Origin of the sequence: Shewanella sp. BJSY2023SW001, from assembly GCF_047314685.1 — a bacterium.
Taxonomy (GTDB): domain Bacteria; phylum Pseudomonadota; class Gammaproteobacteria; order Enterobacterales; family Shewanellaceae; genus Shewanella; species Shewanella indica.
Genome location: NZ_JBKORF010000065.1, coordinates 1 through 57,671 on the forward strand (window position 1 = coordinate 1; position 57,671 = coordinate 57,671).

Sequence of the window (57,671 nt, forward strand, 5' to 3'; positions counted from 1 at the left end):
CAAGGAAGGCGAGCTGGCCGTTATGCATGGATGCATTTGGCGAGTCCTGAGTGTAGCCAATTTGTTTCATAAGCCAGCGGGGATTTCGGCTACGTTGGGGTGTCCTTGGGGATGCAAGGGCTTTGGACAAGCAAAGCCCCTTGCCCGGTGTGGTTTGGCGAGAGTTGCGTAGCAACGTGCTTTCGAGCGAGAGCCAGGGATGGCGAACTGGCCTTTGTGCATGGATGCACTTGCTCCACGACTTTACGCCGCTGGCACAGCGGCTATCATAGCTTCCAGCTAAGAGTATCTAAGTTAGTATTGGCCGAGCTTCCGGCGACAGATGTTACTCATTGCCTGCCGCAGGCTTATGCACAGGCGATCCTGTGACTCGCTGCGAGTACATCCCTGTAAGCTCTGCCTCGCCATCCCTGGCTCGGAAGGTCACAGTCCCGCCTGTGCCTGGAAAATAGGCGTATGTCTGCAAATCGCTCAAATATTTCAAGCTACTCCATTTTCACAGAATTACACCGACTCCCGCTCGAAGCGGCCGCAGGGCGTTGATGACAATCGCGTAGCGAGGCATGGATGCCGAAGCAGCGCCAGTCGAATCAGGGATGAGCGTCTGGCGCGATAGCGAATTGGCATCATAAGCACAAGGGGTTGTCCGCTGCGTCGCGGGTCGCTGGGGGTTTGGAAAGGGGGCGAGTCGATACAGCCCCCTTTCCTCGGGTGTGGGGCGAAGCTCCACGACTTTAGACCGCTGGCACAGCGGCTAGCATGGCTTTAAGCCAAAGCTCAGCAATGAACTTGATCTCAGCTTCCAGCTAAACCGCAGCCTATCACTTGCGGTACGGATAGGCTGAAAGCTCGAATACCGTGAAGGACTGGACGTCCGAGAACGGCCTCTAACACAGGCTTTCCTAGCCAGGAGTCAACCAACTTCAAACATGACGCTAATACCAACCCTACTCCTGCAGCAGATCGCGACAGATCTGCACCAGATCCGACTGTACTGCCGCGGCAGTCACTTCCCTACCGGCACCTGGGCCGCGAATGATCAGCGGATTACCCTGGTAGAAGGCTGAGCGGATGACAAACACATTATCTCCCGGGGTCAGGTTAGCGTATGGATGCTGACGCTCGACCCACTGCAGAGAGACTTCGGCGTTAACCTGGCCATCTTGCTGCTCCAGTGACGCCACATAGCGCAGCACCTTGTTTTGCTCGGCCGCGGCGGCAAACTGCTGCGCGAGAGTGGCATCCAATTCGGTGATCCGCTGCAAAAACTCATCCAGCGGAATATCGGCCAGCGCCTCAGGCACCAGTGAGCTTAAGCGAATATCCTCAAGCTCCAGTTCCAGACCTATTTCACGAGCCAATATCAACAACTTGCGCTGCATGTCACGCCCGGAAAGATCGTCCCTGGGATCCGGCTCTGTGATCCCCAGCTCTTTGGCCTGCAACACCAACTCGGAGAAAGGTTTGATGCCATCGAAATGCTCAAACAGCCAGCAGAGCGTGCCGGAAAAGATACCGCCGACAGCCTCTACCCTGTCGCCGCTGTTGTGCAAATCATTGAGCGCGTGCTGCACCGGCAGCCCGGCGCCGCAACTGGCGTTGTAACGCCAGAACAGTCGGCGGTTACCCAACTGCTGTTTCAGCTCGCGGTAGAAAGGCAATGGCCCGGAGCCAGCCAACTTGTTGGCACTGACCATATGAATGCCACGGGCAAAAAACTCAGGATACTCTAGTGTCAGTCCAGCGCTGGCACTGATATCCAGCGCTACCAGTTCATCGGCTTGCAGCAACGCAAGCTGTTCGAACAGATGTTCATACTGCCAAGGGGTAGCTTCAGCTTCAAACCTTGCCTGCCAGTCATCCCCAAAGATCCCCTCATTGCAGATCCAGGCGCGGCTCGAACTCGCCAAGCCCAGGAGTTCAACACTGGCCTCCAGCTCACGTTTGAGGCCGTCGCGGGCTCGGCCAAACAACTCCACCCAGGCTTCGCCTATGTTACCCACACCCAGCAGAATAACGCCTATGCGTTTGCGGGGGCCGGCGCAGCGCCTGTGCACCTTCTGGGTCAGCAGGTTCACCTGCGATTTGGGTACCAGGGTGACCAGGCTGAGTTGGTCCTGGTACAGAGGCCGCGCTTCACGGCTCAGCAAACGGGCAAAGCTGCGACGATAACTGCCGGCGCCACTGCTTACCAGCGCCACCAGTCCATGCTCTCTGTCCTCGGTAATGCTTTGAATTTTGAGCTCGGATGTCTGCGCTTCCAGTAACTGCCAGACTTGGCGGGATAATTCGGGAGTAAAGGCCAGCTCAAGTTTGTGTTGTCCCTGAGACCAGTAAGCCAGCGGGTTCAAACCCGCCTCATTGAGTGCATCGAGCGTCTGAGTCTGAGCCCGGCTGCCATTGAGCTCCAGGCTCAAGAGGGACACCTGATTAAGATTGGTCACCACAGGGGCACTTGCGGCATCACTCTTGGGGGCTATCAGGGTAAAGTCGGTATGCGAGGCGTAGCTCGAACGCACCGCCAGACTGACCTCGGTATCAAACAGCGGCTGCAGGGTACGGCAATGCAGTACCGGGGAGCCAAGCCGCGCCAGGCGGTCGGCCTCAGCCAGCGACATACTGCTCAGTAGCCTGGCATCGGCAATCTTGTTGGGATCGGCATTGAACACCCCTTCGACATCTGTCCAAATGGTCACCCTGTCGATATCGGCCAGGCTGGCTATCAGGGTGGCACTGAAGTCGGAGCCGTTGCGACCGAGCAGCAGAGTTTCGCCTTGGCTATTGGCGCAGATAAAGCCGGTGATCACCAGGCGTTCATCGGGATGCTCGGCCAGCAGCCGCTGCACCCTTTCGCGGGACTCATCGAGGCGAATCCTGGGGACTGCGCCCTCATCGGCAATCAACAAACTGCGGGCATCCACATGGGAAGCGGCAACACCGGACTCCCGCAGCAGCGCCGCCATCAGTCTGGCCGACCAGCGTTCACCGAAACCCACCACCTGATTGCATTGGTATTCGCTGAGTTCAGGCAAGGACAATAAACTGGCCAGTTGCGCCTTATCTGTAGACAGACGCTCCCGCAGTTGACGTGCCTGTTCATTACCCAGCAGCTGTTCAATCAGATTTTGCTGATAACCGACAAGCTCCTGTAGCTCCTCCTGCCACAGAGCGCCCGACTCCTTCAGGGTCAACAGTTTATAGAGAAAATTAGTACTCTTGCCGGCGGCGGAAACCACTACAAGATCATCGGCATGACCATGGGTCAGCAAAATATGGGCGACCCGTCGGTAGCAATCGGCATCGGCGAGACTGGAACCGCCAAACTTATGTAGGTGACAACGTGCCATCTCAAGCTCCTTCAATTCAACAGTTTGCGGCTGCCGCCAATCCGGCGGCGATATCGTCCAGCAGATCCCGGCCATCTTCTATGCCCACAGACAAGCGAATAAGCGTGTCTTTAATACCGGCTTCGGCGCGAGCCTCACTCGCCATGGCTCTGTGGGTCATGGTGGCGGGCACCGCCACCAGGCTCTCAACTCCTCCCAGGCTCTCGGCCACGGAAAACAGCTTGAGCGCGCCGAGGAAGGCAACCACCTGCGCTTCATCACCCTTGAGTTCAAAACTCAGCATAGCGCCAAAGCCACTCTGCTGCCTGGCGGCAATCTCATGGCCTGGGTGGCTCTTAAGCCCCGGATAATAAACTTTGTCGACCACCGGGCTCTGACTCAGCAGCGCCACTATGCGCTCGGCATTGGCCTGATGCTCGCGGATCCTAAGCGCCAGAGTACGCAGGCCACGCAGGGTCAGGTAGCTGTCGAAGGCGCCTCCGCTCAGTCCAAGCGTGTTGGACCACCAGTGCAGCTGCTCTGCCAATTCGGGATCTTTGGCTACTACGGCACCGCCCACCACATCGCTGTGGCCATTGATATATTTAGTGGTCGAGTGCACCACTATGTCGGCCCCCAACAGCAAAGGCTGTTGCAGCGCCGGCGATAAAAAGGTGTTGTCAGCCACCACCAATGCATCCTGCTGGTGGGCTGCCTCGGCAATGGCGGCAATATCCACTACCCGCAGCAGTGGATTGGATGGCGTCTCGAGCCACACCATGCGCGGCTTTTGTGCCAGGGCAGCGGCAAGAGCTTGCGGGTCGGTTTGATCCAGCACCTGCAAGCGAAACTGGCCCTTGGCCGCCAGATGGGTGAACAGCCTATAGCTACCGCCATAACAGTCATGGGGCACCAACAAGAGGTCATCCGGCCCCAGCAGGTTGACCACCAGAGTAATGGCCGCCATGCCGGTCGCTGTAATTGCCGCACTGCAGCCCTGTTCCAGCTCCCCCAAGGCATCCCCCAGAATGGAGCGGGTAGGATTACCCGAGCGGCTATAATCAAAGGCTCTTGGCTGAGTGTGCCCCTCAAAGGCATAGTTGGTCGACAGATAGATGGGAGGCACCACGGCCCCGTGCTGGCTGTCTGATTCGATGCCCTGCCGGACCGCTGTGGTTGCTAATCGCCGCTCTGTCATAATCGACTCCTGAATGCTGAAGTTCGACACCATAAAGATGTCTGGACGTCTAAATCTAACCAATGACCATCCGGCCGTCAATAGGCATCAAGACGTTTGGACGTCCAAATGTATGGGTTTCTGTTCATATTGCACAGATTTTGCAGGCAATCATTTGACTGTATCCTGTAAGGGTTTAAAATCTGCTGCGAATTAGTGAGATCACAGGTGAATCAATGACTGAATGGAATGGCGAATACATCAGCCCTTATGCCGAACACGGCAAGAAGAATGAGCAAGTGAAAAAAATCACTGTCTCTATTCCGTTGAAGGTACTGAAAGTATTGACCGATGAGCGCACCCGGCGCCAGGTAAACAACCTGCGGCACGCCACAAACAGCGAACTGTTGTGCGAAGCCTTCCTGCATGCCTATACCGGCCAGCCACTGCCCAATGATGAGGATTTGTCCAAAGACAAACCCGACAGCATCCCGGAAGAAGCCAAACGCATGATGGATGCCATGGGCATTGAATGGGAAGACATGGAATAAGTGTCTTATTCCTCTGAATTATCTTATTGTTGAACAAGGATCGCTGCGCGATCCTTTTCTTTTGGGGGCTTGCGAATGCTGTCACTGATAGATCCCGTCACCCTGTTACTGGCATCCCTGATCATATTTACCGGCGCCCTGACCCAGTCGCTGATAGGCTTTGGCCTGGCCGTGGTAGCCACACCTTTGCTGTATATCGTCGATCCGGAACTGGTTCCCGCTCCTGTTATCGCCATGGGGTTTTCCATCGCCCTGCTGACACTGGTACGCGAGCGCGGTCACCTGGAATTCAACGGCTTGCAATATGCCTTGCTGGGACGGCTCCCCGGCGGCCTGATTGGTGCCACCCTGCTGTTACTGGCGCCGCAGCCGATTATGGGCTTGACCATAGCCCTGATTGTGGCCGTGGCCGTATTTCTCAGCTTCAGAAAGTACAGTATCAAAATCAACCGCCTCAGCTTGTTTATCGCCGGGATCTTTTCCGGGATCTTCGGCACCGTGGCCGCCATAGGTGGGCCACCTATGGCCCTGCTGCTGGCGGGAAAAGACGCCAGTCAGTTCCGCGCAGCGCTGTCGGCCTTCTTTATCTTCAGCTCATTGATAGCCTTGATCATTCTCGGCTGTTTTGGCCTCCTGACCCTGAGACACCTATGGCTGTCGCTGTTGCTGCTGCCTTCGGTTTTTCTCGGTTTTCTGGTGGCTGGCCGTTTGGTGGGCAGGGTAGATAAAGAGAAGACCCGAGTCCTGACGCTGGCGCTGTGCGCCCTGAGCGCCCTGCTGCTGACAATCAAATCAACTCTGGCGCTCATCAACGGTTAAATCGCTGTTAGAAGTGATAGCTGGTTTGCAGCACGCCACCTATGGCATCGTCACTGCCAAACATGCCGGTGAGATCCAGCCGGAAGCTGTTGCCTATGGCAAAACCTGTCCCCAGGGAGTAGAGATCGGCGCTGTGATCATTGAGATCCTGGCGATAACCGAGCCGTAAAGCAACCCAGTCAGCAGGCCGGTATTCGCCACCTAAACGCCAATAGCGGCTGCCCTCAAGCTCGGCAAACTTATCGTTGTCGGTAAGATCCAAGTCGCTGCTGAGCGAAAAAGCCGCCCAGTCATAGGCCACCCCGGCGGTAACCATAGGTTTCACCTGATAGGTAAGCTGCACGCCGCCAGCCTCTATGCTGCTTAAGTCCCGCTCGATAAGATTACGTCCGCTGACACCGATAACCAAACCATCCAATGGCTGAAATGCCAGGCCGATATCCAGATTAAAGCCTGTGTCATCACTGCGATAATCATCATCATTGAAATCATCGGCATCGAAGTTGTTGGCGCTGACAGCATAGTTAAAACTATCCAACCGTTGCAGCTTGGGGGTGACTCCCACTGTCACCGGCATATTGACGATAGATAGCGGATAGCTCACGGCCACTCCGAGCTCGGAAACCGCCCCGGCTACCACTCGCCCCTGGGAGGTCAAATCTTGGATTTCCGGCGGGTTATTGGGGTCCAGATTATCCAGGGCATCAATATCCGCAGCGGCGATTTCGGCAATCCCCAAGGCATCGAGATAACTCTTGAATACAAAGGCATAGCTAAAACCATCCGAAGGCATGACCAACGCCATATTGATACCGGCACTGACATAGGCGTTGTTGCCCTGCAGCGATTGCAAGTCACCACTGAGGCGCTTGCGGTAGTCATCGATAGCCGCTGTGTCGGCAGCATCTATGGCATTGACCAGAGCGTCATAGTTATCCTGCAAGGCATCAAACTTATCGATCATCTGATCTTTATCTGCGCCATCTGCGCCTATGGTGGGAATAAGTAAACTGAAGTCACTGCTGCGGTGCGAGGGCAAAGCCAGCAGCGCCGGATTGGAAAAGGCCGCCGCCTCACGATTACCGGCCGCCACGGCAACGCCGCCCATGGCATCGGCGCGGGCCTCATAAACATCCTGCCCAGCCAGCGCCAGCGTGCTGGCAAGCCCCGTGGTAAGCAGTGTCAACAGACTCAGTTTCATCTCATCCCCCTCTTGCTTTTATCTGTAACCAGACGCAAGACGTTAGTTACATGGGTTAAAGATAGTCCAGATCTCAGTGGCACAATGGTATCAAGATACAAAAAAAGCCCGTATCAAATAATACGGGCTGAGGCAAAACAGGTTCAGAAGTGCTTGTTAACCAAGATAGCTCTGACCTGCATAGAGAATAAAGTGCCTAAGTGCCAGCACCCCGGTCAGGCTGCAGCAGGCTACCGCCAACATAGCGCCCTTGGTGTGACGGGTACTCGCCGGCAGCAACAACATGGAAAGCAGTGGGATACCAAAGCCTATACCCACAACCCCAATCCAGAACACGCTGGCCCAAACGCCGCTTGTCAGTGATGCCAGCGCTGCCGCCGCTGCACCGCCCTTGAAATAGAGCGCGCAGAACAGCATGAACAGGAACAGGATTTCTGCCGCCATTACCGGCAGTTCCAAACCGTGCATCCGTCCCAGCTGTGGGCAGTGCTTGTCTGTCTTGAACAGCAGCAGCGCCACTACCGCGTTGGCGGCCGCACCGGCCGACAGACCGGACACCAGGAACAGCGCCGGTAATACGGCAGTGTTCAGCATGGGGTAGGCGTTCATGGCGGAGATCAGGAAGCCTGTGTAAGCACCCACGACAATCGCCAGCACAAACAGCAGTACTTCCATAGTCTTGCGAAGGCCAGTCAGTGATTCTGCAATCCCTTTAAGAAAGCCCAGACCCCAGCTACCGAGATCATCTTTCAGCACGACCAGCGCATAGGCAAAGGTCAGCGGAATATAGGCCAGCAGCGCCAACACCCCGATGGACATCACAGATGTCAGGTTGTAGTTGATCAGGATCAGCCAGAAGTGGAACGGCTTGGTCAGGTCAAACACCAGACACAGCATCCCCAAACAGATAGCCACTGGCGCTATCAAGGCTGCCGCCTTGAGAATACCGCTGTCACCCTCTGTCTTGTTTTGCACCCAACGCAGCCCGATCCCAATCAGCAGACTACCCGCCGACAACCCAGCCAAGAAGAGGTAAACCGCTATGACCCAGTTCCAGGTTACAGGGTCGTATTGTGTCATATCGCCCCAAGTATTGTTCATGATTGGATCCCCCCTCTCTTGACAGGAATACGGTAGATTCTGGGTTTAGTACCCAGATGGGTCTTGTCCTGATAAGTCACGCGGGTGTTGAGCAGAGTCGCCACCTCGCTGCCGGCCTCGTTGGCATCACCAAACACCAGGGCATCGGTAGGACATACGGTCACACAGGCGGGTTGTTCGCCGCGAGCCAGTCGGGTGTCCTTACAGAAGTTGCACTTGTCGGCCACCTTGGTCTCCGGGTTCATAAAGCGTACTTTGTAGGGGCAAGCTGCCACACAGTACATACAGCCGACACATTTCTCTGCCTTGATGGAAATAATGCCGTCCTCGCCCACATAAGCCGCCCCGGTAGGACAGACCTTGACGCAAGGGGCATCTTCACACTGCTGACAGGACACCCTGTGATACTTGAAGTGCAGATGCGGCGCATCACCGAATGGGCCTTCTACCCGTACCTGCAGGCGGGTTACGCTCTCAGGTACACCGTTTTCGCTGCGGCAGGCGACGTTACAGGCCTGACAGCCGATGCACTTATTCTCGTCGTGCACCATCACATATCTTTTAGTCATCTTCGCCTCCCCTTATGCCTTTTCCAGCTTCACACCTGTGGTGTGTACGTTCATACCGCACACAGGTGCAGTCACGTTGGGCAGCAGGTTGCCGCAGTGCACGCCCTTACCGGTCGCCCGTGCCAGCTCCTTGTTCTTGGAACCAAAGCCCATATAGGCAAACACAGTGTCGGGACGTATGCCCTTGGTCACCAGCGCATGACCCTCTTCACTGCCGACACTGGAAGTGAGACGAATGGCGTCCCCATTCTCAATGCCATGCTTGGCGGCAGTGTCAGGGTGGATCCAGACGGCGTTATCGGACATCAGGTTAGCCAGCATAGGCACATTGTGGGTCGCACCATTGGTATGCACTGCCACCTTACCCTGGATAAAGTAGAGCTCGTCCGGTTGCTTCAGGGTCACTTCGCGATAGGCGATAGTGCCACGGCCAGGCGCCATGTCTTCTACCTTGGCGGAGGTCAGTTCAATCTTGCCGCTGGGGGTCTTGAACTTGAGCGCGCTACCATAAGTACCATCTTCATCCATGCCCCTGGCGTTGGGGTAGGCGGCGACAAAGTCGGCCACCATCTTGGGTTCACGCAGCATCAGCGGCTTGCCGTAGCTGACAAAGCCCTTGTCCTTGATGTGCTGTAACAGCTGGGCGTCTTTATTCACCTGCAGGAATTGCAGGGTTTCCATGTTTTCCCAGGGATAGTACTGCTCCAGGCCCATCTCTATGCCCAGTTCACGGAAGATTTGCCAGGAAGGCTTGGCATCGCCAATCACATCTACCACTTGCTGACGCAGGTAGTAGGCCGGGTTCTTGCCGGATTTGTCGGCGACCTCTTCATCCCGCTCCAGGTAAGTACACTCGGGCAGTATGATGTCGGCCCAGGCGGCGGTTTCACTGATGTAAACATCACAGGAAACCACAAACTCCAACTTCTTCAGACTTTCAACCACCTTGGCACGGTCGGTCATGGTCTGCATAGGGTTGGTACGGCTCATAACCCAGGCCCGCAGTTGGTAAGGCTTGGCTTCCAGAGTTGCATCTATGATTGACTGATAGATACCACCACCGGACCAGGCCATAGCAAACTGCTCATCCATCTGGTCGATGCGTTTGGCTTGCGGCTTGGGCAGTTTAACGCCTGGCTTACCCAGCTCAGGAGCCACAAGCTCACCGGCAAACTTGTTGTAGCCACCGGCCTTCTTGCCCATGTAGAGGCCACCCTTACGCTCCAGGTTGCCGATCAGCACGTTGGCGGCATACAGCGCCCGGCGCATATCGAACTCTTCCGGAGTGAAAGTAGATCTGTGGCCAAAGTCGACCACGGCGTGAGGCGCTGCAGCGGCGTACTCGTGAGCAATACGGCGGATGTCGGCGGCAGGCACGTCGGAAATTGTCTCGGCCCACTCAGGGGTATAAGCCTTGACCTCGGCCGCAAACTCTTCAAAACCCACAACATAGCGCTCAATAAAGGCCTTGTCATAGAGGTTGTCGGCAATCAACACATGGCACAGCGCCAGGGCTACGGCCACATCCGAACCGGGACGAATGGCATACCACTCATCGGCCTTGTCGGCCACCACAGAGAACCTGGGTTCAAACACCACCAACTTGGCGCCTTTGTCAGCCTGGGCCTTCATCATTCCCCGGGTTTCGGACATATTGATCCCCTCATAGAGGTTATGACCGAAGTTGATGATGTACTTGGAGTTGGAGAGATCCCGCTTCACCTTGGTACCGAACATCGCCTTGGCGGCAACCACATAACCGCCCGGGCAAGTGGTGTTATGGGTAAAGGAGTTGGGGCTGCCGTAAGCCTGACCCAAATAGAACAGGTGTCCGGACAGCGAACCTGACTTGGAGGAAAACGCCACGGCTTCAGGACCATGGTCGGCCTTGATTTGATTCAGCTTGGTAGCGATGGTTTGATAGGCTTCCTGCCAGCTGATTTCGGCCCACTTGCCTTCGCCGCGCTCACCGACGCGCTTGAGTGGTTTGACAATCCTTTGTGGATCGTACAATAAACTGAGGCCGGCGCCGCCACGGGCACAGACCTTACCGCCGAATGATTTGGCTTCTTTGTTGCCAGAAATAAAGACGTTTTTGCCGTCGATTATCCGCGCCGAAATCGGGCAACGGGTCGAACACATCTCACACATACTGGCAACTTCAGTGGCACTGCCGGTCAGAGGGCTGCGCCCCAAAGCCGCCAGCGAACCGGGCAGAACTCCGGCCAGGGCACAGGTTGCCCCTCCGGCTCCAGCCCCTTTCAGAAAGGTGCGCCTATCAAGCTCTATCATGGTTTACCTCCATCCTCTCCCCTCGGGGAAAGGTCGCTCACACAGGTTATTGTTTGAATGGGATTCCGCTTGACTACAGCGGCTTAAGCTCATTGTTTACCCATTAAATTCCTGTGGGTATTGTGGTAAACCACATAGGGGGAGTGAGTGTGATCCAGCCCCCGCAAAGATGCCGGAAAGGACATGAAAGTGTGAGGGTAATCCAGCCTCTAGCCGTTAAAAAAAAAGCCATCACAAGCACCAAACCGATTAACAAAAACCACTTTAGAGATAACAAATATTCACAATTGTTAAGCCGATCACGCTCATAAAATCAGCCAAAACAACAGTGATGATTTCTGATCAAAAAATAAAAATACAATAAAATTAAATAATTAAAAACAAAAACATCATATCAATTAGATTTATTTCAATGATATTTTTATCAATTAGATTATTTTCATGCAAGTGATCCAGTTCAAAGCTGACGCACCTCAGGATTGCTAAATTGACAACCGCAAGGACACATAAAATAACAGCCCATTAACGGAGCGGGCGGTCACCCCAGAGGAATAGATGATGAACACCAGCAGCAAACTCGGCCTTCTGCTTTTAGCCTGCGCATTGGCCACAGGCGCCACCGCAGCCGACGGCGGCAACCCCAAGAAAGGCAAACACCTGTACAAGAAAGTCTGTAAAGAGTGTCACAGCAAAGCAGGCATAGGCGGCGAACTGACTCCCATGAGCAAGACCATGAGCCAATGGGACAGATTCTTCGCCAGAGACAAACACAAAGCCAAACCCGAGGCGTTTCAGCCTTTAACAGAGCAGGAACTCAAGGATATTCAACAGTTCCTGTACGACCATGCCGCCGACTCGGATCAACCCCAGACCTGCGGTTGATCCGAGCGCATAGGCGCCAATCACTTAACTAAATTTACAGCTTGCAAGCAAAGTCATGGGGTTACCCCAGGGCCGCTTGCTGCCTGAAAACGACCGGCAAGGCCGGTCAGGAGAATCTACTATGCGTACTCTTATCGCTCTGGCGGTGGCCCAGGCACTGGGTTTGGCTCTGCTGGGCAGCCCCCAGCTTCAGGCCGGGGAACTGGATGACAGCACCAAGATCCGCGAGCTTAAACAGCAACTGCAGGAGATCACCGAAGAGCTGGATATACTCAACAGCCGGGTGGACAAGACAGAGCGGCACACGGCGCTCGATCGACTGGAGATCAGCGGCGACTTTCGTACCCGAGCCCACTCGCTGCACTATGGCAATGTCACCTGGCATCCGGCGATCAAGATGGACTTCAACGACTTCGGCGCCAAAGCCATGGCCGGCGAACTGGGCAACCCCATGGATCCCTCCTCGCCCCTTGGCAAGATGATGGCTGCCAACCCTGAGCTGGCCAACGCCTTTGCCCAGGGGCAACTGCAGGGCGTTATGCCCTATGTGCTGGCGCCTTATCGCAGTGGCGACATAGACAATGACATCTTCTACACCACTCGGCTACGGCTCGATCTCAAGGCTAAGGTGTGGGACAACGTCAGCTTTGCCGGACGCCTGACCATGTTCAAGGACTGGGGCGATTCCACCGGTGTGCAGGTGTTTGATTCCTGGCGCTCTTTCACCATGGACGGCACCAACTCAGGCAACCCCAGCGGCGACTGGCTGCGGGTCGAGCGCGCCTACTTTGACTGGAAAAACATCGGCGGCAGCGAGTTTTATCTGTCTGTCGGCCGTCGTCCCTCCACCTATGGCCCACCGAGCCACTACCGGGAAAATGAAAAACGTGGCGGCACCCCTTCCGGACACCTGGTCAACTTCAACTTTGACGGTGCCACTCTGGGCTACAAGCTTGGAGAGCTCACCGGGATAGAAGGCCAGGTGGTGCGTTTCTGTTACGGTCAGGGCTTTGAGTCCCAATGGGGCAATGGCGAGCTTTATGGCGATACCGTCAGCAAGGACACCCATCTGGGCGGTTTCAACATTGATGTGATCAACGATGGTAACCACTTCCTGCAGCTGACCCTGTTTGCCGCGCGGGATATCAACGACGGCTTCAAGGGCACCATGGCCTTCCCCAACGAGTTGGCCGGAATTTTCGCCCCCACTCTATACAGCGATCTGCAGAAATTCGACAACTTCAACTTTGTTACCCGGGTGCAACCCAGCGGGGTCATAGGCGACATGTATCTGGGCGGCCTGGGCTATGCCTATGAGTCCGATGACGATCTCAAGCTGTTTGCCTCCTTCGGTTGGACCCGCGCTGAGAGCAACGGCAACGCCGGCATGTTCGGCGGCATGTTGACCGACGCCGTGTTTCAGGCAGAGCTCAACAGCAGTGGCGATGAACTGCTGATGGTGCCATCCAGCGCCGAGTCCGATGCCTCCCACGATGGTTATGGCATCTATATCGGCATGCAGATCCCGGCACCTTACGGCAAGTTCGGTCTAGAGTACAACTATGGCTCCAAGTACTGGACGCCCTTCACTCAGGCCCAGGACGACCCGGTCGGCAGCAAGCTGGCCACCCGCGGCCATGTGGCCGAGGCCTACTACATCTTCGATATCAACCCCAGGATGTTTATCAAGCTGGCGGGGCTCTACTACGACTATGAATACACTGGCTCGGGCACGCCCGTGGGTGCACCTGTGAAGGTGGATGATGTACTGGACGGCAGCGCCTATTCGCTATTGCCCGTGGTGGATACGGCGCTGGATATCAACGCCTCACTGACAGTGAATTTCTAGGGAGGAACACAGATGAAAACATTTTATCTGCCATTTATAGCCACGGCACTCTGGCTCGGCCTCCTGAGCCAGGCCCAGGCCGGCGGCCCCCACAAAGAGGTACTCAAGGGTCCCTTCAACACAGGCTCGGAAGTCACCCAGGCCTGTCTTGAGTGCCATGAAAAGGATGCCGATGACTTTATGCTGTCATCTCACTGGACCTGGGAACTGGAGCAGAAACTGCCCGGACGCACAGTCAAACGGGGCAAGAAAAACTCCATCAACAACTTCTGTGTTTCCATTGCCGGTAACGAGCCGCGCTGTACCGGCTGCCATGCCGGTTACGGCTGGAAAGACAACAACTTCGACTTCAAGGACAAGACCAAGGTGGACTGCCTGGTGTGCCATGACACCACGGGTACTTATGTGAAAGATCCCGTTGCGGCCGGTGAGGTATTCAAGACAGTGGATCTGCTGCGGGTCGCTCAGAATGTCGGCAAGCCGGTGCGGGATAACTGCGGCAGTTGCCACTTCTACGGTGGCGGCGGAGATGCGGTCAAACATGGCGACCTCGACTCTTCCATGGCCTACCCGGACAAGGCCACGGATGTACATATGGACAGCGACGGCAACGACTTCCAGTGTCAGGACTGCCACACCACCCAGAAGCATATGATCAGCGGTAACGCCATGGGTGTATCCCCCGGCGGTGAAGATCATATCGGCTGTGACAATTGCCACGACAGTGCACCACACGGCAACAAACAGCTGAACAAGCACGCGGCGACCGTGGCCTGTCAGACCTGCCACATTCCCTTCTTTGCCCGCCATGAGCCCACCAAGCTGCACTGGGACTGGTCAACTGCCGGTGAAGACAGGGAAGAGAGCCTGGATCAATATGGTCGTCACAGCTACGCCAAGAAAAAGGGCAGCTTCGTTTGGGGCAAGATGGTCAAGCCCAGCTACGCCTGGTACAACGGCCGCGCCGATGCCTATATGGCCGGTGACAAGATGGATCCCGAGCAGGTCACCCGTCTGACCTTCCCCCTGGGTGACATTCAGGATCCCAAGGCGAAGATCTACCCCTTCAAGGTACACACAGGCAAGCAGGTGTACGATAAGGTCAACAAGGTGCTGCTCAATCCCAAGACCTATGGCAAGGGCGGTTTCTGGTCTGAGTTTGACTGGGATAAGGCGATTCGCTTAGGGATGGCCGCCAGCGAGCCCATGCAGGCCAAGGGCATCAGCTACAGCGGCCAGTACGGCTTCGCCAAAACCGAAATGTGGTGGCGTATCAACCACATGGTCTCGCCCAAGAGTGAAGCGCTCAAGTGCGCCGACTGCCACAACGGCGGTGACCGCCTCGACTGGCAGGCGCTGGGCTATGAGGGCGACCCCATGAAACACAAAGGCGGCGCTCGCCACGCCCGCTGATCCGATTCAGGCAAGCCCTGAAGACCGGCTCCCGCATCTCCCTGCCTCCCGGGAGCCGGTCACTCTCATCTGGTACTCTTTCATCTGGTACCCTCCAAACGAGATGCCACTTATCCCCAAAAAAGACATTTAGACCCAGAATCGGGCCAAAGTGTCCAAGCGGCACTACACTGAATTAGACTATGACGGTAAATTCGGGTCATTGATGATGCAACTCCCTACAAAAAATGGCATTTTTCTTGCGTTGTCTGGGCATCCTTTTCTGTGGCAAGTGCAATGACAACAAACGGCAAGACTTTTTCCTCATTAAACCGCTCCCTGGGTGAGCTCAGCGGCGCCTTTGCCGATCTGGGAACCTTTCTTCCTCTTGTGCTTGGGCTGATCGCCCTGAATCAGTTTTCTCCCCAAGGCATTTTTCTCGGTTTCGGTCTCTTTGCCCTGGCCACCGCCCTGTTTTATCGCCGCCCCATTCCCGTGCAACCTATGAAGGTGATTGCCGCCCTGGTCATCGCCCAGGGGCTGACACCCGGCATGATGCAAGCCAGCGCCATGCTGATGGGAGTAATACTGCTGGTACTGGCGGCCTCCGGCGCCATCAGTTGGCTGTCGCGGCAAATATCCCAGGCTGTCAGTGTCGGTATCCAACTGGCCATAGGACTGCAACTGTTGTGGATGGGTTTCAAGATGATGGCCGACGAGCCTGTGCTGGGATTCGGCGCCTTCGCACTGATTTTCTTTGCCCGCTTTATCCCGCTGCGCTATCTGGCCATGCCCTTGGTGATTGCCCTCGGCATGCTGTGGCAATATCAGCAAGGCGGCAGCGACAGCAGCTTTGTGTTCAACAACACGCCTTGGCATTTGAGCTGGCCCGAGTTAAATGACTGGGGAGCCGCGGCAACCCTGTTGGTGCTGCCGCAACTGGCGTTGACTTTGACCAATGCCGTTATCGCCACCTCAGTAATGGCCAAAGAGAAGTTCCCCGAAGACAGCAAGCGTTTCAGCCCCAAGGCCTTTGCCACCAGCTCTGGCCTGGCCAATCTGCTGCTGAGTCCCTTCGGTGCTTCGGCCATGTGCCACGGTGCCGGAGGGTTGGCGGTGCAATACCATTTCGGTGCCCGCCGCCTGTGGGCGCCGCTAATCTTCGGCGGCAGTTGCCTGCTGATAGCCCTCTCCTGGGGGGAAAACGTGGCCTGGCTGCTGAGCCTTATTCCGCTGGCTATTCTCGGTAGTCTGCTGTCCACCGCCGGCTTGCAGTTGGCCTGGTCCAAACGCCTCTTGGACGGCAAGCCTTTCTGTATCTTTGTTATCCTGGCGACCGCTGTGGTGAGCCTGGCCGTCAATGCCGCCGCCGGTTTGGCTGTAGGCGTGGTATTGGAGTTCGGCCGCCGTCAGTGGCAAACCCTTGGGGCACTGCGATAAAGCCGACACCAGCGACTTGAGTCAAGGATAATCATTCATTCCGGGCTGTTGCCCCCAGAGGCAGCCACACCCGCACTCGGCAGCCGCGGCACTCGCGGCGGTTTTCCAGCTCCAGATGACCATTATGCTGGCTCACCACGTCGCGGCAGATAGCCAATCCCAGCCCCAAGCCATCCTCCTTGGTGGTAGCAAAAGACAGCATCAACTCCGCCGCCGAGGCGCTGAGGCCTATGCCTGTATCCAAGAGTTCCAACAGCAACCACTCTCCCTTGGTCCCGGCGGCTGGGGGCGCGGCCTGATAGTCGAGTTTGAGTTGGATCTCCCGTTTACCCGAAACTTCATCCAGGGCATCCATGGCATTTTTCAGCAGGTTAACCAGCATCTGACTCAGCCCTACAGCATCCCCCAGCAATGGCCGCTCCGACCCGCGACGACTTATTTTGAGCTCAACCCCCTGCTGCTCCATCGGCCGCTGAAACAACGCCAGTGCATCCCTGAGCAGTGACTCTATCACCACTGGCTCAGATTCGGCCCGGCGCCGACGCAGCAAACCGCGAATACGATGCACCACGGCCCCTGCGCGGATAGACTGATTATTGATCTTGGTCAGCACCTCACGCATGGCATCGGCGCGCTCGCCACAGCCCTCGGCGGCGCGCTGCTCCAGCACCATCATGGCGCCTTCACTGTATTGGGTAATAGCGGCAATCGGCTGATTGAGCTCATGCGCCAGCCCTGCACCAATTTCGCCCAGAATAGCGGCACTTTGCATTCGTTCCAGTTGCAACTCTTTGTCCCGCAGTTGCCGCTCTGTTGCCAACAGGAATTCACTCTTCTGGCGAAACTTATATTCCAGCCACAGGTGGTAGAGAGTGGAGATCAGGAACAGTAACAGCAGCGCTCCGCCCCACTCCTTGTTCTTGCGTACCCAGTCGATGGCGGCTTCATAAAGAGGAGGTGGGCCGCCGTGAAGATCCAGCTCCTCATATAGCTTTATCACCTTGAGCTGACTGATAGGAGCTGTCCAGCCCATGGTGTCGGCCTTGATCGCCGCTTCAGAGTCGGAAGGCAAGTCGAACAGCGCCCGGGTCACCGCTTGGGTGATATGACTGGGCACCAGATCAGAGGCGGCAAATGACCAGTTGGGATAAAGGGCACTGCTGGTTTCACAATCATAGCCCTCGGGCTTGACGCCGTTGATTACCCGATAGTCCTGACGTTGCACCAAGCCGGTTTCCACCATCTCCTCCAGGGTACAGAAGGGAGTAATGGCGGCATCGACAGTGCGGTCACGCACCTGGTAAACCAGAGGCTCCAGCGGAAACCCCAAAAAACGCACTTCGCCGAAAAAACGCTTGGCAGCAAAGCCACGCTTGTTGAGCAAGCCTACTGTCGCCTGATATCCCCCCAGCGCCTGAGGATCGCTGGCCACCACAGTAGCACCACGCAGCTCCTCAATATTGCGCACCGGGCTGTCGGCCCGCACTATGATAGCCGAGCTGATAGCAAAGGTAGTTCCCAAGTGCTTGCGACTACGCATGGTAGCCAGCCACGACAGGGGCAGCTTGCTGCTGAGGCTAAGGTATTGCCCTGGGTTGGTCACGATAAAGTGGATCCTGTGCTCCAGCAATTGCTGGCTCATTTGCTCAAAAGTCAGCGGTTCGACCTCGAAGCGATTTCCTGGAAGTTCTTGGCTGAGATATTGCATCATGGGGCGCCATCTCTCTTTGGCTTGAGCCACACCATGATTGGCCAGCACTCCGACCCGAAACACAGCCTCTATGGGCTCGTCACCCATTTCGGCATCAGTCGCCGGTTCATACAGTTGCGCCGAAGCCGAAGCACACCCGGCCCCTAACAACAGTATCAAGATTAATATTCTGGCCATTCCCACTCCCCTTTTATCCATGAAGATAAGCTAATACAGACAGCGAAAAAATAACTTGATGGAGGGCAAATGTCGGCCAACACCTCAGTGATCTGGCTCTAAAAGCCAACAACCGAGTTTGAGCCTCACTGCGACAAAGATTAGGATTGGCTTATTCACCTGAGAGAGGCAAGTATGTGACTGACGTAGCGCTTTATTTGGTGGACGACGATGCCGCCGTCCGGGATTCACTCGGCTTTATGCTGAGCCAATTCGGTTATCGGCTGCAAGCCTTTGACAGCGGCCAGGCATTTCTCCAGGACGCTGAGTTGGAGGCGCCTGGCTGCGTGATCCTCGACAGCCGCATGCCTGAACTCACAGGCCAGCAGGTGCAGCAGAGACTACTGGAGGCCAACAGTCCCTTGGGGATCATCTTTCTTACCGGCCATGGCGATCTGCCAATGGCCGTTGACGCCTTTCGTCAGGGAGCCTGCGACTTTTTCCAGAAACCCGTGGCCGGCAAGGCGCTGGCCGCCGCCATCGAAAAAGCCTTCGACTACAGCCTCAAGACCCATGAACAGCAGCAACTGCAGCAGAAATACGCCACCCTGACCGAGCGCGAGCAGCAGGTATTGCAACTTCTGGTGCAGGGAATGACCAATAAACAGATGTCCGAAGCTCTCTATCTGTCGCTGCGAACCATAGAGGTACATAGGGCCAAGATCATGAAAAAGCTTGGCGTCCACAGTATTGCCGAACTGATCAAGTTCACACCCTTGGTTTGACCCTCTTCCGGGTGCGACAGCTTGTCGCACTTTGGCTGTTTAGCTTTGCCCCATCCGCGCACAAGACCCAGAATGGGCCATTCAAAACAACCAAAATCAATAAGATATGCGCTTTTCACCTTCTCCTCTCGCTCTGGCTTTACTGCCAATAATCGGTCTGGGCTCAGCCGCCAAGGCCAGTGATTCTCCCATGGAAGTGCTGGTGGTACGCGGCAGCGTACAGAGCAGCGTGCTGCAGACCTCGCCTGAAGCCACCGCGCCCAAGGCCGATATCAGTGGTCTGCTCAAGTCACTGCCCGGCGCCAACGTCAACAGTAACGGCCCACTTACCGGCATAGCCCAGTACCGAGGCCTCTTTGGCGATAGAGTCGAAACCCAGGTTGGCGGCATGAGCATGGCCGGCGCCGGTCCCAACGCCATGGATACTCCCTTGAGTTATGCCGTGCCTGTAATCACAGAGCAACTCGAACTGGATCGCGGCATAGCCCCAGTCGCCAGCGGCGTCGATACCTTGGGTGGCAGTATCCGGGTAGTGGAGTCCCAGGCCCGTTTCGATGAAGTCAGCGGCCTGATCAGCGGCCAATACCAGCATAATGGCGAGCAGAGTCGCATCGGCGTCAAGAGCAACTTCGGCGGTGAGCGTCAGGCACTCATGCTGTATGGCGACTTGTTCAAGGGCAATGATGTGCCCGAGAGCGGCGATAACCACAGATTACTGCCAGGGGTCTACGACAAGCAGGTGTTCGGCGGTGAATACAGATTTAACCTGGCCGACAGCAACGCCGATGATGAGTCGATAGCCTTCTCGTTCCAGCATCTGGAAACCACAGATGCCGCCACCCCGGCGCTGCCGATGGATATCGACTATATCCGCACAGACAGATTCAAACTCAGTGGTGAGCACCTGCTGGCCGATTGGCAAATGCGCTGGCATCTGGGCTACAGCGATGCCCGTCACGGCATGGACAACTTCAGCCTACGGATGAAAATGCCTACCATGGCACCGCGCTACACCATAGCCGACTCCAAAAGTTTCGATGGCCATTGGCAAATGGCGAAAGACAGCTGGGAATTTGGCTTTGATTGGCGCCATGCCGAACACGATACTGTGGTGACAGACCCGAGCAACAGCAAGTTCCGGGTGGATAACTTCAACGGTATCAACGACAGTGTTTATAGCCTCTACGCCCAATGGCAACAGGATTTTGGCCGCTGGAGCTGGCAACTGGGCAGCCGGGTGAAACACTACAGGTTTGATGCCGATGCCGTGAGTCACTCTATGGCGGCCATGAAACCGGCAATCAAGACCCTGATGGACAGATTCAATCAGGCCGATCGCAGCCAAAACGATACCGGGTTGGACTTGGTGATCAACGGTCGCTTCGAAATCGACAATGAGCTGGATGCCATAATCGGCCTGGCACGAAAACAGGCCAGTGCCAGCTATCAACAGCGCTATCTCTGGGTGCCGATGCAGTCCACCGGCGGGCTGGCCGATGGCCGCACCTATGTGGGCCAGATGGACTTGGATCTGGAAACCGCCTGGCAACTGGAGCTGGGGCTGGATTTACACCGCCAGGATTTCAACCTGACCCCTAGGGTGTTTGTCCAAAGGATAGACAACTATATTCAGGGCCTGCCCACGGATGATCCTGCCGTTATCGCCGCCGGCGATGCCAACACCTTGGTGTTCAGCAATACCGACGCCCTGCTCTACGGCATGGATATCAACGCCCACTGGCAGTTGCATGAACAGTGGAGCCTGGATCTGCAAGCGGCCTATACCTATGGTGAGCGCCGCGACGTGGAAGACAAGCTTTACCGTATCGCCCCGCCCAACCTGACTCTGGGACTCAACTGGGATCAGGGCAGCTGGTTTGCCCGCCTGGAGACAGTAGCGGTTGCCGCCCAGGATAAGGTCTCGGCCACTCAGCTGGAGCAGGAAACTGCAGGCTATGGCTTGGTGAATCTGGCGGCCGGTTACCGCGGTGACAGCTTTATGCTCAAGGCCGGAGTCGATAACCTGCTGGATAGAGAATATGTCGATCATCTCGCCGGCTATAACCGGGTAATGGGCGGGGATATCGCCGTCGGCGAGCGCTTACCACAACCCGGTCTCAACGCCTGGGTCATGGGCGAGTACCGTTTTTAAGGGCGCCCCGGTTGCCCGCTTAAGGGTTCATCCTCACCGTGCTCCCGCAAGCCGTTGAGATTTCCACTGCAATTGAACCTGCCCCGGCCTTTTCTCGTCTCGGAAGGCCGGGATTTTTTTAAGCAACAGGCTTCTTGGCCAGCTTACGTTGCAGGGTGCGGCGATGCATTCCCAACTGGCGGGCGGTGGCCGAGACATTGCCCTTATTGGCATTGAGTACCTGCTGAATATATTCCCACTCCAAGCGCTTGGGGTGCAGCGGGGTTTCATCAGGCAAGGATGAAGCCGTATGGGGTTTAGGCTCGACTTTGAGTGCTGCCAGCAGTGTCCGGGTGTCGGCCGGCTTGGCCAGGTAGTTGTCTGCCCCCAGTTTCACCGCCTCCACCGCAGTGGCTATGCTGGCAAAGCCGGTGAGCAACACAATACAGGCCTTGGGCAGGCTGGCTCGCAGCGGCACTATCAGGCTAAGGCCGTTGCTTTGCGCCAACTTCATATCCAGCAGCACATGGCTCGGCTGCCAGCTGCGGGCGCTGAGCAGTGCTTGGCTGGCATCTTCGGCATGGCAGCACTCGAAATCATGCCGCTGCATGCGCCGTTTCAGAATGGCTGCCAGCGCCAGGTCATCTTCAACTATCAATAACCGCTTCATGCCGCATCTCCTTTACTGGCAGAAACCGGCAATAAGGGCAGACTGATACGCGCCTCACAGCCCTGTGGGCCGTTGTGCAGTACCAGCTCGCCCCCCAGCTTCTCCAGACTGGCGTGACTCAAGAGTACGGCAACCCCCATACCTGTGCGGCTCGCCACCGGCATCAGTCCAAGCTCACCCAAGAGATGGGCCTCTATGCCGCGGCCATAATCCTTGATGTTAATTTCAAGCCGAGTATCACCGAGGGAGTCGAAGCCAATTTCAACCTTAGGCTCGCCTATATTGTTAAGGCTGGCCTTGGCGGCGTTATCCACCAGCGCCAACAGTGCCGGTAACAGGCTGGCATCTGTGATAATTTCACGTTCAGTCAGAGCTGCAGGCAAGGTGAGGCTGAAATCCACCTCTGGCATCAACAGCATGAGTTGCTGGCGCATATTTTGCCCCAGTGCCACCAATGTCACGGCCTGGCGGCGACGCTCACGAATCGATTCGGTGGCGCGGCGCAATTCATTGAGTGTGACTTCACAGCGGGACAACGCCTGGCCCATTTGCACCTGCGCTTCGGCATCCAAACCCTCTTCCATGGCTTCATCCAGCAGTAATCTCAGGCTCGCCAGTGGCGTTGCCAACTGGTGTGCCATCTGCGCCGAAGCTGTGCCCAACGCCAGCAGCTGTTCCTGCCGCAGCTGATTTTCCCTCAGCCAACCGAGCTCGGTATCCTGGCGCCGCAGACGACGGCTTATCAGGGCGACACTGGTGGTCAACACCAGTGCCGACACCACAAAGTTGAGCCACATCCCCAGGAAGTGTGAACTCATATCCATACCCTGATGACGGATATGGCCTTCCGGCAAGCTTAAGATCATCAGGCTATAGGCCAGGGTCGACAACGCAGCCAGGCTCCAACTGCCCCAGGCGGGCAAGGTGACCGCCGCCAGCGCAATCGGCACCAGCAGCAGCGAAATAAAGGCATTGGTAGCACCACCGGAAAACCACAGCCAGGAGATCCAGAACAGGGTGTCCAGCAACAGGGCGATAAAGATACCGGCACTCTGACGATAAAGAGGATGACGCAACCACAGGGTCAAGGCCAGATAGGCACTTTCCAGCCCGAACACCCACCACAAGGGTTCAGGTTGCAGCGTCAGGCCAAAGGCGTCACTGCCGAGCAGGGTCAACCCCAATTGCAGCAGCAACCCCAGGACGCGCAGCAACGCCAGTTGATCGGCCGCCGCCAGGCCACCGGTTCGGCCAAATAAGCCAGTCATTCCCATCGGGGTACTTTTCATCCGTTTATCATCCGAAAACCTGCAAAAGCATTGAATCGGCAGGTATACCAAGTTGGCTATGGCATTGCGAGGCTCTGGAGTGTCAATGTCTGCCGTCGACACCTCGGCACGGCCGCTTTACATCATTAACAAGGCTTCACATTTTAGGGGCTTTTCAAAGCCAAAGCACTTGTTTACCCTGTGGATTCACCCTTTTTCATTCCTGAGAGGCTGCAGAACCCGCCGATGACCACTTCCTCTTCCTTGCCGCTGATCCTGGCCGGCCCAATATTGCGCCACTGTGACCGGGACCATTTCACCCTCTGGTGGGTCAGCAGCAAACCGTTGAGCCCGCAATTAACGCTTAAGTTGAGTCACAAGTCGGCGCCCTTGCCGCTGAATGAAGAACAAGTGCACCGAGTACAACTAGGTAAACACGCCTGGCAGTATCTGCTGCATCTGGAAGTTCCCGGATTACTGCCCCAAGGGCAAGCCGTGGGTTATAGCTTGGAAGATGCCGATGGTCAGTCGCTGTTCGCCGATATCGAAGGTCTGTGTTATCCGGACAAATCCACCCCCGAGCTGGTGCTGCAGCCCAGGCTGGATCGTTTGCTGCACGGCTCCTGTCGCAACCCGCATCATCACAGCGGCGATGCACTGGTGGCGGCCGATACTCTGCTGGAGCAGAACAATGCCCCAGGCGAGCGCCCGGCGCTACTGATGCTGAGCGGCGATCAGCTCTATGTCGATGACGTGGCCGGCCCCACCCTGGTGGCCATTGCCCAGGTAATCGAGCTGCTGGGACTAAAGCAGGAAAGCTTTAGTGACGCCCCACTCAAAGACTCGGCGCAGATAGATTATGGCCCTGACTCCCTCTACCAAAGGCCAAAACAGCTCTTGCCCCGTACCCAGTATCCGGCCAAGACAGCACTTTGGCGCTGGTATATCAATCACCCCATATTCACCTCTTCGATGGCTGAAAACCATCTGCTGAGCTTCGCCGAAGTCACGGCCCTGTATCTTTTAATCTGGTCACCGGAACTGTGGCAGCAACTGGAACTGCCGCAGCAGTTACCCGGGCTGACCGGCAAACGGGCACAGGAGTGGCAGACCCAGTGGCAACATCTATTGGAATTCAAGGCGGGTCTTGGCAAGGTTAGGCGCCTGCTGGCGCATCTGCCTACTTATATGATCTTCGATGATCATGACATCACCGACGACTGGAACCTCACTGCCCGCTGGGAAGAGGCCGCCTATGGTCACGCCTTCTCCAAGCGCATCATAGGCAATGCCCTGCTGGGTTACACCCTGTTTCAGGCCCTTGGCAATCAACCCAAGAGGTTTACCGACTTTTTCGAAGAGCTGAGCGGCCTTTATCTGGCCGACAGTGAGCGCCAGGATGCCCTGATAGACAAGCTGCTCAAGTGTGAGAACTGGCACTACACCCTGGATACTCAACCCAGAATGGTAGTACTGGATACCCGTACCCGCCGCTGGCGCAGCGAATCCAACCTGGCCAAGCCTTCCGGGTTGATGGACTGGGAGGCGCTGATGGATCTGCAGCAGGCACTGCTGGGGCAGGATAAGGTCATCATAGTGTCGGCGGCACCGATTTTCGGGGTCAAGCTGATTGAGGCGGTGCAGCGCACGGCGACCCTGATCGGGGCTTCGCTGCTGGTGGACGCCGAAAACTGGATGGCGCACCCAGGCGCCGCCAACGCCCTGCTGTCGATCTTCATGCACAGACGTACCCCGCAGGAGTTTGTGATCCTCTCCGGCGATGTGCATTACTCCTTTGCTTATGACATAGGGATCCGCTTTCGCCGTGCCAGTCCCAACATCTACCAGGTCACCGCCAGCGGCATCAAAAATCAGTTCCCGGAAAAGCTGCTGCCTGTATTTGATAAGCTCAACGGCTGGCTCTATGGTCATTTCTCGCCGCTCAATCTGCTGACCAAACGCAAACGCATGTCGATCCGCGGCCGCCGCCCCAATGGAGCCCCCAGCAAGCGCCTGGTCAACCAAAGCGGTATCGGCCTTCTGGAACTGGCAGAAAACGGCGCCCCCAAGCGGATAGCCGTACTGCACGCCGATATGAGCCTGACCGAGTTTCAAGCCCCCAAAGACAGTCGCGACTGAAACCCGGGGAGCTAATTTTATTCTGCCCGGCTTGGTGACAAGCCGGCTCAGGTTATAATACAGGCATTCATCCCGGGCCAGACTCACGATGCAATACCGACATATCGACTCATCCAGACATATAGAACTGCGCGAATTTTATATAGATAACGCGCTTTTGGTGCGTCTGCACTCCGCTCATGGCTGGGTCAGTATCAATGGTGAGCGACTGAACGTGAACCAGGATACTCTGCTGATCATTCCCCGTTTTGCCCACATCTCCTGTCATATAGAAGCGGCGCAGCAACCGCTGACGCTACAAACGCTGACGCTGGATGAAGCTTTGCTGGAAGAGTTGGCCGTCGACTATCTGCCGGGCCAATGTCAGACAGATGGTCACTATCGCCGCTACGCCCTGAGTACGCCGGATGCCGCCAGAGACAACTTTGAACTGCTGCGACTCACCCATGAACTGGTGAGCCCAACCCCCCAGGCCCCCTGTCTGCTGCGCCAATGTCAGTACTTTATCCTCAAGGCGATACTGGCCGCCGGAGTCGATCTGTTCAATACCCTCAGAGTCAAATATGACGAACCCAGGGAAAGAGCATTGGCACGCCTGATCATGACAGATCCCGGTCATAAATGGACCCTGGAACAAGTCGCCGCCCGTCTGTATACCAGCCCGGCCACACTCAGGCGTCACTTGCAACAGGAAGGCTACAGTTTCAGTAAGTTATTGCTGGAAGTGCGCATGGGGGTGGCTCTCAACTATTTGACCTTCACCGACTTCCCGGTCAGCCGGGTCAGCAAGCTGTCCGGGTTTCACAGCCCGGCCTATTTCTGCGACAAGTTCAAGCAGCATCAGGGAATGACACCGCTGCAGTTTCGCAGTCATTCCCGCAGCGGCAACGACATTCTGGCGCTGTTTGCCCTCAAGGATAGCGGCTCACCTGGGCACAGACGTCCATCACTGGTGCTGGCGAAAACTCCGGAAACAACAACTGCGAAATAAAATGAGCAGATAACGAAATGAATTCGCTTGGGCGACTCTTGTCGCCATGCTTGACAACTCCTATGATCTCCGGCGTCCGTCGACCTTTCTCTCTTCGCCCTACCGCGTAGTTTTCTGCGGTGCATCCAGGGCGTGGTCGACGCCGAACTGATCGAAATCGAGTCCAACTTTCAAACAACTAGATGCCTTTTAACAATTCCTGGGCAGGGGTAAGTGTGTCTGTAATTCCTGTAACGCATGCCAACTGGCGTGCCCGACTCTATCTGCGCTATGGCCCCAGACGGGGGCAAACCCGGCTGCTGCAAAGGGAACAATTTGGTCCCTTGCTGGTGCAGCGCCCGTTTCAGGCCGAAGCCGGGGTCTGCCACACCTATCTATTACATCCACCGGGCGGTGTAGTCGGCGGCGACCAGCTGCAAATTATTATCGCCGCCGACAGCGGTGCCCACAGCCTGGTAACCACTCCGGGCGCCGGTAAGTTTTACCGCAGCGGCGGCCAATATGCGGCTCAGCAACTGCAACTGCAAGTGGCCGATGGCGCCCTGCTGGAATGGCTGCCCCAGGAAACCCTGTTTTTCCCCGGTGCCTGTGCCCGCCTGGAAACCCGCATAGAGCTGGTCACAGGTGCACGCTTCATCGGCTGGGAGATGCTCTGCTTCGGTCGCCCTGTGCTCAAGGAATGCTTCAGCCATGGCGATATTCGCGGCCGCAGCCAAATTTATCTGGATGGCGAGCTGCGCCTGTCCGAAGGCCTGTTGGTGCAGCAGGCCGGCAACCCAGAACAGTTGGCGGGATTGCAAACCTATCCCATGCAGGGCAACTGCTACGTTTTCCCCGCCGATGCGCAGCTGCTGGCGTTGGTACGCCAGGCATTGACGACCTTCGCCGCAGGCACAAACGATTTTGAATACGGTGCCACCCTGGTAGACGGCATTCTTTGTATCCGTTTGCTGGGACACCAAACCGAAGTGCTGATGACGGCCTTGATTGCCGTCTGGCAACAGATCCACCAACACTGGCACGGACGTCTGCCGCAGCCGCCAAGGATTTGGGCGACCTGATAGCGAGACCAGAAGATGGAATTGACCCCAAGAGAAAAAGACAAACTGTTGTTGTTCACCGCCGGGCTGGTGGCTGAACGTCGCCGGGCCCGAGGCCTGAAGCTGAACTACCCGGAAGCGGTAGCCCTGATCTCCTGTGAAATCATGGAGCGGGCCCGCGACGGCAAGACAGTAGCCGAATTGATGAACTACGGCCGCACCATACTCAGTGCCGAGGATGTGATGGAGGGCGTCCCTGAGATGATCAGCGACATTCAGGTGGAATGCACCTTCCCCGACGGCACCAAGTTGGTGTCGATCCACGAACCGATAATCTGATTGGAGGCAGCAGATGATCCCGGGCGAATACCGTCTCAATGAGGCACTGGGCGACATTGAAATCAATACTGGCCTGCCCAAGTTGAAAATTTCGGTGGCTAATCTGGGCGACAGGCCAATTCAGGTCGGCTCGCATTTCCACTTTTACGAGGTCAACCCCCAACTGGCGTTCGAGCGCGAGCAAACCAAGGGGTTAAGGCTGAATATTCCGGCCGGCATGGCGATCCGTTTCGAGCCCGGCCAGCAAAGAACCGTGGAGCTGGTGCCCTTTGGCGGTCGCCGGGCCATCTATGGTTTTCGCGGCGCCATCATGGGCGCACTGGAGGCAAAATGAGCAAGTTATCACGACGGGCCTACGCCGACATGTATGGCCCAACCAAGGGCGACCGAGTACGACTGGCCGACACTGAGCTCTTCCTCGAAGTAGAGCAGGATTACTGCCGTTACGGCGAAGAGGTCAAGTTCGGTGGCGGCAAGGTGATCCGCGATGGCATGGGTCAGAGCCAGGCACTGGCGGCCGACTGTGTCGACTTGGTGATCACCAACGCCCTGATCTTGGATTACTGGGGCATAGTCAAGGCAGACATAGGCATTAAAGACGGCCGCATTCAGGCCATAGGCAAGGCCGGTAACCCGGATGTGCAGGATGGTGTCAACATAGTGGTTGGCCCGGCAACCGAAGTGGTGGCCGGTGAAGGCAAGCTGGTCACCGCCGGCGGGGTGGATACCCATATCCACTTTATCTGCCCACAACAGGCCGAAGAAGGTTTGGTCAGTGGCGTCACCACTTTTATCGGTGGCGGCACAGGACCTGTGGCCGGCAGTAACGCCACCACAGTCACTCCTGGGATCTGGAACATGCACCGGATGCTGGAAGCCGTGGACTCACTGCCAATCAACATAGGCCTGTTCGCCAAGGGCAATGTCAGCAATAAGGAAGCACTACGGGAACAGATAGCGGCCGGTGCCATGGGCTTCAAGATCCACGAGGACTGGGGGGCTACACCAGCCGCCATAGATCATTGCCTGCAGGTGGCCGATGAGATGGATGTGCAGGTAGCCATTCACTCGGACACACTCAACGAAGCCGGTTTCTATGAAGAAACCATCAAGGCGATCGATGGCCGGGTCATTCATGTGTTTCACACCGAAGGCGCCGGTGGCGGCCATGCCCCGGATGTGATCAAGTCAGTGGGAGAAGCCAATATTCTACCGGCCTCTACCAATCCCACCATGCCTTACACTGTCAACACAGTGGATGAGCACTTGGATATGCTGATGGTCTGTCATCACCTGGATCCGGCCATTGCCGAAGATGTGGCCTTTGCCGAGTCGCGCATTCGCCGTGAGACCATAGCCGCCGAGGACATACTGCATGATCTCGGAGCCATCTCAGTGATGTCCTCCGACTCCCAGGCCATGGGCCGGGTCGGGGAAGTGATAATGCGTACCTGGCAGTGTGCCCACAAGATGAAGCTGCAGCGCGGGCCTCTGGCGGGAGACACGGAGCACAACGACAACCAGCGCATTAAGCGCTATCTGGCCAAGTACACCATCAACCCGGCGATCGCCCATGGCATAGCCCATGAGGTGGGTTCGATAGAGCCGGGCAAACTGGCCGATATCGTGCTCTGGGATCCGGCATTTTTCGGGGTTAAACCTGCGCTGGTGCTCAAGTGTGGCCTGACAGCCTATGCCCCTATGGGCGACATTAATGCAGCCATCCCCACCCCGCAACCCGTGCACTATCGCCCCATGTATGCCTGTTTTGGCCAGGCGCTGCACAGCAGCTCCATGCTGTTTCTGTCCAAAGCGGCCATCGCAGCGGATATCCCAGGTAAGTTGGGGCTCAAGAGTCGCATAGGTGAAGTGAGGGGCTGTCGCAACATAAGTAAAAAACAGATGCTGCATAACGACTATACACCGGAGATCCAACTGGATTCCCAAACCTATGAGGTCAAGGCCGATGGTGTGCCGCTGGTGTGTGAACCGGCCACTGAGTTGCCCATGACCCAGCGCTACTTCCTGTTCTGATATTCGGGCCTTGAAACCAAGAGGAGCAAGTTTAGATGATCCATTTCTGTCAACGCCTGGAAGCCGATGAATGCCAACAGACCCCGACACTGCAGCTGTGGCTGTCGATGGATGAACGGGTTCGCAGCCGCCAAAGAGTGACCTTGAGTGACGGCAGCGAAGCCGGGTTGTTTCTGCCACGCGGTACTGTCCTCAAAGAGGGCGATATTCTCAAGGCAGAAACGGGCGAGTTGGCCAAGGTTTTTGCCAAGGCCGAAAGCCTGTCTGTGGTCAGCAGCTCAGACCCACTGCTGCTGGCTCGTGCCTGCTATCACCTGGGGAATCGTCATGTGCCGCTGCAGATAACCCAAGGCCAATGCTGTTACCTGCACGATCATGTTCTGGACGAGATGATTAAGGGACTCGGACTCACGGTCAGCTATCGCCAGGACAAGTTCCAACCCGAGGCGGGGGCCTATGGTGGCAGTGCCCACGGCCATAGTCACGGTAATAGTCACGGTAATAGTCACGGTAATAGTCACGCTCATAGTCACGGCAATAGTCATGGGCACTCTCACGAACATGCTCACAACCACAGCCATGACCACTAAAATCAGCCCCGGCCGGGTTCCAGCCCATGGGCAGCAGTGCCTTGAGCCTCAGACCAAGGCCCCCGGCGAGCTTGGCCGCTTGCGCCTCTATCAGTTGGTGAGTCCGTCTCTGCCTGTGGGGGGCTTTACCTATTCCCAAGGACTGGAATGGGCCATAGAGCGGGGCTGGGTCAAAGACCCTGTCACCCTGGGACACTGGCTGCGAAACCAACTTAAAGACAGCCTGGCCACCTTGGAGCTGCCCTTGCTGATGCGTCTGTGTCAGGCGCTGGCGCAGGAACACATCTCTGCGGCGAGCGACTATTGCCGCCTACTGCTGGCCAGTCGCGAAACAGCAGAACTAAGGCAGGAGGAGCGCCAGCGCGGTCAGGCCTTTGCCAAACTGCTGCCACAACTGGGGATCCCACTTGCGCCCGAGGAGCGGGAACTGGTGCTGCAAACCCAATTGGCGGCCTTTGCCCTCGCAGCCAAACACTGGCAACTGCCGACATATGAACTGTGCGAAGCCTATTGCTGGAGCTGGCTCGAAAATGCCGTCACTGCCGGCGTCAAGCTGATCCCTCTGGGACAGAGCGCCGGTCAGCAGCTGTTGCTGCAACTGAGCGCCGAGCTCCCCGAGGCGCTGCAAAAGGCGCAAGACTGGCCCGAGGCCGATATCGGCAGCTATACCCCGGCGCTGGCCATTGCCAGTGCCCGCCATGAAACCCAATACACCCGACTGTTTCGTTCATGAGAGAAAATATGCAAACAACCAAACAACCTTTGCGCATAGGCGTTGGCGGCCCCGTTGGTTCGGGCAAAACAGCACTGCTGGAAGTCCTGTGCAAGGCGATGCGTGACAACTACAACCTGGCCGTGGTCACCAACGATATCTATACCCAGGAAGACGCCAAAATTCTCACCCGCGCCGAGGCCCTGAGCGCCGACCGCATCATAGGCGTGGAAACCGGTGGCTGCCCCCATACGGCAATTCGCGAAGACGCCTCTATGAATCTCGCGGCAGTGGAAGAACTGACGGCGCGCCATCCCGGCCTGGATCTGGTCTTTGTCGAGAGTGGTGGCGACAACCTCAGTGCCACCTTCAGCCCGGAACTGGCAGATCTGACCATCTATGTAATAGATGTGGCCGAGGGCGAGAAGATCCCCCGTAAGGGCGGCCCGGGCATTACCCGCTCCGATCTACTGGTGATCAACAAGATAGATTTAGCACCCTATGTCGGTGCCTCACTGGAAGTGATGGCCGAAGATACCGCCAGAATGCGCCCCAACAAGCCTTGGGTGTTCAGCAACCTCAAGCAGGGGCAAGGGGTGGCTGAAATCATCGACTTTATAGTCACCCAAGGCATGCTGGATCAGCACTGAGCCTGAGCAGTGCCTGCCACCTGGGCAGGCACTGTTTTTGATATCCAGTCCATTAGGTGGCACGCCGACCGGCTTGTGGCATACTCAGGCGAAACCACCTTGGGAGCCTGGAATGCATCTGTGTCACTGCCAACTTGAACAACATGGCGAAGCGATACGCGCCATCTTCAACCATGCCATTGCCCATACCACAGCCCTTTATGAATACCAGCCAAGGAACAAGCAGCAGATCCGCGACTGGTTCGGCGCCAAACAACAAGGCAGCTGGCCAATTCTGGGCGCCGAGGATGAGCAGGGGCAACTGTTGGGATTTGCCAGCTTCGGCCCGTTTCGCGGCTATCCAGCCAACCTCTACTCGGTGGAACATTCTGTGTATGTGCACCCGGAGCATAGAGGCAAAGGGGTGGCGCGCTTTCTGATGCAGCATTTGATAACCCAGGCCCGGGAGCGCGGCATGCGCACCATGGTGGGCGCCATAGATGCCGGAAACCAGGCCAGTATTGCCCTGCACCTGAAGTTGGGGTTCAAGCACTCAGGCACCCTGCCCCAGGTGGGCTATAAGTTCGGCCGCTGGCTGGATTTGGCGTTTTATCAGCTTATGCTGCCGGGACCTGTCGAGCCCTAACCCTTTCGGGCACGAGTCGATTTTAGTCTTATGCCCCTGAAAAAATTCATCATTCCCGGGCAATCCGCCAGCGGCCATCTACACTTATTCAAGCGTATTTACCAATAAGGGAACCCGATTAGATGACACTGGATTATATCGCGCTGGGGCTGCTGATCTTTGTCGCCCTGGTGATCTTCTACGGGGTGATAGTGATCCACGACATCCCCTACGAGCTGGCCAAGAAACGCAACCACCCCCATCAGGACGCCATTCACTACGCAGGCTGGGTGAGCCTGTTTACCCTGCATGTGCTGTGGCCGTTTCTGTGGATCTGGGCCACGCTCTGGCGCGAGGACAGGGGCTGGGGCTTTGACAAAATTCAACAGGAGCAGCAATCACTGCACCATGAAACCGTACTTCTGGCGCAGCAGTTGGAGCTATTGAGTGAAAAAGTCGCCGCCCTGGAAGCCCAAAAGCATGCCGCCACAGAGGCCCTTGCAGCGTCGAGTGCCCAAGTCCAAGCCCCAACCCAAGTCCAAACGTCTTCAGAAGAGCCCGCAGTCAATCCCAAACCCACCAGCGGCATGGGCTTGGATACGGCAGCAGACTCGACCGACATTCCAGGTACAGATAATCAGACCCAAAGCAATAACAAGAATGGGGAGAACAGATAAATGGATCTCTTGCTTATCCTCACTTACACCGCCATCTGTGTCGCCATCTTCAAGATTTTCCGCATTCCACTCAACAAGTGGAGCGTGCCCACCGCCGTGCTCGGCGGAGTAGTGCTGATAGGCACCTTGATTTTGTTGATGAACTACAACCATCCCCATACCGCCATGGGCAGCCAGATGTATGTCACCACCCCGCTGATCCCCTCGGTGCGCGGCAAGGTCATAGAAGTGCCCGTCACCCCCAATAAACTGCTGAAAGAGGGCGAGTTACTGTTCCGGGTCGATCCGACTCCTTATCAGACAGAAGTCACCCGGCTGGAGGCCAGCCTGGAGCAGGCTAAACAGGCGGTATTGGGGCTGGACGCCGCCTATAAGGCCGCCGAGGCCAGTCGCATCAAGGCCGAGGCCGAACGGGACAGAACCCAACTGGAATATGAGCGCTACCGCAGCGGTTTTGAAAAAGGCGCCTTCACCCGTGCCGATGTCGACAACCGTCGTCAGTACTATCTCGGCGCCCAGGCCTCAGTAGAGGCGGCCGAGGCCGAAGCCCGGCGCGCCAAGCTGGCACTGGAAGCCGAGTATCAGGGGCAAAACACCCAAGTGGCCGAAATTGCCGCCATGTTGGAAAAAGCCAGATTCAATCTGGAGGAAACCAGCATGCATGCCCCCTCAGACGGTTATGTAACCCAGTTGACCCTGAGACCGGGAATGATGGTGGTGCCCATGCCCTTCAGGCCTGTGATGACCTTTGTCCATCAGGAGGAGCGCTTCTTTGTCGGCGCCTTTAGGCAAAACTCGCTGCTGCGGCTGAAACCCGGTTTCAAGGCCGAGCTGATCTTCCGCGCTCTGCCGGGCAAAGTGTTTCAAGCCGAAGTGGTCGAAGTGCTGCCGGCCATAGGTGAATCTCAGGTGCAGGCGCAGGGGCAGCTCTATGGCTCGTCACAAATTCGCCTCAACGGCCGACCTCTGGTGAAACTCAAGCCGCTGGATGACCTGAGTCAGTATCATTTGCCACTGGGTACCAATGTGGAGATCGCCATCTATTCCGACAGCTTTGAGCATGTATCAATCATGCGTAAGGTATTGATAAGGATGAAAAGCTGGCAGAACTATCTCTATCTGGATCACTGAGACTCCTTATCTTCGCGCAAGCCTTTGGCAAGAGTAAAAAGCCCCGGAAAAACTCCCGGGGCGTTTTGGTATCCCATCTCAGCCTCAGCCGATGGCGGCCTCGGGAGCCGCCTGGAAACGCCTGGCGTGGTAGAGGCAGAAGAGTGCAAACCAAGCGGCACTCACCAGGAAACCGGCCAGGGTGGAATGCAGCAGCCCCATGGCCAGATAACCGAGCGCTGCCCCGAAGGCGACTGTCAGGGCATAAGGCAACTGGGTCAGTACGTGGTCTATATGGTGACAGCCGGCACCGGTGGCCGACAGAATACTGGTACTGGAGATGGGCGAACTGTGATCGCCAAACACAGCGCCGGCCAGCACAGCCGACAACATGGGCAGCAGGAGCTGGATATCGCTGGCGGCAGCCATATCACCGGCGAGCGGCAACATGATACCGAAAGTGCCCCAACTGGTGCCTGTGGCAAAGGCCATGGCGCAGGAAAGCACAAACACCACCACAGGCAGCAGCCCTGCGGGCAGGTTGCCGTTAGCCAGGCTAGCGAGATATTTGCCGGTTTCCATGTCACGCACCACGGCGCCTATGGTCCAGGCAAACAGCAGTATATTGATAGCCGGCAACATGGCCATGACGCCTCTGGGGGCGGCGCGCAGCCAAGTGGATATCCCAAGGCCGAGACGCAGGGCCAACAAGCCGGACACCGCCAGGCTGCAAAGGGCGCCATAAACCAAAGATGAGCCCACATTGGTATGTTCAAAGGCGCCCAGCACACTGAAGGCCTGACCATTGGCGGCCAATACCTGAGCCCCTGAGTCCAGCATGAAATAGATACTCGCCGCCGTCAGTGTCACTATCGGCAACACCATATCCAGCATGCCGCCGCGGCTGTCGGCCGGGGCTTCCATATCCAATCCTATGGGCCTGCCCTTGGATTCATCCCAGAGCTTACCTTCGAGCGCCCGCTGCTCATGCTGTCGCATCGGCCCAATATCCAGTTGGAAAGCGATCACCACCACCACCATGATCAGGGTAAATACCGCATAGAGGTTCATGGGGATCATCTGCACAAAAGCGGCGATCGGGCTCTGCTCTGTCACCCCATGGGCCACGAGTATGCCGCCCACCAGGGCGATGATATAGGCTCCCCAGGAAGAAATGGGCATCAATACGCATACGGGCGCCGCAGTCGAGTCCAGCAGATAGGCCAGCTTGGCGCGGGAGATCTGGAATCTGTCGGTCACAGGGCGGCAAATGGGCCCCACCGACAGGCTGTGGAAAAAGTCGTCAATAAAAAAGGCAAACACCATCAAGCCGGTGAGCGACTTGGCGCCCTTGCGGCTCTGGCAGCGCCTGGCGGCCCATTCGGCGAAGGCCCGGGTCGCACCCGAGGCGGTCATCAAGCTGATAAGCCCACCCAGCAGCAGCATAAACAGCAACATATTCAGGTTATCGCTGTTGGGAGCACCATCGACCCAGAAGATTTTCAGCACACTGTCAAACAGGTAGCGCAGCGATTGCAGCGGTGAAAACTGCTGCAACATCAGGCTGCCGGCGACTATGCCTACCCCAAGGGAGAGCAGTACTCTACGGGTGATGATCGCCAGCGCAACCGCCAGCAGAGGAGGAACTATGGACCAGGGAGAGTCCGCAAAATGCATGATATTCATGATCTCTTTACACCAAGAAAGGTGGAGATCTACCGATAGGATCGAAGAAACTCAGACCAAGGAGGGCAGAAACTTCTCAGCTCCTTCAGGTAGCGCTCCATAGTGGATGACTATGGCAGTCCTGCACCTGTTAGATACAGAACCAGCAGCTAGGTTTGATGGCCTGGCTACTTCGGCGCCGACTCCTTTCCCCGGGCCTCAAAGGCATCACCCTCTTCCCGGTTACTTTTAGGCAGCGCGCCTCTACTCAAAGGTATTCGACTGGCATTCTAACTATCACAGCTCCAATAGCAAGCCGGATTGCGCCTCTGGCGGTAAATATCCCGCTAGGCGGGCATTACGCCCAGAGGAAGTGACTCATGTCACGGCCTAGCAATACCGGCACCGCTTGTTCACGAGCCACGGTTAAAAACTGCTTCGCTCCATCAGCGAGCCAACGGCTCTCACCCGAATGCTTACCTCAGTCACGCAGCTTGTAGCTGACCTCGACCCTGTCGGAGAAGGTTACCTGGCCATACTCATAGCTCTGGTTGATAGCGCCTTCGGCCATCATGGCGGCCTTGTACATCACAGGACGCACCGGGCCTTGGTCGAAATAACGAATCGACCAGACGCCATCGAGTTTCTCGCCGAATCCGGCCGCCAGTTCACTGGCCTTTTGCTTGGCATCTTCAATGGCCGCCTGCCGCGCCTGCTTGCGCATCTCGGCTTCTTTACTGGACTTAAGGTTGATCTGGTTCACCTTGTTGATCCCGCCTATTAACGCCGAGTCCAGTATGGGATTGAGCTGATCCAACTGTTTCACCAACACTGTCACACTGCGACTGGCGCGATACCCCTTGAGCTCGGGCGCCTTGTCCTTGAGGTAAACATACTCAGGTTGCAGATTCAGATTGGCGGCGGCAATCGACTCCTTGGCGACCCCGGCCTTGAGCAGGCGCTCGATAAAAGCGGCCACCGCCTGGTCGGATGCGGCCTTGGCCGCCTTGGCATCAGATTCGCTTAATGACACTTCAACATGGATTTCGGCCATATCGGGCTCAACCTGTATCTGGCTGACGCCTGTGGTTTCCAGTAGAGGTCTATCCTGAGCCAGTACTGAGTGGCTCATCAGAGTAGCGGGTAACAATGCGCCTATCAGCGCCAGATTCAGCAGAGATTTTTTCATCTTGGTTCTCCAAAAAGTTCGCTTTCGTTGACCATAGAAACGCAGCCGGCTGACAAAAGGGTTAAAAAAATCAAAAAATTTTTCAACGACGTTTTGAAGCGGCAACCGAGATGGCAACATAGAACATAAATTAGCCAGCCCAACTGTACCTTTTCTATGGCTGAGGTATAATCGCCGCCAATTTTACCGGCACCCAAGCGTGCTCCATCAGCTTTAGCATTGCGGAAAACAGCTCTTGAAGAAATCAGTCGACATTTTTGATCCCAAGCAGACCACGACTCTGGACACTCCGGCCAAGACTCTGGCACAGGAAAACAGCCCTGCCGAGGCCCAAACCAGCGGCAATCGCATCGGCTTTGTCAGCCTGGGCTGCCCCAAAAACCTGGTGGATTCCGAGCGGATCCTCACCCAACTGCGCATCGACGGCTATGAGGTTACCAACAGCTATGACAATGCCGACCTGGTAATAGTCAACACCTGTGGCTTTATCGATGCCGCGGTGGAAGAGTCGCTGGATGCCGTGCGTGAAGCGCTGGAAGAAAACGGCAAGGTGATAGTCACCGGCTGCCTGGGCGCCAAGGAAAACCAGATCCGCGAAGTGCATCCGGATGTACTGGAGATCACCGGCCCCCACAGCTATGAAGCCGTACTGAACCATGTGCACAAATATGTGCCCAAGCCAGAGCACAACCCCTTCACCTCGCTGATCCCACAAGCCGGCGTTAAGCTGACCCCCAAGCATTATGCCTACCTGAAGATTTCCGAAGGCTGCGACAACCGCTGTACCTTCTGCATCATTCCGGCGTTGAGGGGCGATCTGGACAGCCGCAGTGTCGGCAGCGTGCTGGATGAAGCCAAACGCCTGGTGGAAAGTGGCGTTCAGGAAATTCTGGTCGTCAGCCAGGACACCTCGGCCTACGGCAAAGACAAGGGCGGCCGCACCGATTTCTGGAACGGCATGCCGGTGAAGCAGGATATCACTACCCTGGCCCGCCACCTGGGCAAGATGGGTGTGTGGGTGCGCCTGCACTATGTCTACCCTTACCCTTGGGTCGATGAGCTGATCCCGCTGATGGCCGAAGGACTGATCCTGCCCTATCTGGATCTGCCACTGCAGCACGCCAGCCCTCGCGTGCTCAAGATGATGAAGCGCCCCGGCCGGGTCGACCGCCAGTTGGACGCCATCAAGAAATGGCGTGAAATCTGCCCGGATCTGGTGATCCGCTCAACCTTTATCGTCGGCTTCCCCGGTGAAACCGAAGAAGACTTCGAAATCCTGCTGGACTTCCTGCGTGAAGCAAGGCTGGACCGAGTGGGCTGCTTCAAGTACTCGGAAGTCGATGGCGCCGTGGCCAATACCTTGGCCGAGCTTATCAGTGAAGAGGTCAAGCAGGACCGCTATGAGCGTTTCATGCAGGTGCAGGCCGAGATCAGTGCCGAGCGGCTGGCGCGCCTGGTAGGCCGTGAGCTGGATGTCCTTATCGATGATGTGGACGAGGAAGGCGCCATTGGCCGCTGCTATGCCGATGCGCCTGAAATCGACGGCATGGTATTCTTAAACGGTGAAGTGGAACTAAGCCCAGGGGACATGGTGCGCGCACTGATCACTCATTCTGATGAGCACGATCTGTGGGCCGAACTGGTGCAGATGCCGGAATAAACTCTCCCAACACCTTGGAGAAATCTTTATTGAGGTGTCAGCAGGGTGAAAAGATTAGAGTCATAAAATCAAAAGGGGCAACACCCTGTTGCCCCTTTTGATTGCGTCCTTTACGACTGTATGATCCTTTGCCCTTCTTCGGCTTCTCGCTGCGACAGCGAAACAGTGAACTGGTCACCACCGCCTTGAGGGCATTATCTTTGATCTGTCCACGACCGGATTCATGCTCCAGCTGTGCAGTCTGCTTAATATGTTTGGCCATATCGGCTCCTTATTTCAATTGGATGAGACTTGCCCGGCCATACCGGACAAAAATCGCGCAAATATTATCCTCTTTTATTAAAACAACCAAGTATCGACTCCAGGAAAATATCACGAGTATTTTACCTATGCTATCAACCCGCCTCATCATTCAGCCTGCGTCAGCCCCACCCGAAGGAGTTATTCTGTGATCATAAAGTTCTGTTTGACACTGCTGACGCTCGCTTGTGCGACACAAGTATTTGCCGCAGAAAATTGTGAGTTAACCATGGGGTATCGCACCAATGCCCGGCCACCCTTTATTGCTCAGGCCCCGGATAACAGCGGCCTCTATCTCAGCCTCTATCAAGAGGCAGCAGCCAGAATAGGTTGTAGTCTCAAGGTAGTGCGAGCGCCGAAAAAGCGTATCCTACGGGAAATAGCCAAGGGCAGTATCGACTTTTATCCCGGCTTGGCCTTCTCCAAAGAGCGCCACAACTACGCGCATTTCATCGTCAACGGCCTATCTGAACGCTATATCGGCGTCAGCCGCAACGACTTGAGTGACATCACCTCACTGCAGCAATTGGTGGATAAACAATTGGTGCTGCTGATCTCCCCCGGTAGCTATCAACTGGGTGGTTTACCGAACAAATTAATAGTGCGCAAACCACCGGATATGGGCACAGATTCGGCGATAACCTTTCTCAAACAGCATCAGGGGGATTTCTATATCTACGATGAATCTACCCTGAGATACTGGCTGCAAAATCATCCTCAGCACGGGCTAAAACTACATCCCAACTGTTGCGATAACAGGCGGCAAGGACACCTGGGGTTCTCACGCAATAGCCGTTACTTCAGCGCCGAAGTAAATCCCAATTATGTTGCCGCCAAACCGATATCCATTGGCAACAGCCCTTGGGAACTAAAGTCAGGCAGCATAGCCTACGCACTGCAGCAAGCCTTGTCTGAAATGGCCAACAGCGGTGAAACCAAGCGGCGTTATCAAGACTATATGCAGCAAGTATCACAGCCTGCTGCGGCGCCTTGGTTTCCCTAAGCTGAAACAAGGACTCATAGTTACGCTGGTTCAGCCTGAGTCCAGCATGCCAGGAGTACACTGGCGTTTTGGGCCGCGAAGAGTTAATCAGATGTTTTCCCGTAAGCCGTTAACGCCACAGGCACAGTTGGACTTGGCCATGAACTTGATGGCCGAAGAGGAACAGCACTTGAAAACCGCGCTGGAACTGGTGCTGAACAGTAGTCAACAAGCGATAAACAAGCGCCTGCAGCGGGCCAAAATTGATGCCGAAATCTTCCCGCCGGTTCACCGGGACTATCTCAATGCCATGGCACTGCAACATCTGTTCACTATCTTGCATCAAGGGGATGAACACAGAGCCCACAGTATCTGCAATAACTTAAAAGAGCTCAGCCAATATCTGCCACCCGGCTTTGAGGATAGTAACTCGGGTGAGGAAGCATATCACCCTGCATGATGCCCAATAAGCCCATAACGTTTTGATAAAAATGAACATGCCAAAAAGCCCGCATTGACAGCGGGCTTTTACAAGCGTTTTTAGCCATTTCCCGGCTCAGTTACCGGCTATCTTCATCTCATCGAGCAATATTGCCCCGGTACGGATGCTGGAGCGCAGATCCCTGTCGCTGGAAACCGCCTGCATGGAGCGATACATCTGCTTCAGGTTACCGGCTATGGTGATCTCCTCGACCGGGAACTGGATTTCGCCATTCTCGACATAGAAGCCGGCGGCACCACGGGAATAGTCGCCGGTAACCATATTCACGCCCTGACCCATCACCTCAGTGACTATGAGCCCGCGGCTCATGGAACGCACCAATTCATCAAAACTGTGGCCGGTATCGGCCAGCGTCCAGTTATAGATGCCGCCGGCATGGCCGGTATTGACCAGTCCCAGCTTGCGCGCCGAGTAACTGGTCAGCAGATAACTCTCCAGTATGCCGTCACGGACTATGTCACGCTCACGGGTCGCAACCCCTTCGCTGTCATAGTTGGCACTGGCCAGAGCGCCTTTGAGATGCGGCTGCTCGGCAATGCTGAACCATTCGGGGAAAATCCGGGTGTGGATAGCATCCTGCAGGAAGCTGGACTTGCGATACAGGCTTGAGCCACTGATGGCGCTGACCAGATGTCCCACCAGACCTGTGGCCACTTCCGGCGCAAACAGCACGGGCAGTTTGCCGGTTGCCAGTTTGCGGGCACCGAGACGGGCAACCGTCTTATCGGCAGCCTTAACCCCCACCTGCTCCGGGCTCAACAAGGCGTCGAAGCAGCGGTTGATACCATAGTCATAGTCGCGCTGCATATCGCCGTTGTCTTCGGCGCCAATCACCACACAGCTGAGGCTGTAGCGCGAGCTGCAGTAACCCTGCAGGAAACCATGGCTGTTGCCATAGACCTTGACGCTGTTGTGGGCGTTGGCACTGGCACCATCGGAATTCTTGATCCTCGGGTCTCTGTCCAGCGCTGCGGTTTCGGCGCGAATGGCCAACTCGGCCAACTCTTCCGGGCTGGTGTGACGGGGATGATAGAGATCCAGATCGGGAAAATCTTTCGCCATCAACTCAGGATCGGCCAAACCGCTGGCAGGGTCTTCACTGGTATAGCGGGCGATACCATCGGCGGCCTTAACCGCTTGACGAATCGCCTCCGGCGACAGATCCGAGGTAGAAGAGCTGCCCTTATGTCCATCGCGATACAGGGTGATCCCCAGCGCGCCATCCTTGTTGAATTCGACCGTTTCCACCTCCTTGAGGCGAGTGGAAACACTCAGGCCCTGTTGCTTGCTGATGGCCACCTCGGCAGCACTGGTGCCCAGGCTATTGGCATACTCCAGCGCCATTGCCACCGCGTCTTTCAACGCACTCAGTTCACTATCAATAAAATTTGCAGACACAGGTTTACTCTTGAATTGGCTAAACTGCCCCTAGCATAACAAAAGCCGGCTTTATTCACATAACCACGACAGATCAATTTTGCTGCCGTAGAAGACGAAGCGCCAAGGGGAATGCTACAATCAGCGCCAGTATCAGAGGAAAGACTTTATGAAAATAGTTGGCGATTCAGAGCATTTTAAACAGCCTTATGATGAGGACGAGGACTATATCAGCAAGACCTCGCTCAAACGCGACAGTGAAGAGGCTCAGGATCTGGGCAAGCAGCTGGCAGCGCTGAGCAAGAGTCAGTTGGCTAAAATTGAGATGGGTGAGTCCCTGTTTGATGCCATCATGCAAACCAAGAACATCAAGCCCAATACCGAGGCCTTCCGTCGTCAGTTGCAGTTTATCGGCAAGCTGATGCGCAACGAAGATCTTGAGGCGATTCAAACCTCACTTGAGCGGGTGCTGAACAAGAACAACGAAGCGGCCGCCAAGGCTCAGGTATTCGAGAAGTTGCGTGACCGTTTGCTCAATGGTGGTGATGCCGAAGTGCAGTCCCTGCTGGAAGAACACCCGCAACTGGACAGGCAAAAACTCAGGCAACTGGTGCGCCAGGCCAATAAGGAGCTGGCCAAGGGGCCTCAGTCCAAGTCCTCTGCCGAGTTGTTCAAGTATTTACGCGGCGAACTGGAAAACTAATCCCGTAATTCGCACTGTATAAAATCGCCGCTCTTGAGTTTAATGTTATGTATCTGCATTAATACTCATATAGTCAGCGCGGCGATATATTCTTCTGTTTAGGTGCCAGTTTATCACTGTGATACTCTGTCACCGAACAGTGAGTTGCCCCATCACCTACTCCCTATCCCATATTGGCTTAATCCACTTCTTCATGATGTGAATCAAGGCGTGATCACATGCAGCAAACCGCTTTGTAAGCTTGACCCTCTTCCAGTAAGAGTTTCACGAGGAGCTATTCGCATCCACCCAAACGCTTCAGCTAACATAGAAAAAACCCCACTAACAAAGTTAGTGGGGTTTTACGTCAGCTCCCGGGAACCGCTAAGCCTCTATAGCTATTGGCATTGAGTGCCATGAGCTGACTTAGGTTATTGCGATAATTGATACAATAACTTAAACCGCTGACTGGAAGATCACTTCACCGGCTTTCTTGGTGTAGGCCTCCAGTTGGTCGAAGTTCAGGTATCTGTAGGTATCGGCCGCTGTTGCGTCCAATTCCTTGGCATATTCCTGATACTCTTCAGGGCTTGGCAAACGTCCCAACAGCGCTGCAACGGCAGCCAGCTCGGCAGAGGCCAGGTACACATTGGCACCCGTACCCAGGCGGTTCGGGAAGTTACGGGTAGAAGTCGACACCACAGTCGCACCATCGGCAACCCGCGCCTGGTTACCCATACACAGAGAACAACCCGGGATCTCAATACGAGCACCGACGCGGCCGAAGATACCGTAGTAACCTTCTTCGGTCAGCTGGTCCTTATCCATCTTGGTTGGCGGAGCAATCCACAGACGAGTCGGCAGCGTCTTGGCGAACTTGTCCAGCATCTTACCCGTGGCGCGGAAGTGGCCTATGTTGGTCATACAGGAACCGACAAACACTTCATCAATCTGGGTGTTGGCGACCTGAGACAGCAACACGGCATCATCGGGATCGTTCGGTGCACACAGAATAGGCTCTTTGATCTCATTCAGATCGATCTCAATAACCGCTGAATACTCTGCATCCTTGTCGGCTTCCATCAGTTCAGGGTTAGCCAACCACTCTTCCATGCCCTTGATACGACGCTCTATGGTACGGCGGTCGCCGTAGCCTTCGGCAATCATCCACTTGAGCATGACTATGTTGGAGTTCAGGTACTCGATGATAGGATCTTTATCCAGCTTGATGGTACAACCGGCGGCAGAGCGCTCGGCAGAGGCATCAGACAGTTCGAATGCCTGCTCAACCTTGAGGTGCTCCAGACCTTCGATTTCGAGAATACGGCCGGAGAAGATATTCTTCTTGCCCTTCTTCTCAACGGTCAGCAGACCCATTTCGATGGCCTTGTGCGGAATCGCATGCACCAGATCACGCAGAGTGATACCAGGCTGCATCTTACCCTTGAAGCGCACCAGCACAGACTCAGGCATATCCAGTGGCATAACACCGGTCGCGGCGGCAAAAGCCACCAGGCCGGAACCGGCTGGGAAAGAGATACCGATAGGGAAACGGGTGTGCGAGTCACCACCTGTACCTACGGTATCAGGCAGCAGCATGCGGTTCAGCCAGGAGTGAATAACACCGTCACCTGGACGTAGGGAAACACCGCCGCGGTTCATGATAAAGTCAGGCAGAGTGTGGTGCGTATTCACGTCAACAGGCTTGGGATAAGCGGCAGTGTGACAGAAAGACTGCATGGTCAAATCTGCGCTGAAACCGAGACAGGCCAAGTCTTTCAGCTCGTCACGTGTCATAGGGCCGGTAGTGTCCTGAGAACCGACAGAAGTCATCTTGGGCTCACAGTATTGGCCGGGACGGATACCTTCTACGCCACAGGCCTTACCTACCATCTTCTGCGCCAGGGTGTAACCCTTGCCGGTATCGGCAACGTCACCTGGACGCACGAAGACATCGGAGGCTTCCAGACCCAAAACTTCACGGGCCTTGTCGGTCAGACCGCGGCCGATGATCAATGGAATACGGCCACCGGCACGCACTTCGTCCAGCAGCACATCAGTCTTGAGTTTGAATTCAGAGATCACTTCGTCGCTATCGTGACGGGTCACTTTGCCGGCATAAGGATAGATGTCGATAACATCGCCCATCTCCATGTTGCCCACATCCAACTCAATCGGCAGAGCACCGGCATCTTCCATGGTGTTGAAGAAGATAGGGGCTATCTTGCCACCGAGGCAGAAGCCACCGGCACGCTTGTTGGGCACGAATGGAATATCATCACCCATGAACCACAGCACAGAGTTGGTCGCCGACTTACGGGAAGAACCTGTACCAACCACGTCGCCCACATAAACCAGTGGGAAGCCCTTGGTCTTGAGTTCTTCAATCTTCTTGATTGGGCCTACTACGCCTGGCTGATCCGGCTCAATACCGTCGCGGGCGTTTTTCAGCATCGCCAAGGCGTGCAGTGGGATATCGGGACGTGACCAGGCATCAGGAGCCGGAGACAAGTCGTCGGTGTTGGTTTCGCCTGTAACCTTGAATACGGTCAGAGAGATTTTCTCGGCCAGCTTGGGACGGCTGAGGAACCACTCGGCATTGGCCCAGGACTCAACCACTTGCTTGGCATAGGCGTTACCCGCCTTCATCTTCTCAACCACATCGTGGAAGGCATCGAACATCAGCAGGGTGTGGGACAGAGCCTTGACCGCCAGCGGGGCCATCTGCTCGTTGTCCAATTGGCGGATCAGGGGTTCGATGTTGTAACCGCCCTGCATGGTACCCAAGAGTTCCAGCGCACGCTCGGCGCTCAGGATTGGCGATTTCACCTCACCCTTGGCAACGGCATCCAGGAAACCGGCCTTAACATAGGCGGCTTCGTCAACACCTGGGGGAATACGATTTTCGAGCAGGTTAAGAATAAATTCTTCTTCGCCTGCAGGTGGGTTTTTCACTAATTCAACAAGCTCAGCCACTTGATGTGCATCCAATGGCTTAGGGACTACGCCCTCAGCAGCACGCTCTTCGACGTGTTTACGATATGCTTCTAGCACGGCAACATTCCTCTTTGTTAGGCGCTCTTACGACTGCACGTCTTCATGAATGAAGCTGACAGCCCCACAGGATCGACCCGTAAATTCCGGCCTGCAGTATACTACAGCTTTGCAAAAGTATGAATGAGATCACACTAAGGCAACTGAGAAATCGTGGCAAAATCCCAAGGTCGGCAACACACTAAGCCCCTCATTAAACAAAGGAAATTAGACAATAGTTTGAAAAAATGATTTTTTCATTTAAATACAAATAATTAGATTGTAGTAATCGAATTGAATTCAAACGCCTTCAGCCAAGCATCTCCTAATCTCCCCTGCCGGGATAATTTTGCATCCCGGGGCCGCTTTTCGTTATCCTGCGTCCAAATCCGCGCCGTTTTTGAGACTTTTCCATGCAAGCACCCGCAATACAGGCCGTTATTTTTGATATGGATGGGATATTAATTGACTCAGAGCCCGTCTGGCAGCAAGCCGAGTATCAGGTTTTTCAGCAGTTGGGGATGGCGGTCAGCCGTGAAGCCATACAGCAAACCACAGGTCTGCGAATCGATCAGGTGGTGGACTTCTGGTTACAGCGCTTTCCCGAGGTCAAAGTAGAACCTCAATATATCGCCGATCAAATCATAGCTGCAGTCATCGCCTATATCCGCCGCGATGGCAAGCCCATGCGCGGTGTTGTCGATGCCCTAAGCGCCTGTCGCAGTCGAGGCCTGAAAGTGGGCCTGGCCACCTCTTCCTCCTGGGATATTATCGATGCCGTGCTTGACAAACTCGCCATCACAGAAGCCTTCGATGCAATACAATCGGCTCAGGATTTTCCGCTCGGTAAACCCCACCCAGAGGTGTATCTCTCCTGCGCCGCCAAACTGGCACTGCCACCAAGCCGCTGCCTGGCGGTGGAAGACTCTTTCAACGGCCTGATAGCCGCTCGCGCCGCCAATATGCAGACCTTGATAGTCCCGGCAGCCGAGCAGCGCCAGGATCCTCGCTGGGCCGCGGCCCATTATCAGCGTGATAGCCTGGAAGCCCTGCCGGCACTGCTTGATACCTTGTAAACCGCCAGATACAACAGAGCCAGGCATCTGCCTGGCTCTGTTTTCTGGATAATCCGTGTTACCAGATCTTCACTCTGTCCTCTTCCGACAGATACATCTTGTCAGTCGGCTTGAGGTCAAAGGCCTTGTAGAAACCTTCCACGTTGCGGGGAGTGCCCATGGCGCGGTAGTGGCTGGGTGAATGCGGGTCAGTCAGCAGACGACGTCCCAGCTCCTCGTCACGGTAGTTGCGGCGCCACACCTGTGACCAACCGACGAAGAAACGCTGATCGCCGGTCAGGCCATCCATTACCGGCGCTTCTTTACCGTCGAGGCTCAGGTGATAAGAGCGCAGGGCAACGGTCAAGCCCCCCAGATCGCCTATGTTCTCACCCAGAGTCAGGTCACCGTTGACGAACTTGCCAGGCAGAGCTTCAAACTGGCTGTACTGGGCAGACAGCTGCGCGCCGCGCTTCTGGAACTCTTCGCGGTCTTTGTCTGTCCACCAGTTGCGCAGGTTACCGTCGCCATCATACTTGGCGCCCTGATCATCAAAACCATGGCTGATCTCGTGGCCAATCACCGCGCCTATGCCACCATAGTTCACCGCGTCATCGGCTTCCATGTTGAAGAAAGGCGGCTGCAGAATGGCGGCCGGGAACACGATTTCGTTCATCACTGAGTTGTAGTAGGCGTTCACCGTTTGCGGTGTCATGTGCCACTCAGTGCGATCGATTGGCTTGCCCAGCTTAGCCAGCATGTCCTGATATTCGAAGCGGGCATAACGCTGGTAGTTACCCACCAGATCGTCGGCCTTGATCTCCAGATTGCTGTAGTCCTTCCACTTGTCCGGATAACCTATCTTGTAGGTAAACTTGGACAGTTTTTCCTGAGCCGCTTTCTTGGTCTCGGGTGTCATCCACTCCAGCTCATCGATGCTGACTTCAAAACCCTTGATCAAGTTCTTGATCATCGACTCCATCCGCGCCTTGGCCTCAGGTTGGAAGTGACGGGCAACATATTCTTTACCCACCAGCTCACCAATCACTTGGTCGGCGCCATCGACAGCTCGCTTCCAGCGTGGTTTTTGCTCCTGAATGCCCATCAAGGTTTTGCTGTGGAAATCAAAGTGCAGATCGACAAACTGCTGGCTCAGCAAGCCAGCGTAGGAGTCCACCAGATGGAATGCCAGGTAGTCTTGCCAGGCTGATACAGGGAACTTACCAAACTCGGCGCCCAGCTTCTCAAAGTAGGAAGGTTGACGCACTATCACGTCCTGAGTCTTGCCGCTGAGACCGGCCGCCTTGGCGAAACCGTCAAAGTCAAAGCCGCCCATCAACTGCTGCAGCTCTTTCAGGCTCATCTTGTTGTAGGCCTTGTTGGCATCACGGGACTCGACCCGGCTCCACTGGCTCTGGGCGATAAAGAGTTCAATGTTGGCGACATTGGCTGCGGCGGCATCGGCGTGCGGGTAACCGGCGGCGCTCATCAGATTGCGGACATACTCACGCATCGCTTCGCGGTTGGCGACAAACTTGGGATCGTCCTTGAGGTAGTAATCACGATCTGGCAGTGTCAGGCCGCTCTGGTACAGGTAAACCCCGTACTGGCTGGAATTCTTGGCATCGTTGTTGACGTAAAAACCAAAGGGGATGCCGGAGCCATCGGTCAACAGTTTGCCCATCAGCGCGGCAACATCGGCGTGACTGGCGGTTTTGGCGATATCGGCCAGTTGTCCCTTGAGCGGCGCAATCCCCAGTTGGTCAGTCAGAGTGGTATCCATATAGGCGGCATAGAAATCGCCTATCTTCTGCTCCACTGAACCTTCGGCCTTATTGGGCTTGGCGGCGGCTTCTTCGATAATCTGCTTCAGGGCCGCCTGGCTTTCTTCGTAAAGAACAGAGAAAGCACCATAGTTGGATTTGTCGGCTGGAATTGGCGTAGTGGCCAACCACTTACCGTTGACGCTGTAGTAGAAATCGTCCTGATGACGAACTTGATGGTCAAAGTTCTCCAGCTCAATGCCAGAGACTTTCTTGACTTCTGCTTGCGACTGCGGCGCTTGCTGGCTGGCACAGGAAGCCAGACCAAGGCTGAGGGCGATGCCCAATGCCAGGGTGCTTATTTTGCTCATTTTCTTCCCCGAATTTGTGATTGTTCAGATAGTTATATTGTTACAAAGATACCGGCTTTAAACCTTAGCACTCCCTGTGACCAGTCTGTAGTGGATTTTTGTAAATAACTATGAACACCACAGACCAGGTCAACAATAAGCCTTAGAAGTTTTTGCCGAGAAACAGGTAAACCGCCTTCTCACCGTTATCACTGAAACCAAAGCCGAGCGCCGCAGGGCCCAGTTGGGTCTCAGTCCCCAGATACAAGCTGCTGGAATAGATGAGATCGTTGAACATCACATGCTCATCCAGGCTCCAGACATTCCCCGCCTCCAAACTGGCTCCCAGGTAAAGCGGAAAGTCCTTCATCCCCAGCGCATCACGACCGAGATCGTACTGATAGATGAAGGCACCGAACACCTTCTGGGCGCCGGCGATAGAGTTCTTGTGGTAGCCGGAGAGATTAAGGAAACCGCCGAGGTCCGATACATAAAGAGTAAAATTGCCGTCTTTATCCACGTTTGCATAGGATGCCTTACCCACAAAAGAGTGGCTGCCAACACTGACAACCCCTTTCCAGTCGGCCTCTATCTGCAGCGAGCGTTCAGCATCCGTCTTGAATACCCCATCTTCATACTCCTCATTACGCAGGTAGATATTCAGAGTGATGCGGTTACCCGAGGTGGGGAAACTTATGCTGTCCAGGGTATCGTAGCCGAACTTCAAATAGGCGCCATAGGTGTTGAACTTGAGATCATCGAAGAACGCCTCGTTGGAGACCACTCCCGACTCACCTGTCAGCCCCAGCTCAATCCGGCCCTGCTTGACATAGTTGTACCCCAAACCCAGGTCAATTCTGTGACTCTTGCGATCCAGCTCGAAGTAAAGCTTGTTGGCATCAAACACATCCCAACCTTTGATCTCATACTGATATCGGGCGCGGGCATAGAACTGCTGATCTCTGTCCAGAGGCTGGTAAAATTCGGTACCGAGCAGCTTCTCGAAGCCCATCTTCACTTCATTGCGCCATTCACCACCGTTTTCGGTCAAGTCAGTCATAATCACGGCGCCATCCAGGGCCACCGCCGAGTCCAGTGAGAAATCGTCCTCCCAATTCAAGCCAAATTGGAAATAGTTGGGTCCCCAGGACTTGGCCTTGGTGGTTACGGTTAACACTCGGCCCTCATCAGTATCCTGAAACTCGGCACTGACACGTTCAAACTTATTCAGTGAGTATAACCGCGCAATACTCTCGTCCAGTTGCTGTTTGGTAACTCTGTCACCCAATTCGATACCCAGAGTATCACCCAGCAGTGAGTCGCTGACCTTGGACCTGTTATCGAAAACTATCCGGGTAACCGGGCGATCCAAGTTATCCAACCAATCACGACTGGCGTCGCGTTTTTGCCGGACATAAGCGCGGTATTCCTCAGGAGACACGGCCAACTGGCTCAATCTGTCGGTGTACCGTACGGCAGCTGTCACCCCGGCTTCCAGCGCCTTGGGCATATCGGCGAAATCTGTGGTGCTGAGGTTGTCGATAGCCGGGCGGATCAGGATATCGTCCTTGGTCAACAAGGCCTTTTGCCGCTCTGTGCTGGCGTTGGTCAGCATGGTAGACAACTGATCCAATACCGCTAAGGTGCCGTTAAGCTTCTCCCTTTTCACCAAAGGCGAACCTATATCGACGGCGATAATGACATCGGCGCCCATGGCCTTGACCACATCCACCGGCATATTGTTGGCAATACCACCATCCACCAGCAACTTACCATCGATTTCAGCTGGTTGCAGCGCTCCCGGCACTGTGGCTGAGGCCTGCATCGCCTGCACCAGGCTGCCACTGCTGATCACTACCGGCAGACTGGTTTCCAAATCTGTCGCCACCGCCCGATAAGGAATGGAGAGTTCATTGAAACTGTTGAATTCACGCACCAGATCTGTGGTGTTACGATATAGTTGCGACATGGTTTGCCCAAGAAGTACGCCACTGGGCGACTGTACTTCACCATCACGGATACCAAGGTTAAGCGGAATATTGTACTTATCTCTTTGTTGCTTATCGCGGTAACTCATGGCCTGGCGCGGGATGGTGTCCGAGTACCCCTTGGACCAGTCCTCATTCATCATAATGGTTTCAATTTCTGTGGCGCTGTAGCCAAGCGCATAGAGGCCACCGACATAGGCGCCTATGCTGGTACCGGCAACATAATCGACAGGAATATTGTTGGCCTCGAGCATCTTGAGTACCCCAACATGCGCAGCACCCTTGGCACCGCCGCCACTGAGTACCAGGCCTACCTTAGGACGTTCGGCCGCCACCGCAGCCACACTCAACAGAGTGCCAATCAAAACCAGTAAGCGCAGAGAGGGTTTCATACCTAGCAAGAGTTCCAGAATTAGAGTCGGTATATTCTAACAAAGAATTTACAGTAAAGAGAAAGTTCCAATAGGGTATAAACAAAGATCATAAATCGCACATTTCGTAAAACCAGGATGCCAGTTCACCAGCAGGTACAGGCTTGGCAAAGTAGTAACCCTGAATGATATGACAGCCTCTGTGAGTGACCTGTTGCAGCTGTTCCCGGGTTTCCACCCCTTCGGCTACCACCTTGAGTTTGAGGTTACGGGCCAGCTCGACAATACTGCTGACAATCGCCTGATCGGCACTGTTGCCGGCAATATCTTTGAGGAAGGAGCGATCAATTTTCAGGGTATTCACTTCAAAGTGGCGCAAATAAGCCAGCGACGAGTAGCCGGTGCCAAAGTCATCAATGGCCACCTCTATGCCGTGGGCCCTCAGCTGTCTCAAATGCTGGCGGGCAAGCTGCAGCTCTTTCATCAACACCCCTTCGGTGATTTCCAGCGCCAAATACTGGGCCGGCATTCCGGTTTCTTCAAGGATATCGAGCACACCACTGATAAATTCCGGGTGACGGAAATGCACTGCGCTGACATTTACCGACAACTTGAACGGCTCCGCCGCACTCTTGCTCCAACGGGCACCATCCTCACAAGCTTGGCGCAGCACCCAACGGTCGATAGCAATTATCAAACCACAGGACTCAGCCACCTTGATGAAAATATCCGGCCGAACAAAACCTTCGCTCGGATGATGCCAACGCAGCAAAGCTTCCATACCGATAAACTTTTGCTGCTGTTTTACATCAAACTGGCCCTGGTAATAGAGCTCAAACTCGCCCTGCTCTATGGCGTGGCGTAAATCGGCTTCCAAACGTAGATGGTACAAAGCTTCTGCATTACGCTCACTGGAATAGTATTGGAAATTCCCCCTGCCCTCTTCCTTGGCGTGATACATGGCTTGATCGGCATTCTTGATCAGCATCTCTGGTTGCCTGGCATCGTCGGGCCAGATACTGATGCCGATACTGGTAGAAATAAAAAACTCCCGCCCATAGAGTTCAAACGGCTGAGCTATCTGCGCCAACAGGCGCTCACTGAGGCGATTGAGCTTATCTATCTCGGCATCCTGTACCAGGATCACAAACTCATCACCGCCAAACCTACACAAAACCTGCTCCGGCCCCATCACTGACTGCAGCCTATTGGCGGCCTCTATCAGCAGCGCATCTCCCATGCTGTGGCCGTAGGAGTCGTTGACATGCTTGAACCTGTCCAGATCCAAAAACAGCAAGGCCAGCTTATGTTGCTGATCTTTGGCCCCTTCAATTGCCTGTTGCAAACGGTTGGCAAACAGCGATCTGTTCGGCAAACCGGTCAGCACGTCATAGTTCGCCAGGCGGCGCAGATCCGCCTCGGTGCGTTTGCGCTCAGTGATATCGGAAAACACCACCACATAGTGTTGCACCCTATCCTTGCGATCCTGCATCAGGGAAATATTGAGCCACACAGGACAGCGCGACCCGGCCACACCCACAATTTCCAGCTCGCCGGTCCAGGAATCTATCCCTTGCAGTAAAGTGGCGACCTTATCTTTATGGAAGTTTTCACTGACCACCAACTCGCCGAAGTGCCGTCCCTGCAGACTCTGCCTATCCTGACCTACTATCGACTCTGCCGCCCTGTTGGCGACCTTGATGACCTCATCGGCATCCAGAATAAACACCCCTTCTGAGGTGTTTTCAAATGCCTGCGCCAGCAGCTCAACCTCCTCTTCCAGTTGCCGCTTGATGGTGATGTCGGAGTAAATCCCGGCAGCCTTGAGCACCTTGCCGGAAACCGGGTCATGGCTGACTGGCCTGCCGCGCACCCTGAGCCAGCCCCAACTGCCGTCTCGGAGTCGATAACGGTATTCGGACTCGAATCTATCGCTGTCACCTTCGACCATCTTGTTCCATTCATCCAGCGCAGCTGTCTGGTCATCTGGATGCACCGGCAACTTATCTATTCCGATAAGAATAAAGTCTTCAGCACTGCCCAGCACACCGCCGCGATTATCCAGATGAAACTGGCCGGTATCACGGCGCCATTCCCAGAGATCCGATTCACTACCCCTGAGCGATTGCCTCAACCTGTCATCACTCTGGCGCAGCGCTAGGTTCATGGTCATAAAACGTTGCACCTGACGCTGACGCAACAGCACGATACTGAAAATCGTTGCCAATATAATGATTAACAACAACCCCTTGAACCACTGACTCTGCCACCAGAACTGGTCAACGGTAAAGGGAAAACGGAAGGGCTCCGACTGCCAGATACCGTTGTTTTGACTGATCACTTCCAATTGGTAAGCGCCGGGAGTTAATCCGGAAAGATTAATTTGCGACTGATTTTCCAACAGTAAATAGTTAAGCTCATCTTCACCGGGACGTCGTAAACGGTACTTTAGGCTGATAGGAGCATCATCCAGATAATCCATACTGCTCAGTTGAAAACTCAGCATTCTGGCTCCGGGAGCTATCAGTTGTTCAGGCGTAGGTACCAAACTCAGCTCTGTTTTATTGTCATAATAAACCGCAATCGACTCGAGAATGGCGCCGTGCTTTGGAACACGATTAACCATGCCGGCAACGTCCAACAGTATCACCCCATCCGGCGTACCTACATAGAGGCCCTGCTGCGGCTGATAGAAGTATGCCCCTTCGTTGAGTTCCTCCCCCAACAAACCGTCATCATTATTGAATACCTTGATTTCACCACTACTCTTTTCCTGACGGATCAGCACATAACTGCATCCCACAACTCGATAGTCGCCGCTATCCTGCAGAAAAAATACTGTGTTACAGTCCAATTGCCATTCTTGCGTCAAACGGCGAATCTTCATGGTCTGCAAGTCCAGCTCTATCAAGCCTCCCTGGCGGGTGGCCAACCAGAAACGATCCGGGCTCAATTCCAACCACTGGCTCACGGTCGGCATATGCGGCAAGTCATCAAATACCGACGCCAATGAACGAAAACCGCCGCCCTGCTCCAAGTAACCGAAGGATTTATTGCCACCGATCCACAAGCGCTGTCGACTATCGCGATAGACTCCATAAATCGCAGGATTATTGCCGCTGGACTCTGTATCCGGCAAAGTTTTTTTCTCTATCTTGCCCTGAGTCTGATCCCACTCATACAAACCGCTGCTGGTCGCAAACCACCAGAGGTTGCCCTCATTCAAAGCCGTGATCACCGTCTTGTGACTCAGAGACTGTCCGCTGCCGTTCCAATCCCCCAAAGGCTGCCCTTCCAGGGTCTGCTTATTCATCACAAATAAGCCATTGGTAGTCGATAACAACAGGTGATCTTGGTCCAAATTATCTATCTTGTAGATGCTGTCATTGACCTCCATCCCTTTGGGAAGCGTAGTTTGGCTCTGTTGGGTATTTCGATTGACGGCCAACAATCCCGAGTCGGTTCCCAGCCACAGCATCTCAGCGTCGGCCAGTATCGCCCACACCATGGAATCACTGAGCTTATAAGGCTCAGAAGCGCTGAAACTATCCAGAATAAATTCCGGTGAGTCGGCTACCACTGCCAATGAATGCCCAGTGCCGCCAACCCAGATTAAACCATTGCTGTCCACCTGCAGAGCATTGATATATTCAATACCGGCCTTGAGCTTCAACTGCTCTTTATACTGTTTTAATTTGCGGCTGCTCGGGGACCATTTCAGCAACCCCTGCTTACTGGCAATCCACAGGTTACCCTTGAGATCTTCAGTGATCACACTGGTGAAAAAAGGAATCTCGGCCACTGGCTCTATGCGGTTGCTTTCAAGGTTCACCCGATAGAAGCCTTTGCTGGCGGCCATCCAAATCTGTTTGTTACTGTCCAGAAATAAGGCATTGAGGCGACCATAACTACCCTGCCATGACAAGCGTTGTTTGACGCTGCCATTTTGTGACCTTAGCTCCACACCATAGGCGTTACCCAGCAGCAAGTTGCCGTTCTCAAGCTGCAAAATTTGACTCCATAGCAGGTCACTATCGTAGGGTAGGTCAAACAGTTTCTGCAGCTGCTGTAGATCCTGACTCAAGCGCCAAACCTGGCCTTTTTCGGTTAACAACAGCCAGTCACCGGCCGCCGATTGCAAGCTCTTCATTAAACCGCCGCCCTGATACTCGGGAAACAGCTCATCACTGCCAAACTGACGGAAACGATTATCGGCTATATGGTAGAGATAGGCATGAGACAGTGTACTGACCAGCATCTGCTGTTGCCCAAGAGACTTGACCAGAGACAGATACTCATCAGCCATCCGCGATTCCAGACCATCGCGGTCCAAACGGCGGATATTGGCGTTGCTGAGGCGATACAGTCCCTGTTCGGTGGAGAGCCAGATAAATCCCCGCTCATCAATGCTGATGTCGAGAATACTGGTGTTGATCAAACCATCCCTGGAAGAAAATACCCTTTTAACCAACTCATCGGCATCTGCCGATGCTGCCCCGAAAAAAAGGCTGAGCAGTATAGCAATAGCTACTGTTATTAGTTTTCTTATCATCGGTTGATGAATGACCTTGATGACCAGTCTTGAATGTACCAGCTAGACCACCGAATTTCATCTTGTAAACAACAGTTCGTTTACAAGGGTTGCACTTGATATAAAAAATCGGGCCCAGCTAACTGGGCCCGACTTCAATACTGCCAGGGACAAGTCCCCAATCAGCAGATTACTTTTTCTTTTTTGCCTTTGGGTTTGGCAGATCTGTGATTGAACCTTCGTAGATCTCGGCCGCCAGCCCTACAGACTCGTGCAGAGTCGGGTGAGCATGAATGGTCAGCGCCAGATCCTCGGCATCACAACCCATCTCGATAGCCAGGCCGATTTCACCCAGCAACTCACCGCCGTTGACACCCACAATGGCACCACCGATCACTCTATGAGTCTCTTTATCGAAAATCAGCTTGGTCATACCTTCGCTGGCATCGGAAGCGATAGCACGGCCACTGGCTGCCCATGGGAAGGTCGCGGTTTCGTATGCTATGCCCTGCTCTTTGGCTTCTTTCTCGGTCAGACCAACCCAAGCCACTTCAGGATCTGTGTAAGCAATAGATGGGATAACCTTAGGATCGAAGAAGTGCTTCATACCGGCAATCACTTCTGCGGCCACATGGCCTTCATGCACACCTTTGTGAGCCAGCATTGGCTGACCAACGATATCGCCCACGGCGAAAATGTTGGCCACATTGGTACGCAGTTGCTTGTCGACATTGATAAAGCCACGCTCATCAATCTTGACCCCGGCCTTGTCAGCATCGATCAGCTTGCCATTTGGAGTACGGCCAATGGCCACCAGCACTGCGTCGTAACGCACTGGCTCGGCAGGTGCCGACTTACCTTCCATAGACACATAAATACCGTCTTCTTTGGCTTCAACTGCTGTTACCTTGGTTTCCAGCATCAGGTTGAATTTCTTCTTGATCTGCTTGGTAAAGACCTTAACCACGTCTTTATCAGCCGCAGGGATCACCTGGTCGAACATTTCAACCACATCGATTTCACTGCCCAGAGACGAGTAAACAGTACCCATTTCCAGACCTATGATACCGCCGCCCATCACCAGCATCTTGCCTGGGATCTCTTTCAGTTCCAGTGCATCGGTAGAGTCCCAGATACGTGGATCTTCATGCGGAATGAAAGGCAGCTGAATTGGACGAGAGCCGGCAGCTATGATGGCGTTGTCAAAGTTAACCACTGTGGTTTCACCGTCGGCACCTTTCACTTCGAGGCTGTTGGGGCCAGTGAACTTACCGAAACCGTTAACCACCTTCACTTTACGCATCTTGGACATGCCGCCAAGACCATTGGTCAGTTGGCCGATCACTTTCTCTTTAAAGCCACGCAGCTTATCGAGGTCTATCTTTGGCTCACCGAACACAACACCGTGATCCGATACCGCTTTGGCCTCTTCAATCACTTTGGCTACATGCAACAGGGCTTTGGAAGGAATACAACCCACATTCAGGCATACGCCACCCAGAGTGCTGAAACGCTCAACAATCACTGTCTCCAGGCCTAAATCTGCTGCACGAAAAGCCGCAGAATAGCCAGCAGGGCCAGCACCTAATACCACTACCTGAGTTTTGATTTCGTTACTCATTTTTTCCTCTGATTTCTTTCATTCCGTTGGGGACAGCCAGCCCAACCTGCGATACGCCAGCTCGAAAGTGCTTGTCTCGTAAGGTGGGCGCATTTTAACCCGTGTTTGACACTGATCACAATAAACAAAAGGCCGCCCCGAGGGGCAGCCTGTTGTGTTAGAGGATCATTGTACGAATATCGGACAAGATCCCTGACAGAGTGACACTGAAGCGTGCCGCCATCGCCCCGTCGATCACCCGGTGATCATAAGACAGTGACAGTGGTAACATCAGCTTTGGCTCAAACTCTTTACCGTTCCACTTCGGCTTAATCTCAGACTTGGACACCCCGAGAATTGCCACATCAGGATAGTTGACGATAGGCGTAAACGCGGTACCGCCGATCCCCCCCAGGC

Annotated in this window: 43 protein-coding genes, 1 pseudogene and 1 riboswitch (1 of these 45 running past the window's edge); of the genes and pseudogenes, 25 read left to right on the top strand and 19 right to left on the bottom strand. The window is 55.2% G+C overall.

The genetic code is table 11. The features are described 5' to 3' along the window. Nucleotides 1–947: 947 nt before the first annotated feature. Nucleotides 948–3,347, bottom strand: coding sequence for a bifunctional aspartate kinase/homoserine dehydrogenase II (locus tag ACMHXH_RS14585; protein WP_335911747.1), 2,400 nt, complete (start codon nucleotides 3,345–3,347; stop codon nucleotides 948–950). A gap of 16 nt (nucleotides 3,348–3,363) precedes the next feature. Continuing rightward, nucleotides 3,364–4,524: a cystathionine gamma-synthase gene (gene metB, locus ACMHXH_RS14590; RefSeq protein ID WP_233962602.1), complete on the bottom strand. Its 1,161-nt coding sequence runs from the start codon at nucleotides 4,522–4,524 to the stop codon at nucleotides 3,364–3,366. Nucleotides 4,525–4,739: 215 nt separating this feature from the next. On the opposite strand from metB, the gene metJ reads away from it, so the two are divergent. Then, nucleotides 4,740–5,054 carry a met regulon transcriptional regulator MetJ gene (gene metJ, locus ACMHXH_RS14595; RefSeq protein WP_039033538.1) on the top strand — a complete coding sequence of 105 codons (315 nt, stop codon included), beginning with the start codon at nucleotides 4,740–4,742 and terminating at the stop codon, nucleotides 5,052–5,054. Nucleotides 5,055–5,129: 75 nt separating this feature from the next. After that, nucleotides 5,130–5,873, top strand: coding sequence for a sulfite exporter TauE/SafE family protein (locus ACMHXH_RS14600; RefSeq protein ID WP_101095731.1), 744 nt, complete (start codon nucleotides 5,130–5,132; stop codon nucleotides 5,871–5,873). A gap of 7 nt (nucleotides 5,874–5,880) precedes the next feature. On the opposite strand, the gene traF is transcribed toward ACMHXH_RS14600, so the two are convergent. From traF to phsA, 4 genes are all read right to left on the bottom strand, one after another. Beyond that, on the bottom strand, nucleotides 5,881–7,074 hold the full coding sequence (gene traF, locus ACMHXH_RS14605; RefSeq protein WP_335911745.1) for a conjugal transfer protein TraF: 1,194 nt from the start codon (nucleotides 7,072–7,074) through the stop codon (nucleotides 5,881–5,883). 156 nt (nucleotides 7,075–7,230) lie between these two features. Continuing rightward, nucleotides 7,231–8,175, bottom strand: a complete 945-nt coding sequence (gene nrfD / locus ACMHXH_RS14610; protein ID WP_039033541.1) for an NrfD/PsrC family molybdoenzyme membrane anchor subunit — start codon at nucleotides 8,173–8,175, stop codon at nucleotides 7,231–7,233. Continuing rightward, the gene (locus ACMHXH_RS14615) at nucleotides 8,172–8,744 is read right to left on the bottom strand and encodes a 4Fe-4S dicluster domain-containing protein (RefSeq protein ID WP_039033542.1); all 573 of its coding nucleotides are present in this window, start codon (nucleotides 8,742–8,744) and stop codon (nucleotides 8,172–8,174) included. The genes nrfD and ACMHXH_RS14615 overlap by 4 nt, the downstream gene beginning before the upstream one ends. A gap of 12 nt (nucleotides 8,745–8,756) precedes the next feature. After that, complete coding sequence (gene phsA / locus ACMHXH_RS14620) at nucleotides 8,757–11,036, bottom strand: thiosulfate reductase PhsA (RefSeq protein ID WP_071476791.1); 2,280 nt, start codon at nucleotides 11,034–11,036, stop codon at nucleotides 8,757–8,759. A 555-nt stretch (nucleotides 11,037–11,591) separates the two neighbouring features. Between phsA and ACMHXH_RS14625 the strand changes: the two genes are divergently transcribed. The 4 genes from ACMHXH_RS14625 to ACMHXH_RS14640 all read left to right on the top strand — a co-directional run bounded on the left by ACMHXH_RS14625 (nucleotide 11,592) and on the right by ACMHXH_RS14640 (nucleotide 16,599). Then, on the top strand, nucleotides 11,592–11,918 hold the full coding sequence (locus tag ACMHXH_RS14625) for a c-type cytochrome (RefSeq protein WP_025010197.1): 327 nt from the start codon (nucleotides 11,592–11,594) through the stop codon (nucleotides 11,916–11,918). Between the two features lie 121 nt (nucleotides 11,919–12,039). Then, nucleotides 12,040–13,767: a DUF3373 domain-containing protein gene (locus ACMHXH_RS14630; protein WP_071476790.1), complete on the top strand. Its 1,728-nt coding sequence runs from the start codon at nucleotides 12,040–12,042 to the stop codon at nucleotides 13,765–13,767. 12 nt (nucleotides 13,768–13,779) lie between these two features. Continuing rightward, entirely contained in the window at nucleotides 13,780–15,180 is a 1,401-nt protein-coding gene (locus ACMHXH_RS14635) for a tetrathionate reductase family octaheme c-type cytochrome (RefSeq protein ID WP_335911742.1), read from the top strand. 276 nt (nucleotides 15,181–15,456) lie between these two features. Next, the gene (locus ACMHXH_RS14640) at nucleotides 15,457–16,599 is read left to right on the top strand and encodes a putative sulfate/molybdate transporter (RefSeq protein WP_335911740.1); all 1,143 of its coding nucleotides are present in this window, start codon (nucleotides 15,457–15,459) and stop codon (nucleotides 16,597–16,599) included. Nucleotides 16,600–16,630: 31 nt separating this feature from the next. On the opposite strand, the gene ACMHXH_RS14645 is transcribed toward ACMHXH_RS14640, so the two are convergent. Then, entirely contained in the window at nucleotides 16,631–18,397 is a 1,767-nt protein-coding gene (locus ACMHXH_RS14645) for a PhnD/SsuA/transferrin family substrate-binding protein (protein WP_144361861.1), read from the bottom strand. A 236-nt stretch (nucleotides 18,398–18,633) separates the two neighbouring features. Between ACMHXH_RS14645 and ACMHXH_RS14650 the strand changes: the two genes are divergently transcribed. Then, nucleotides 18,634–19,251 (top strand): response regulator transcription factor, encoded by a 618-nt coding sequence (locus ACMHXH_RS14650; protein WP_256213945.1) that lies wholly within the window; start codon nucleotides 18,634–18,636, stop codon nucleotides 19,249–19,251. A gap of 106 nt (nucleotides 19,252–19,357) precedes the next feature. Then, on the top strand, nucleotides 19,358–21,403 hold the full coding sequence (locus tag ACMHXH_RS14655; RefSeq protein WP_335911738.1) for a TonB-dependent receptor: 2,046 nt from the start codon (nucleotides 19,358–19,360) through the stop codon (nucleotides 21,401–21,403). Nucleotides 21,404–21,521: 118 nt separating this feature from the next. On the opposite strand, the gene ACMHXH_RS14660 is transcribed toward ACMHXH_RS14655, so the two are convergent. Both ACMHXH_RS14660 and ACMHXH_RS14665 read right to left on the bottom strand, forming a co-directional pair. After that, entirely contained in the window at nucleotides 21,522–22,052 is a 531-nt protein-coding gene (locus ACMHXH_RS14660) for a response regulator transcription factor (RefSeq protein WP_233962597.1), read from the bottom strand. Further along, nucleotides 22,049–23,341: an ATP-binding protein gene (locus tag ACMHXH_RS14665; protein WP_412498946.1), complete on the bottom strand. Its 1,293-nt coding sequence runs from the start codon at nucleotides 23,339–23,341 to the stop codon at nucleotides 22,049–22,051. Before ACMHXH_RS14665 ends, ACMHXH_RS14660 begins: the two co-directional genes overlap by 4 nt. A 225-nt stretch (nucleotides 23,342–23,566) precedes the next feature. On the opposite strand from ACMHXH_RS14665, the gene ACMHXH_RS14670 reads away from it, so the two are divergent. The 12 genes and pseudogenes from ACMHXH_RS14670 (at nucleotide 23,567) to ACMHXH_RS14725 (ending at nucleotide 34,227) form a co-directional block, all read left to right on the top strand. Beyond that, entirely contained in the window at nucleotides 23,567–25,459 is a 1,893-nt protein-coding gene (locus ACMHXH_RS14670; protein ID WP_039033549.1) for an alkaline phosphatase D family protein, read from the top strand. Nucleotides 25,460–25,547: 88 nt separating this feature from the next. Continuing rightward, on the top strand, nucleotides 25,548–26,450 hold the full coding sequence (locus tag ACMHXH_RS14675; RefSeq protein WP_335911736.1) for an AraC family transcriptional regulator: 903 nt from the start codon (nucleotides 25,548–25,550) through the stop codon (nucleotides 26,448–26,450). A gap of 215 nt (nucleotides 26,451–26,665) precedes the next feature. Then, on the top strand, nucleotides 26,666–27,511 hold the full coding sequence (locus ACMHXH_RS14680; RefSeq protein WP_335911734.1) for an urease accessory protein UreD: 846 nt from the start codon (nucleotides 26,666–26,668) through the stop codon (nucleotides 27,509–27,511). 15 nt (nucleotides 27,512–27,526) lie between these two features. Next, nucleotides 27,527–27,829, top strand: a complete 303-nt coding sequence (gene ureA / locus ACMHXH_RS14685) for an urease subunit gamma (RefSeq protein ID WP_039033550.1) — start codon at nucleotides 27,527–27,529, stop codon at nucleotides 27,827–27,829. A 13-nt stretch (nucleotides 27,830–27,842) separates the two neighbouring features. Then, the gene (locus tag ACMHXH_RS14690) at nucleotides 27,843–28,163 is read left to right on the top strand and encodes an urease subunit beta (protein ID WP_039033551.1); all 321 of its coding nucleotides are present in this window, start codon (nucleotides 27,843–27,845) and stop codon (nucleotides 28,161–28,163) included. After that, complete coding sequence (gene ureC / locus ACMHXH_RS14695; RefSeq protein WP_251766789.1) at nucleotides 28,160–29,863, top strand: urease subunit alpha; 1,704 nt, start codon at nucleotides 28,160–28,162, stop codon at nucleotides 29,861–29,863. The genes ACMHXH_RS14690 and ureC overlap by 4 nt, the downstream gene beginning before the upstream one ends. 35 nt (nucleotides 29,864–29,898) lie before the next feature. Next, the gene (gene ureE / locus ACMHXH_RS14700; protein ID WP_335911733.1) at nucleotides 29,899–30,453 is read left to right on the top strand and encodes an urease accessory protein UreE; all 555 of its coding nucleotides are present in this window, start codon (nucleotides 29,899–29,901) and stop codon (nucleotides 30,451–30,453) included. Continuing rightward, complete coding sequence (locus ACMHXH_RS14705) at nucleotides 30,407–31,186, top strand: urease accessory protein UreF (RefSeq protein WP_413738219.1); 780 nt, start codon at nucleotides 30,407–30,409, stop codon at nucleotides 31,184–31,186. Before ureE ends, ACMHXH_RS14705 begins: the two co-directional genes overlap by 47 nt. A gap of 8 nt (nucleotides 31,187–31,194) precedes the next feature. Then, entirely contained in the window at nucleotides 31,195–31,815 is a 621-nt protein-coding gene (gene ureG / locus ACMHXH_RS14710; RefSeq protein WP_039033554.1) for an urease accessory protein UreG, read from the top strand. Nucleotides 31,816–31,927: 112 nt separating this feature from the next. Further along, on the top strand, nucleotides 31,928–32,440 hold the full coding sequence (locus tag ACMHXH_RS14715) for a GNAT family N-acetyltransferase (protein ID WP_234501426.1): 513 nt from the start codon (nucleotides 31,928–31,930) through the stop codon (nucleotides 32,438–32,440). 122 nt (nucleotides 32,441–32,562) lie between these two features. Continuing rightward, nucleotides 32,563–32,797, top strand: a pseudogene (locus ACMHXH_RS14720) (DUF3302 domain-containing protein); the annotation flags it as partial. 299 nt (nucleotides 32,798–33,096) lie between these two features. After that, nucleotides 33,097–34,227, top strand: coding sequence for an HlyD family secretion protein (locus ACMHXH_RS14725; protein ID WP_071476781.1), 1,131 nt, complete (start codon nucleotides 33,097–33,099; stop codon nucleotides 34,225–34,227). A gap of 84 nt (nucleotides 34,228–34,311) precedes the next feature. On the opposite strand, the gene ACMHXH_RS14730 is transcribed toward ACMHXH_RS14725, so the two are convergent. Together ACMHXH_RS14730 and ACMHXH_RS14735 are read right to left on the bottom strand one after the other, a co-directional pair. After that, the gene (locus ACMHXH_RS14730) at nucleotides 34,312–35,892 is read right to left on the bottom strand and encodes a Na+/H+ antiporter NhaC family protein (RefSeq protein WP_039033557.1); all 1,581 of its coding nucleotides are present in this window, start codon (nucleotides 35,890–35,892) and stop codon (nucleotides 34,312–34,314) included. An 82-nt stretch (nucleotides 35,893–35,974) separates the two neighbouring features. Then, a riboswitch (Lysine riboswitch) is annotated at nucleotides 35,975–36,146 on the bottom strand. 206 nt (nucleotides 36,147–36,352) lie between these two features. Continuing rightward, nucleotides 36,353–37,060 (bottom strand): oxidative stress defense protein, encoded by a 708-nt coding sequence (locus ACMHXH_RS14735; RefSeq protein ID WP_071476799.1) that lies wholly within the window; start codon nucleotides 37,058–37,060, stop codon nucleotides 36,353–36,355. Between the two features lie 235 nt (nucleotides 37,061–37,295). On the opposite strand from ACMHXH_RS14735, the gene rimO reads away from it, so the two are divergent. Next, the gene (gene rimO / locus ACMHXH_RS14740; protein WP_039033558.1) at nucleotides 37,296–38,720 is read left to right on the top strand and encodes a 30S ribosomal protein S12 methylthiotransferase RimO; all 1,425 of its coding nucleotides are present in this window, start codon (nucleotides 37,296–37,298) and stop codon (nucleotides 38,718–38,720) included. Between the two features lie 37 nt (nucleotides 38,721–38,757). On the opposite strand, the gene ACMHXH_RS14745 is transcribed toward rimO, so the two are convergent. Beyond that, nucleotides 38,758–38,982 carry a ribosome alternative rescue factor ArfA gene (locus tag ACMHXH_RS14745; RefSeq protein ID WP_039033559.1) on the bottom strand — a complete coding sequence of 75 codons (225 nt, stop codon included), beginning with the start codon at nucleotides 38,980–38,982 and terminating at the stop codon, nucleotides 38,758–38,760. Nucleotides 38,983–39,168: 186 nt separating this feature from the next. Between ACMHXH_RS14745 and ACMHXH_RS14750 the strand changes: the two genes are divergently transcribed. Both ACMHXH_RS14750 and ACMHXH_RS14755 read left to right on the top strand, forming a co-directional pair. Beyond that, nucleotides 39,169–40,023: a substrate-binding periplasmic protein gene (locus ACMHXH_RS14750; protein ID WP_319619024.1), complete on the top strand. Its 855-nt coding sequence runs from the start codon at nucleotides 39,169–39,171 to the stop codon at nucleotides 40,021–40,023. A gap of 91 nt (nucleotides 40,024–40,114) precedes the next feature. Further along, nucleotides 40,115–40,462 carry a hypothetical protein gene (locus ACMHXH_RS14755; RefSeq protein WP_071476778.1) on the top strand — a complete coding sequence of 116 codons (348 nt, stop codon included), beginning with the start codon at nucleotides 40,115–40,117 and terminating at the stop codon, nucleotides 40,460–40,462. Between the two features lie 96 nt (nucleotides 40,463–40,558). On the opposite strand, the gene pmbA is transcribed toward ACMHXH_RS14755, so the two are convergent. Then, nucleotides 40,559–41,902, bottom strand: a complete 1,344-nt coding sequence (gene pmbA, locus ACMHXH_RS14760; RefSeq protein ID WP_144361849.1) for a metalloprotease PmbA — start codon at nucleotides 41,900–41,902, stop codon at nucleotides 40,559–40,561. A 148-nt stretch (nucleotides 41,903–42,050) separates the two neighbouring features. Here pmbA and yjgA point away from each other — a divergent pair, with 148 nt between their 5' ends. Then, on the top strand, nucleotides 42,051–42,584 hold the full coding sequence (yjgA, locus tag ACMHXH_RS14765) for a ribosome biogenesis factor YjgA (RefSeq protein ID WP_319619025.1): 534 nt from the start codon (nucleotides 42,051–42,053) through the stop codon (nucleotides 42,582–42,584). A gap of 435 nt (nucleotides 42,585–43,019) precedes the next feature. On the opposite strand, the gene acnB is transcribed toward yjgA, so the two are convergent. After that, nucleotides 43,020–45,617, bottom strand: a complete 2,598-nt coding sequence (acnB, locus tag ACMHXH_RS14770; RefSeq protein WP_226685061.1) for a bifunctional aconitate hydratase 2/2-methylisocitrate dehydratase — start codon at nucleotides 45,615–45,617, stop codon at nucleotides 43,020–43,022. A 392-nt stretch (nucleotides 45,618–46,009) separates the two neighbouring features. Here acnB and hxpB point away from each other — a divergent pair, with 392 nt between their 5' ends. Further along, nucleotides 46,010–46,672 (top strand): hexitol phosphatase HxpB, encoded by a 663-nt coding sequence (gene hxpB, locus ACMHXH_RS14775; RefSeq protein ID WP_319619026.1) that lies wholly within the window; start codon nucleotides 46,010–46,012, stop codon nucleotides 46,670–46,672. Nucleotides 46,673–46,730: 58 nt separating this feature from the next. Here hxpB and ACMHXH_RS14780 read toward each other — a convergent pair whose 3' ends face one another. The 5 genes from ACMHXH_RS14780 to aceF all read right to left on the bottom strand — a co-directional run. Next, nucleotides 46,731–48,785: a M13 family metallopeptidase gene (locus ACMHXH_RS14780; protein WP_039033565.1), complete on the bottom strand. Its 2,055-nt coding sequence runs from the start codon at nucleotides 48,783–48,785 to the stop codon at nucleotides 46,731–46,733. 142 nt (nucleotides 48,786–48,927) lie between these two features. Next, the gene (locus tag ACMHXH_RS14785) at nucleotides 48,928–51,144 is read right to left on the bottom strand and encodes a patatin-like phospholipase family protein (RefSeq protein WP_039033566.1); all 2,217 of its coding nucleotides are present in this window, start codon (nucleotides 51,142–51,144) and stop codon (nucleotides 48,928–48,930) included. Between the two features lie 88 nt (nucleotides 51,145–51,232). Beyond that, entirely contained in the window at nucleotides 51,233–55,675 is a 4,443-nt protein-coding gene (locus ACMHXH_RS14790) for an EAL domain-containing protein (protein WP_335911725.1), read from the bottom strand. Nucleotides 55,676–55,844: 169 nt separating this feature from the next. Next, nucleotides 55,845–57,275, bottom strand: a complete 1,431-nt coding sequence (gene lpdA / locus ACMHXH_RS14795; protein ID WP_071476775.1) for a dihydrolipoyl dehydrogenase — start codon at nucleotides 57,273–57,275, stop codon at nucleotides 55,845–55,847. Nucleotides 57,276–57,432: 157 nt separating this feature from the next. Further along, nucleotides 57,433–57,671, bottom strand: the final stretch of a protein-coding gene (aceF, locus tag ACMHXH_RS14800) for a dihydrolipoyllysine-residue acetyltransferase (RefSeq protein WP_071476774.1). It continues 1,747 nt past the right edge of the window; only the last 239 of its 1,986 coding nucleotides appear in the window; its start codon lies off the right edge, out of view; its stop codon occupies nucleotides 57,433–57,435.

Excerpts from the sequence above, each read along its gene's own strand:
- ACMHXH_RS14585 (WP_335911747.1), bottom strand. The coding sequence starts at position 3,347 with ATGGCACGTTGTCACCTACATAAGTTTGGCGGTTCCAGTCTCGCCGAT.
- metB (WP_233962602.1), bottom strand. The coding sequence starts at position 4,524 with ATGACAGAGCGGCGATTAGCAACCACAGCGGTCCGGCAGGGCATCGAA.
- metJ (WP_039033538.1), top strand. The coding sequence starts at position 4,740 with ATGACTGAATGGAATGGCGAATACATCAGCCCTTATGCCGAACACGGC.
- ACMHXH_RS14600 (WP_101095731.1), top strand. The coding sequence starts at position 5,130 with ATGCTGTCACTGATAGATCCCGTCACCCTGTTACTGGCATCCCTGATC.
- traF (WP_335911745.1), bottom strand. The coding sequence starts at position 7,074 with ATGAAACTGAGTCTGTTGACACTGCTTACCACGGGGCTTGCCAGCACG.
- nrfD (WP_039033541.1), bottom strand. The coding sequence starts at position 8,175 with ATGAACAATACTTGGGGCGATATGACACAATACGACCCTGTAACCTGG.
- ACMHXH_RS14615 (WP_039033542.1), bottom strand. The coding sequence starts at position 8,744 with ATGACTAAAAGATATGTGATGGTGCACGACGAGAATAAGTGCATCGGC.
- phsA (WP_071476791.1), bottom strand. The coding sequence starts at position 11,036 with ATGATAGAGCTTGATAGGCGCACCTTTCTGAAAGGGGCTGGAGCCGGA.
- ACMHXH_RS14625 (WP_025010197.1), top strand. The coding sequence starts at position 11,592 with ATGATGAACACCAGCAGCAAACTCGGCCTTCTGCTTTTAGCCTGCGCA.
- ACMHXH_RS14630 (WP_071476790.1), top strand. The coding sequence starts at position 12,040 with ATGCGTACTCTTATCGCTCTGGCGGTGGCCCAGGCACTGGGTTTGGCT.
- ACMHXH_RS14635 (WP_335911742.1), top strand. The coding sequence starts at position 13,780 with ATGAAAACATTTTATCTGCCATTTATAGCCACGGCACTCTGGCTCGGC.
- ACMHXH_RS14640 (WP_335911740.1), top strand. The coding sequence starts at position 15,457 with ATGACAACAAACGGCAAGACTTTTTCCTCATTAAACCGCTCCCTGGGT.
- ACMHXH_RS14645 (WP_144361861.1), bottom strand. The coding sequence starts at position 18,397 with ATGGGTGACGAGCCCATAGAGGCTGTGTTTCGGGTCGGAGTGCTGGCC.
- ACMHXH_RS14655 (WP_335911738.1), top strand. The coding sequence starts at position 19,358 with ATGCGCTTTTCACCTTCTCCTCTCGCTCTGGCTTTACTGCCAATAATC.
- ACMHXH_RS14660 (WP_233962597.1), bottom strand. The coding sequence starts at position 22,052 with ATGAAGCGGTTATTGATAGTTGAAGATGACCTGGCGCTGGCAGCCATT.
- ACMHXH_RS14665 (WP_412498946.1), bottom strand. The coding sequence starts at position 23,341 with ATGAAAAGTACCCCGATGGGAATGACTGGCTTATTTGGCCGAACCGGT.
- ACMHXH_RS14670 (WP_039033549.1), top strand. The coding sequence starts at position 23,567 with ATGACCACTTCCTCTTCCTTGCCGCTGATCCTGGCCGGCCCAATATTG.
- ACMHXH_RS14675 (WP_335911736.1), top strand. The coding sequence starts at position 25,548 with ATGCAATACCGACATATCGACTCATCCAGACATATAGAACTGCGCGAA.
- ureA (WP_039033550.1), top strand. The coding sequence starts at position 27,527 with ATGGAATTGACCCCAAGAGAAAAAGACAAACTGTTGTTGTTCACCGCC.
- ACMHXH_RS14690 (WP_039033551.1), top strand. The coding sequence starts at position 27,843 with ATGATCCCGGGCGAATACCGTCTCAATGAGGCACTGGGCGACATTGAA.
- ureC (WP_251766789.1), top strand. The coding sequence starts at position 28,160 with ATGAGCAAGTTATCACGACGGGCCTACGCCGACATGTATGGCCCAACC.
- ureE (WP_335911733.1), top strand. The coding sequence starts at position 29,899 with ATGATCCATTTCTGTCAACGCCTGGAAGCCGATGAATGCCAACAGACC.
- ACMHXH_RS14705 (WP_413738219.1), top strand. The coding sequence starts at position 30,407 with ATGGGCACTCTCACGAACATGCTCACAACCACAGCCATGACCACTAAA.
- ureG (WP_039033554.1), top strand. The coding sequence starts at position 31,195 with ATGCAAACAACCAAACAACCTTTGCGCATAGGCGTTGGCGGCCCCGTT.
- ACMHXH_RS14715 (WP_234501426.1), top strand. The coding sequence starts at position 31,928 with ATGCATCTGTGTCACTGCCAACTTGAACAACATGGCGAAGCGATACGC.
- ACMHXH_RS14725 (WP_071476781.1), top strand. The coding sequence starts at position 33,097 with ATGGATCTCTTGCTTATCCTCACTTACACCGCCATCTGTGTCGCCATC.
- ACMHXH_RS14730 (WP_039033557.1), bottom strand. The coding sequence starts at position 35,892 with ATGAATATCATGCATTTTGCGGACTCTCCCTGGTCCATAGTTCCTCCT.
- ACMHXH_RS14735 (WP_071476799.1), bottom strand. The coding sequence starts at position 37,060 with ATGAAAAAATCTCTGCTGAATCTGGCGCTGATAGGCGCATTGTTACCC.
- ACMHXH_RS14745 (WP_039033559.1), bottom strand. The coding sequence starts at position 38,982 with ATGGCCAAACATATTAAGCAGACTGCACAGCTGGAGCATGAATCCGGT.
- ACMHXH_RS14755 (WP_071476778.1), top strand. The coding sequence starts at position 40,115 with ATGTTTTCCCGTAAGCCGTTAACGCCACAGGCACAGTTGGACTTGGCC.
- yjgA (WP_319619025.1), top strand. The coding sequence starts at position 42,051 with ATGAAAATAGTTGGCGATTCAGAGCATTTTAAACAGCCTTATGATGAG.
- hxpB (WP_319619026.1), top strand. The coding sequence starts at position 46,010 with ATGCAAGCACCCGCAATACAGGCCGTTATTTTTGATATGGATGGGATA.
- ACMHXH_RS14780 (WP_039033565.1), bottom strand. The coding sequence starts at position 48,785 with ATGAGCAAAATAAGCACCCTGGCATTGGGCATCGCCCTCAGCCTTGGT.
- ACMHXH_RS14785 (WP_039033566.1), bottom strand. The coding sequence starts at position 51,144 with ATGAAACCCTCTCTGCGCTTACTGGTTTTGATTGGCACTCTGTTGAGT.
- ACMHXH_RS14790 (WP_335911725.1), bottom strand. The coding sequence starts at position 55,675 with ATGATAAGAAAACTAATAACAGTAGCTATTGCTATACTGCTCAGCCTT.
- lpdA (WP_071476775.1), bottom strand. The coding sequence starts at position 57,275 with ATGAGTAACGAAATCAAAACTCAGGTAGTGGTATTAGGTGCTGGCCCT.